The 56,354-nt window shown below is 68.7% G+C and carries 53 protein-coding genes and 6 pseudogenes (1 of these 59 running past the window's edge); 30 read left to right on the top strand and 29 right to left on the bottom strand.

From position 1 onward, the window contains the following. The 6 genes from F1643_RS03400 to napE form a co-directional block, all read right to left on the bottom strand. Positions 1–515 carry the 5' portion of a cytochrome c3 family protein gene (locus F1643_RS03400; protein ID WP_194910792.1) on the bottom strand. Its footprint begins 196 nt before the window's first position, so 515 of the gene's 711 nt are visible here — the first part of the coding sequence; its start codon is at positions 513–515; its stop codon lies off the left edge, out of view. Continuing rightward, complete coding sequence (locus F1643_RS03395) at positions 512–997, bottom strand: nitrate reductase cytochrome c-type subunit (RefSeq protein WP_194910790.1); 486 nt, start codon at positions 995–997, stop codon at positions 512–514. Before F1643_RS03395 ends, F1643_RS03400 begins: the two co-directional genes overlap by 4 nt. 15 nt (positions 998–1,012) lie before the next feature. Then, positions 1,013–3,505 (bottom strand): periplasmic nitrate reductase subunit alpha, encoded by a 2,493-nt coding sequence (gene napA, locus F1643_RS03390; RefSeq protein ID WP_194910788.1) that lies wholly within the window; start codon positions 3,503–3,505, stop codon positions 1,013–1,015. A gap of 64 nt (positions 3,506–3,569) precedes the next feature. Continuing rightward, positions 3,570–3,866, bottom strand: coding sequence for a chaperone NapD (locus F1643_RS03385; RefSeq protein ID WP_194910776.1), 297 nt, complete (start codon positions 3,864–3,866; stop codon positions 3,570–3,572). Further along, positions 3,853–4,368, bottom strand: a complete 516-nt coding sequence (gene napF, locus F1643_RS03380; protein WP_194910774.1) for a ferredoxin-type protein NapF — start codon at positions 4,366–4,368, stop codon at positions 3,853–3,855. Before napF ends, F1643_RS03385 begins: the two co-directional genes overlap by 14 nt. 14 nt (positions 4,369–4,382) lie before the next feature. Beyond that, positions 4,383–4,628: a periplasmic nitrate reductase, NapE protein gene (napE, locus tag F1643_RS03375; protein WP_194910772.1), complete on the bottom strand. Its 246-nt coding sequence runs from the start codon at positions 4,626–4,628 to the stop codon at positions 4,383–4,385. A gap of 265 nt (positions 4,629–4,893) precedes the next feature. Between napE and F1643_RS03370 the strand changes: the two genes are divergently transcribed. The 9 genes and pseudogenes from F1643_RS03370 to F1643_RS03335 form a co-directional block, all read left to right on the top strand. Beyond that, positions 4,894–7,212 (top strand): 4Fe-4S binding protein, encoded by a 2,319-nt coding sequence (locus F1643_RS03370; RefSeq protein WP_370540449.1) that lies wholly within the window; start codon positions 4,894–4,896, stop codon positions 7,210–7,212. Between the two features lie 62 nt (positions 7,213–7,274). Beyond that, the gene (nosZ, locus tag F1643_RS03365) at positions 7,275–9,224 is read left to right on the top strand and encodes a TAT-dependent nitrous-oxide reductase (protein WP_194910770.1); all 1,950 of its coding nucleotides are present in this window, start codon (positions 7,275–7,277) and stop codon (positions 9,222–9,224) included. Positions 9,225–9,456: 232 nt separating this feature from the next. After that, positions 9,457–10,815, top strand: coding sequence for a nitrous oxide reductase family maturation protein NosD (locus tag F1643_RS03360; protein ID WP_194910769.1), 1,359 nt, complete (start codon positions 9,457–9,459; stop codon positions 10,813–10,815). After that, entirely contained in the window at positions 10,812–11,750 is a 939-nt protein-coding gene (locus F1643_RS03355) for an ABC transporter ATP-binding protein (protein ID WP_194910768.1), read from the top strand. The genes F1643_RS03360 and F1643_RS03355 overlap by 4 nt, the downstream gene beginning before the upstream one ends. Further along, positions 11,747–12,496 (top strand): annotated as a pseudogene (locus F1643_RS03350) (ABC transporter permease); the annotation flags it as partial. The gene F1643_RS03355 and the pseudogene F1643_RS03350, both read left to right, overlap by 4 nt. 73 nt (positions 12,497–12,569) lie before the next feature. Next, positions 12,570–13,049 (top strand): nitrous oxide reductase accessory protein NosL, encoded by a 480-nt coding sequence (locus tag F1643_RS03345; protein WP_370540468.1) that lies wholly within the window; start codon positions 12,570–12,572, stop codon positions 13,047–13,049. Next, a pseudogene (locus tag F1643_RS03340) lies at positions 13,013–13,852 on the top strand (FAD:protein FMN transferase); the annotation flags it as partial. The gene F1643_RS03345 and the pseudogene F1643_RS03340, both read left to right, overlap by 37 nt. Then, positions 13,824–14,099: an FAD:protein FMN transferase gene (locus F1643_RS22070; protein WP_255542397.1), complete on the top strand. Its 276-nt coding sequence runs from the start codon at positions 13,824–13,826 to the stop codon at positions 14,097–14,099. The pseudogene F1643_RS03340 and the gene F1643_RS22070, both read left to right, overlap by 29 nt. A gap of 17 nt (positions 14,100–14,116) precedes the next feature. Next, positions 14,117–14,263, top strand: a pseudogene (locus tag F1643_RS03335) (twin-arginine translocase TatA/TatE family subunit); the annotation flags it as partial. 111 nt (positions 14,264–14,374) lie between these two features. Here the strand turns inward: F1643_RS03335 and F1643_RS03330 are convergent. The 4 genes and pseudogenes from F1643_RS03330 to F1643_RS03315 form a co-directional block, all read right to left on the bottom strand. After that, on the bottom strand, positions 14,375–15,313 hold the full coding sequence (locus F1643_RS03330; RefSeq protein WP_255542363.1) for a U32 family peptidase: 939 nt from the start codon (positions 15,311–15,313) through the stop codon (positions 14,375–14,377). Between the two features lie 27 nt (positions 15,314–15,340). After that, positions 15,341–16,328, bottom strand: a pseudogene (locus F1643_RS03325) (peptidase U32 family protein). A gap of 5 nt (positions 16,329–16,333) precedes the next feature. Next, on the bottom strand, positions 16,334–16,702 hold the full coding sequence (locus tag F1643_RS22065) for a hypothetical protein (RefSeq protein ID WP_255542362.1): 369 nt from the start codon (positions 16,700–16,702) through the stop codon (positions 16,334–16,336). A gap of 246 nt (positions 16,703–16,948) precedes the next feature. Further along, positions 16,949–17,575, bottom strand: a complete 627-nt coding sequence (locus tag F1643_RS03315; protein ID WP_194910767.1) for a hemerythrin domain-containing protein — start codon at positions 17,573–17,575, stop codon at positions 16,949–16,951. Between the two features lie 345 nt (positions 17,576–17,920). On the opposite strand from F1643_RS03315, the gene F1643_RS03310 reads away from it, so the two are divergent. Then, positions 17,921–18,667, top strand: coding sequence for an aldo/keto reductase (locus tag F1643_RS03310; protein WP_370540448.1), 747 nt, complete (start codon positions 17,921–17,923; stop codon positions 18,665–18,667). Then, positions 18,636–19,373: a DUF6064 family protein gene (locus tag F1643_RS03305; protein WP_255542360.1), complete on the top strand. Its 738-nt coding sequence runs from the start codon at positions 18,636–18,638 to the stop codon at positions 19,371–19,373. The genes F1643_RS03310 and F1643_RS03305 overlap by 32 nt, the downstream gene beginning before the upstream one ends. Positions 19,374–19,644: 271 nt before the next feature. Here F1643_RS03305 and F1643_RS22060 read toward each other — a convergent pair whose 3' ends face one another. The 8 genes from F1643_RS22060 to F1643_RS03265 form a co-directional block, all read right to left on the bottom strand. Then, on the bottom strand, positions 19,645–19,767 hold the full coding sequence (locus F1643_RS22060; protein WP_255542359.1) for a hypothetical protein: 123 nt from the start codon (positions 19,765–19,767) through the stop codon (positions 19,645–19,647). A gap of 191 nt (positions 19,768–19,958) precedes the next feature. Further along, positions 19,959–20,480 (bottom strand): DUF2249 domain-containing protein, encoded by a 522-nt coding sequence (locus F1643_RS03295; protein WP_194910765.1) that lies wholly within the window; start codon positions 20,478–20,480, stop codon positions 19,959–19,961. 239 nt (positions 20,481–20,719) lie between these two features. Beyond that, the gene (locus tag F1643_RS03290; protein WP_194910764.1) at positions 20,720–21,874 is read right to left on the bottom strand and encodes an iron-containing alcohol dehydrogenase; all 1,155 of its coding nucleotides are present in this window, start codon (positions 21,872–21,874) and stop codon (positions 20,720–20,722) included. A 26-nt stretch (positions 21,875–21,900) separates the two neighbouring features. Beyond that, positions 21,901–22,347: a thioesterase family protein gene (locus F1643_RS03285; protein WP_194910762.1), complete on the bottom strand. Its 447-nt coding sequence runs from the start codon at positions 22,345–22,347 to the stop codon at positions 21,901–21,903. A 40-nt stretch (positions 22,348–22,387) separates the two neighbouring features. Next, a complete protein-coding gene (locus F1643_RS03280; RefSeq protein WP_194910761.1) occupies positions 22,388–23,590 on the bottom strand; it encodes an acetyl-CoA C-acyltransferase in 1,203 nt (400 codons plus the stop codon). Between the two features lie 32 nt (positions 23,591–23,622). Beyond that, the gene (locus F1643_RS03275) at positions 23,623–24,585 is read right to left on the bottom strand and encodes an SDR family NAD(P)-dependent oxidoreductase (protein ID WP_194910760.1); all 963 of its coding nucleotides are present in this window, start codon (positions 24,583–24,585) and stop codon (positions 23,623–23,625) included. After that, positions 24,582–25,064 (bottom strand): MaoC family dehydratase, encoded by a 483-nt coding sequence (locus F1643_RS03270; protein WP_194910757.1) that lies wholly within the window; start codon positions 25,062–25,064, stop codon positions 24,582–24,584. Before F1643_RS03270 ends, F1643_RS03275 begins: the two co-directional genes overlap by 4 nt. An 84-nt stretch (positions 25,065–25,148) precedes the next feature. Further along, complete coding sequence (locus F1643_RS03265) at positions 25,149–25,415, bottom strand: hypothetical protein (RefSeq protein ID WP_194911188.1); 267 nt, start codon at positions 25,413–25,415, stop codon at positions 25,149–25,151. On the opposite strand from F1643_RS03265, the pseudogene F1643_RS24335 reads away from it, so the two are divergent. Continuing rightward, positions 25,381–25,464: pseudogene (locus tag F1643_RS24335) on the top strand (TetR family transcriptional regulator); the annotation flags it as partial. The gene F1643_RS03265 and the pseudogene F1643_RS24335 sit on opposite strands and share 35 nt — an antisense overlap. Next, positions 25,425–25,970, top strand: a complete 546-nt coding sequence (locus tag F1643_RS22055; RefSeq protein WP_370540467.1) for a hypothetical protein — start codon at positions 25,425–25,427, stop codon at positions 25,968–25,970. The pseudogene F1643_RS24335 and the gene F1643_RS22055, both read left to right, overlap by 40 nt. 67 nt (positions 25,971–26,037) lie before the next feature. Here F1643_RS22055 and F1643_RS03255 read toward each other — a convergent pair whose 3' ends face one another. After that, entirely contained in the window at positions 26,038–27,657 is a 1,620-nt protein-coding gene (locus tag F1643_RS03255; RefSeq protein ID WP_194910755.1) for an AMP-binding protein, read from the bottom strand. A 185-nt stretch (positions 27,658–27,842) separates the two neighbouring features. Here F1643_RS03255 and F1643_RS03250 point away from each other — a divergent pair, with 185 nt between their 5' ends. From F1643_RS03250 to F1643_RS22050, 4 genes are all read left to right on the top strand, one after another. Then, the gene (locus tag F1643_RS03250; protein ID WP_194910753.1) at positions 27,843–28,577 is read left to right on the top strand and encodes an enoyl-CoA hydratase/isomerase family protein; all 735 of its coding nucleotides are present in this window, start codon (positions 27,843–27,845) and stop codon (positions 28,575–28,577) included. A 41-nt stretch (positions 28,578–28,618) separates the two neighbouring features. Then, entirely contained in the window at positions 28,619–29,857 is a 1,239-nt protein-coding gene (locus F1643_RS03245) for an ABC transporter substrate-binding protein (RefSeq protein ID WP_194910752.1), read from the top strand. A gap of 269 nt (positions 29,858–30,126) precedes the next feature. Continuing rightward, a complete protein-coding gene (locus tag F1643_RS03240; RefSeq protein WP_255542356.1) occupies positions 30,127–31,149 on the top strand; it encodes an MATE family efflux transporter in 1,023 nt (340 codons plus the stop codon). Then, positions 31,146–31,547 (top strand): hypothetical protein, encoded by a 402-nt coding sequence (locus F1643_RS22050; protein WP_255542355.1) that lies wholly within the window; start codon positions 31,146–31,148, stop codon positions 31,545–31,547. The genes F1643_RS03240 and F1643_RS22050 overlap by 4 nt, the downstream gene beginning before the upstream one ends. Before the next feature lie 109 nt (positions 31,548–31,656). Here F1643_RS22050 and F1643_RS03235 read toward each other — a convergent pair whose 3' ends face one another. Both F1643_RS03235 and F1643_RS03230 read right to left on the bottom strand, forming a co-directional pair. Continuing rightward, positions 31,657–31,959 (bottom strand): DUF1858 domain-containing protein, encoded by a 303-nt coding sequence (locus F1643_RS03235; RefSeq protein WP_255542354.1) that lies wholly within the window; start codon positions 31,957–31,959, stop codon positions 31,657–31,659. Between the two features lie 101 nt (positions 31,960–32,060). After that, a complete protein-coding gene (locus tag F1643_RS03230) occupies positions 32,061–32,672 on the bottom strand; it encodes a Crp/Fnr family transcriptional regulator (RefSeq protein ID WP_255542353.1) in 612 nt (203 codons plus the stop codon). Between the two features lie 256 nt (positions 32,673–32,928). Here F1643_RS03230 and F1643_RS03225 point away from each other — a divergent pair, with 256 nt between their 5' ends. Further along, positions 32,929–34,050, top strand: a complete 1,122-nt coding sequence (locus F1643_RS03225; RefSeq protein ID WP_194910751.1) for an NnrS family protein — start codon at positions 32,929–32,931, stop codon at positions 34,048–34,050. Between the two features lie 4 nt (positions 34,051–34,054). On the opposite strand, the gene F1643_RS03220 is transcribed toward F1643_RS03225, so the two are convergent. The 3 genes from F1643_RS03220 to F1643_RS03210 all read right to left on the bottom strand — a co-directional run bounded on the left by F1643_RS03220 (position 34,055) and on the right by F1643_RS03210 (position 36,642). After that, entirely contained in the window at positions 34,055–35,056 is a 1,002-nt protein-coding gene (locus F1643_RS03220) for a glutathione S-transferase family protein (protein WP_194910750.1), read from the bottom strand. A gap of 102 nt (positions 35,057–35,158) precedes the next feature. Further along, positions 35,159–35,743: a YceI family protein gene (locus tag F1643_RS03215; protein WP_194910749.1), complete on the bottom strand. Its 585-nt coding sequence runs from the start codon at positions 35,741–35,743 to the stop codon at positions 35,159–35,161. 44 nt (positions 35,744–35,787) lie between these two features. Continuing rightward, the gene (locus tag F1643_RS03210) at positions 35,788–36,642 is read right to left on the bottom strand and encodes a hypothetical protein (protein ID WP_194910748.1); all 855 of its coding nucleotides are present in this window, start codon (positions 36,640–36,642) and stop codon (positions 35,788–35,790) included. A 122-nt stretch (positions 36,643–36,764) separates the two neighbouring features. Here F1643_RS03210 and F1643_RS03205 point away from each other — a divergent pair, with 122 nt between their 5' ends. After that, on the top strand, positions 36,765–37,673 hold the full coding sequence (locus F1643_RS03205) for a LysR family transcriptional regulator (RefSeq protein ID WP_194910747.1): 909 nt from the start codon (positions 36,765–36,767) through the stop codon (positions 37,671–37,673). Between the two features lie 112 nt (positions 37,674–37,785). Here F1643_RS03205 and F1643_RS03200 read toward each other — a convergent pair whose 3' ends face one another. After that, positions 37,786–39,633, bottom strand: coding sequence for a DEAD/DEAH box helicase (locus F1643_RS03200; protein WP_194910746.1), 1,848 nt, complete (start codon positions 39,631–39,633; stop codon positions 37,786–37,788). 295 nt (positions 39,634–39,928) lie between these two features. Here F1643_RS03200 and F1643_RS03195 point away from each other — a divergent pair, with 295 nt between their 5' ends. The 6 genes and pseudogenes from F1643_RS03195 (at position 39,929) to F1643_RS03170 (ending at position 47,183) form a co-directional block, all read left to right on the top strand. Beyond that, complete coding sequence (locus tag F1643_RS03195; protein WP_194910744.1) at positions 39,929–40,987, top strand: LacI family DNA-binding transcriptional regulator; 1,059 nt, start codon at positions 39,929–39,931, stop codon at positions 40,985–40,987. Between the two features lie 42 nt (positions 40,988–41,029). Beyond that, a pseudogene (xylB, locus tag F1643_RS03190) lies at positions 41,030–42,480 on the top strand (xylulokinase). After that, positions 42,477–43,691: a xylose isomerase gene (gene xylA, locus F1643_RS03185; protein WP_370540447.1), complete on the top strand. Its 1,215-nt coding sequence runs from the start codon at positions 42,477–42,479 to the stop codon at positions 43,689–43,691. The pseudogene xylB and the gene xylA overlap by 4 nt, the downstream one beginning before the upstream one ends. A 329-nt stretch (positions 43,692–44,020) precedes the next feature. Further along, positions 44,021–45,061: a D-xylose ABC transporter substrate-binding protein gene (xylF, locus tag F1643_RS03180; RefSeq protein ID WP_194910741.1), complete on the top strand. Its 1,041-nt coding sequence runs from the start codon at positions 44,021–44,023 to the stop codon at positions 45,059–45,061. After that, positions 45,061–46,383, top strand: a complete 1,323-nt coding sequence (locus F1643_RS03175; RefSeq protein ID WP_194910739.1) for a sugar ABC transporter permease — start codon at positions 45,061–45,063, stop codon at positions 46,381–46,383. The genes xylF and F1643_RS03175 overlap by 1 nt, the downstream gene beginning before the upstream one ends. Beyond that, positions 46,380–47,183: an ATP-binding cassette domain-containing protein gene (locus F1643_RS03170; protein ID WP_194910737.1), complete on the top strand. Its 804-nt coding sequence runs from the start codon at positions 46,380–46,382 to the stop codon at positions 47,181–47,183. The genes F1643_RS03175 and F1643_RS03170 overlap by 4 nt, the downstream gene beginning before the upstream one ends. 4 nt (positions 47,184–47,187) lie before the next feature. Here F1643_RS03170 and F1643_RS03165 read toward each other — a convergent pair whose 3' ends face one another. From F1643_RS03165 to F1643_RS03150, 4 genes are all read right to left on the bottom strand, one after another. Continuing rightward, positions 47,188–48,225 carry a TAXI family TRAP transporter solute-binding subunit gene (locus F1643_RS03165; RefSeq protein WP_255542352.1) on the bottom strand — a complete coding sequence of 346 codons (1,038 nt, stop codon included), beginning with the start codon at positions 48,223–48,225 and terminating at the stop codon, positions 47,188–47,190. Between the two features lie 31 nt (positions 48,226–48,256). Further along, positions 48,257–49,645, bottom strand: a complete 1,389-nt coding sequence (locus F1643_RS03160) for a hypothetical protein (RefSeq protein WP_194910733.1) — start codon at positions 49,643–49,645, stop codon at positions 48,257–48,259. A gap of 503 nt (positions 49,646–50,148) precedes the next feature. Then, complete coding sequence (locus tag F1643_RS03155) at positions 50,149–50,709, bottom strand: sugar O-acetyltransferase (protein ID WP_255542351.1); 561 nt, start codon at positions 50,707–50,709, stop codon at positions 50,149–50,151. Positions 50,710–50,822: 113 nt separating this feature from the next. Beyond that, positions 50,823–52,013 (bottom strand): plasmid replication protein, encoded by a 1,191-nt coding sequence (locus F1643_RS03150; protein ID WP_194910731.1) that lies wholly within the window; start codon positions 52,011–52,013, stop codon positions 50,823–50,825. A 769-nt stretch (positions 52,014–52,782) separates the two neighbouring features. Here F1643_RS03150 and F1643_RS03145 point away from each other — a divergent pair. The 5 genes from F1643_RS03145 to F1643_RS24325 all read left to right on the top strand — a co-directional run. Next, positions 52,783–53,604 (top strand): helix-turn-helix domain-containing protein, encoded by an 822-nt coding sequence (locus F1643_RS03145; protein WP_194910729.1) that lies wholly within the window; start codon positions 52,783–52,785, stop codon positions 53,602–53,604. Positions 53,605–53,616: 12 nt separating this feature from the next. Then, a complete protein-coding gene (locus tag F1643_RS03140) occupies positions 53,617–54,285 on the top strand; it encodes a hypothetical protein (RefSeq protein ID WP_194910727.1) in 669 nt (222 codons plus the stop codon). Between the two features lie 78 nt (positions 54,286–54,363). Beyond that, the gene (locus F1643_RS03135; RefSeq protein ID WP_194910725.1) at positions 54,364–55,440 is read left to right on the top strand and encodes a UV damage endonuclease UvsE; all 1,077 of its coding nucleotides are present in this window, start codon (positions 54,364–54,366) and stop codon (positions 55,438–55,440) included. A 73-nt stretch (positions 55,441–55,513) separates the two neighbouring features. Then, positions 55,514–56,113, top strand: coding sequence for a PAS domain S-box protein (locus F1643_RS24330; RefSeq protein WP_370540446.1), 600 nt, complete (start codon positions 55,514–55,516; stop codon positions 56,111–56,113). Continuing rightward, the coding region (locus tag F1643_RS24325; RefSeq protein WP_370540466.1) for a PAS domain S-box protein at positions 56,046–56,354 on the top strand (309 nt) is incomplete at its 3' end. The genes F1643_RS24330 and F1643_RS24325, both read left to right, overlap by 68 nt.

The raw sequence follows: 56,354 nt of genomic DNA, 5'->3' as shown, positions 1-56,354 counted from the left end.
AGATATTGTTCGTGGATGCGCGCCGCCCGCGCCCCCTGCTTGGTGATGTCCATGGAGTCCGCGCTGTGGCAGTTGCGGCATTCCAGCGAATTGTTCGACTTCAGACGCGCCCATTCATGCTCCGCCAGTTCCCGGCGCATGGCGACGAACTTGTCGCGGGTGTCGATGGTGCCGAAGATCTTGCCCCAGACCTCCTTCGACGCCTGCATCTTGCGGGCGATCTTGTCGGTCCACTCGTGCGGGACATGGCAGTCGGGGCAGGTCGCCCGCACACCCGACCGGTTGGTGAAGTGGATGGTCTGCTTCATCTCCTCATAGACGTTCGACTGCATCTCGTGGCAGCTGATGCAGAAGGCCTCGGTGTTGGTCGCCTCCAGCGCGGTGTTGAAGCCGCCCCAGAAGAACACGCCGGCCAGGAAGCCGCCCAGCGTCAGAAACCCCAGGCTGAGGGTGCGGCTGGGGCGGGAGATGGTCTGCCACGCCCGCCGCACCGAGACCGGAATGCGCGCCTTCATCGGCGGTCTCCCCGGTCGGATGGCCGGCTGACCAGGGTGTCGAGGTCGGTGAAGGTGTTGGGGACGATGGGCTGCGCCGTCGTCTGCGGCACATGGCACTGCATGCAGAAATAGCGCCGTGGCGCGACGGCACCCAGCGTCTGGCCGTCACGGTCGACATAATGGGTGATGCTGACCATCGGCGCCTGTACCGCCTCGGTGAAGCGGCGGCTGTGGCAGGTCAGGCACTGGTTGTTGTTCAGCGTGATCTGGTAATCGCGGACATTGTGCGGGATCACCGGCGGCTGTTCGGGGTAATTGCGGGCGACCCGGCGGTCGTCGGTGACGTCGGGCGGAATCGGCGGGGTGTTGTTCTGCTCGACGAAGTTCACCGGCGGCCGGAAGGGCGAATCCAGACGGCGCGGTTCGGCGTTTTGGGCCGACAGCACGGCCGGCACGAGGAAGGGCAGCACCGCCAGCGCGGCGAGGTGATGGGGACGCATGGCTCAACTCCTCCCTCAGACCGCAACGATCTTGACGGCGCATTTCTTGAAGTCGGACTGCTTGCTGATCGGGTCGGTGGCGTCCAGCGTGCACTTGTTGATCAGCCGGGCGGAGTCGAACCAGGGCACGAAGACCACGCCGCGCGGCGGCTTGTTGCGCCCGCGCGTCTCCACCCGCGTCTGCATCTCGCCGCGCCGCGAGACGACCTTCACTTCGGACCCACGGCGCAGGCCGCGCGCCTTGGCGTCGTCGGGATGCATGAAGACCAGCGCCATCGGCATCGCCTTGTACAGCTCCGGCACCCGCATGGTCATGGACCCGCTGTGCCAGTGCTCCAGCACGCGCCCCGTGACCAGCCACAGGTCGAAATCCTTGTCCGGTTCCTCGGCCGGCGGTTCGTAGGGGAAGGCGAAGATGTTGGCCTTGCCATCCGGGTTGCCGTAGAAGCGAACATCCTCGCCCGGCTTGACGAAGGGGTCCAGCCCCTCGCGGTAGCGCCAGCGCGTCTCCTTGCCGTCCACCACCGGCCATCGCAGCCCGCGCACCTGATGGTAGGTGTCGAAGGGCGCCAGATCATGGCCATGGCCGCGGCCGAAACCGGCATACTCCTCGAACAGCCCCTTCTGGACGTAGAAGCCGAAATCCTTGGACTCGTCGTTGGCGTACTCGGCATTCACCTCCGACAGGGGGAAGCGGTCGACGTTGCCGTTGCGGAACAGCACGTCGAACAGCGTCTTGCCGCGATAGGAGGGGTTGGCGTCCAGGACTTCCGCCGGCCACACCTCGTCCGTGGTGAAGCGCTTGGAGAACTCCATCAGCTGCCAGAGGTCGGAGCGCGCCTCGCCCGGTGCGGTGACCAGCTGGTGCCAGAAATGGGTGCGGCGCTCGGCATTGCCGTAGGCGCCCTCCTTCTCCACCCACATGGCAGCCGGCAGGATCAGGTCGGCGGCCGAGGCGGTGACGGTGGGATAGGCGTCGGACACCACGATGAAATTCTCGGGATTGCGGTAGCCGGGATAGGTCTCGTTGGCGCTGTTCGGGGCTGCCTGCAGGTTGTTGTTCACCATGATCCAGTAGGCGTTGAGCTTGCCGTCCTTCAGCATGCGGTCCTGCTGGACGGCGTGGTAACCGACCTTGGCCGGCAGCAGCCCCTTGGGCAGCTTCCAGGCTTCCTCCGTGTGGGCGCGGTGGGTCGGGTTGGCGACCTGCATGTCGGCCGGCAGGCGGTGGGAGAAGGTGCCGACCTCGCGCGCGGTGCCGCAGGCGGACGGCTGGCCGGTCAGCGAGAAGGGGCTGTTGCCGGGTTCGGAGATTTTCCCGGTCAGCAGATGGATGTTGTAGACCATGTGGTTCACCCACACGCCGCGGACATGCTGGTTGAACCCCATGGTCCACAGCGACATGACCTTGGTCTTCGGATCGGCATACATCTCGGCGAGCGCCAGCAACCGCTCCTTCGGCACCTTGGTCAGCTCGGCGGTGTAGTCCAGCGTGTAGGTGCTGACGAACTTGGCGAAGGCGTCGAAGTCGATGGGCTTGGAATCCGCCGGGTCCTTGGCGTTGGCCGCCCGCACCTCCAGCACGCTTTCCGGGCGCAGGCCATAGCCGATGTCCTTCTGCCCCAGGCGGAAGTTGCAGTGCTTCTCGATGAACTCCCTGTTCACCCGGTTGGTCTGGATGATGTGGTTGGCGATATAGTTCAGGATCGCCAGATCGGTTCCCGGCTCGAAGATCATCGGGATGTCGGCCAGCTCGAAGCTGCGGTGCTCGAAGGTCGACAGCACCGCCACCTTCACATGGCTGTGCGCCAGCCGGCGGTCGGTGATGCGCGTCCACAGGATGGGGTGCATCTCCGCCATGTTGGAGCCCCAGAGGACGAAGGCGTCGGCATGCTCGAAATCGTCGTAGCAGCCCATCGGCTCGTCCATGCCGAAGGTGCGGATGAAGGCGACGGCGGCCGACGCCATGCAGTGGCGGGCGTTGGGGTCCAGGTTGTTGGTGCGGAAGCCGGCGCGCATCAGCTTGGATGCCGCATAGCCCTCCCAGATCGTCCATTGCCCGGAGCCGAACATGCCGACCGCGTCGGGTCCCTTGGCCTTCAGCACGCGCTTCCACTGGCTGGCCATCTCGTCGAAGGCCCGGTCCCAGGAAACCGGCTGGAACTCGCCGTCCTTGTGGTACTTGCCGTCACGCATGCGCAGCAGAGGCTGGGTCAGGCGGTCCTGCCCGTACATGATCTTGGACAGGAAATAGCCCTTCACGCAGTTCAGGCCACGGTTGACCTCCGCCTGCATGTCGCCGTGGGTGGCGACGACCCGATTGTCCTTGGTCGCGACCATCACGCCGCAGCCGGTGCCGCAGAAGCGGCAGGGTGCCTTCGACCATTTCAGCGCCGTGTCCTCGCCCGCCACCATCGAGCTCTGGGCGGCGGCCGGCAGGCTGATGCCGCCTGCGGCAGCGGCGGCGGCCACCGCCTGGGCCTTGATGAAATCGCGACGGTCCAACATGGGCGTTCCCCCTTTTCTTCTGGCGTTCGGGTCGGGCGGGCAGGGCAGGGCAGCGTTTTGCCGGTCAGGGTTCGGAAGGCGGCATCCCCTCCCCATGGTCGACGTGGTGGAAGACCATGACCGCGGAGAACACGCCGTCCAGCAGATGCAGCGCGGTCATGCGGTCGGCGATCCAGCCCTCATGCGGTCCTTCGACGGTGACCACCATCTTGCCGGACTGTTCGATGTGAAGCTCGGTGCCGGGCATGGCCTCGATTGCCGCGCAGACCGTCGGCTGGCGGTCGGGCCGCACATGCAGCAGCAGCGAGGCGATGTGGAGTTCGCCGGCGGGCGCCGATCCAATGGTGTCATCGAGCGGCATGGGCTGGGCTCCCGGTCTGGTGGTCGAGGGTCACGGCACCGGCCGGGCAGGCGGCCACGCAGGCGCCGCAACCGGTGCAGGCGGCATCGTCGATGCGCGCATGGGCGGCCCCGCCCGCGGCGGGGAGAAAGCGGATGGCCCCTTCCGGACAGGCATCCTGGCAGCTGCGGCACACCACCCGCCGCACCGCCAGACAATCGTCCGTGACGGTCGCGCGCAACGCCCAGGGTATGGCGGTCCGGTCGAAGATCGGCTCGGAACATGCATCGGCGCAGGCGCCGCAGAAGCTGCATTCGCCGCGCGTGAAGTCGACCTCCGGATAGCCGCCGTCGCCCGGACGCAGGATCGCCTCCGGACAGGCATTGGCACAGGCACCGCAACGGGTGCAGAGCGCAGTGAAATAATCGGGACGCGACCAGGGCGGATGGATCGGTGCGGGACCGCTTGCCGGACGGCCTTGCAGGAACCCCCGCCGTCCCCTGTCAATGGCATCCGCGGTCATCGGCGCGGCCTCCGTCAAACCGGCGGCGGACCGGGGGGCCCCAGGATCATCTGCGATATCCACACGGCAAAGCCATAGCCGCCGACGACGGCGATCGACAGCACCGGCCAGATGAACACGGCCAGCAGCAGGAACATGGCGATCTCGCGCCGACGTGTTCCCGGATCGACCGGCGGAACCGGTTCCGGCGACAGCAGGGCATCGGCAGATGTGGAAGCATCGGTGCGGCGGGCTGGGCTGGGTTGCCGGGCTGCGCTCATGGGATGCGGCCTTCCGCTTTATCTCGGGCTGACCGTTCCAACCCCAAATTGTCGGAAATGTCTCGCAGCGGCGCCTTGCTCCTTAGAGGTATTCCGTCGGCGCAACGCCGGATCTCCCTCCCCCTCCCATCAAAAGTTGCCGACCTGCACATTTTCTCAGCAACCCCGCCCCGCTCTTGACCGCGGTCAAGACCTTCCGGCCGCCGCGCGCTTTCATCCCGGTCAGACACCTAAGCCAAAAGGCGAATGCCGGAGGATGGCCGTCGTGAGGTTCACGCGCTTACAACGCTGGGTAGGATCGGCCATCATCGCCGTCCTTCTGCTGCTGACCGGTATCGCCGCGGCGCATGCCGCCGATGGCGGCCGGCTGCTGCCCTATCTGGCGAAGCTCCAGCCCGCCGACCTCGTTCCCGGCGCCGACCGCTTCGGCGCACCGGCCGCCAACGCCCCCACCATCCCCGTCTACAAGGGCGATGTCGTGGTCGGTCATGCCTATCTCACCTCCGACTTCGTCAACACCACCGGCTATTCGGGCCGGCCCATCGACGTGGTGGTGGGGATGACGCCGGACGGCACGGTGACGGGCGCGCGGCTGATGGACCATCACGAGCCCATCGTGCTGATCGGCATCCCGCCGGCCCGCATCAACGGCTTCATCGACGGCTATGTCGGCAAGAACGTGCTGGCGCTCGCCACCCAGAGCGCCGCCAGTCCGCCGGTGGACATCGTGTCGGGTGCCACCGTGACGGTGATGGTGATCGGCGATTCGATCATCCGCTCCGGCAAGAAGGTGATGACCGCCCTCGGCAAGACCGTGGCGGAGGCGGCCCCCACCGTGACGAAGACCATCGACCTGTCGAAGGACGCGGTGGAGGACTGGGCGACCCTGATCGGCGACGGCTCGGTCCGCCGCCTGACCCTGACGGTGGGGGAGGTGAACGCCGCCTTCGAGCGCACCGGCAAGGCCGAAGCCATCGCCCGCGCCGAACCCGGCAATTCCGACGACACCTTCATCGACCTCTACGCCGCCCTGGTCACCATCCCCACCATCGGCCGCTCGCTGCTGGGCGATGCGGAGTACGAGGCGCTGACCAAGCGGCTGAAGCCGGGCCAGCAGGCGGTGTGGGTGGCGGGGCGGGGGCGCTATTCCTTCAAGGGCTCGGGCTATGTCCGCGGCGGCATCTTCGACCGGGTCGAGATGGTGCAGCATGAGGGATCCATCCGCTTCCGCGACAAGATGCACAAGCGCATGGGAAGCACCGCCGCGGCCGGTGCCCCCGACTTCCCCGAAATCGGCCTGTTTCTGCTGCCGGAGGGCACCGAATTCGACCCGGCCGAGCCATGGCGCCTGCAACTGCTGGTGCAGCGGGCCATCGCGGCGCTGGACAAGGTGTTCGTCACCTTCGACCTCGGCTACCAGCCGCCCGACAAATATCTGAAGATCGAAAAGCCGGCCGTCGCGGCTGCCGCCCAGCCTGCCGCGCAATCCGCCACCCACAGCGCCGCCATCCAGGCCGCCGGCGAGGCGGAGGCCGAGGAGGCCGCCGAAACGCCGCTGTGGCAGCGCATCTGGCAGAACCGGCAGCTCGACATCGCGATCCTGTCCGCCGCCATCCTGCTGCTGACCGGCATCTTCTTCTTCCAGGACCAGCTGACGAAGCGACCGGCGCTGTATGAGCGGGTGCGGACGGCCTATCTGGTCTTCACCCTGGTCTGGCTCGGCTGGTACGCCACGGCCCAGCTGTCGGTGGTCAATGTCCTGACCTTCGCCAACGCGCTGCGCACCGATTTCCGCTGGGACTATTTCATGATGGACCCGCTGGTGTTCATCCTGTGGTTCTCGGTGGCGGCGTCGCTGCTGTTCTGGGGCCGGGGCGCCTTCTGCGGCTGGCTCTGCCCGTTCGGCGCGCTGCAGGAACTGGCGTCGAAGGCGGCGAAAAGGATCGGCATCCGCCAGATCACCGTGCCCTTCGCCCTGCACCAGCGACTGTGGCCGATCAAGTACATCATCTTCCTGCTGCTGTTCGGCTTTTCGCTGCAATCGCTGGCGACGGCGGAGAAGGCCGCGGAGATCGAGCCGTTCAAGACCGCCATCATCCTGCATTTCATCCGCGACTGGTGGTTCGTGGCCTTCGCCGTGGCCCTGCTGGCGGCCGGTCTGGTCATCGAACGCTTCTTCTGCCGCTATCTCTGCCCGCTGGGAGCGGCGCTGGCGATCCCCGGCCGGCTGCGGATGTTCGACTGGCTGCGCCGCTACAAGGAATGCGGCAGCCCGTGCCAGCGCTGCGGCAACGAATGCCCGGTGCAGGCCATCCACCCCGACGGCACGATCAACCCCAACGAATGCATCCAGTGCCTGCACTGCCAGATGCTCTACCACCACGACCACAAATGCCCGGTCATGATCCAGAAGCGGCAGAAGCGCGAGAAGTGGCAGGCCGCCGAGGCCAAGGCTGCAGCGGAGAAGGAAGCCGCCAAAACCGGCCGCCGCCCGAACCGCCGTGGCGACCGCCGACCCGGCCACCGGCCGGCTGACGCTGCGGCCCCACGGGTCCTGACCGCCATCCCCTCCTCAATCCCATAACCTGACCCGGTCGCAACGGGTCTCTTGACAGCCCCCGAACGGGGTCAGCGAAGGAGCAGACCATGTCGAACGAGACGAACAACACGGCAGGCGTCAACCGCCGTGCCCTTCTGGGCGGAACGGCGAAGGCGGCGGCGCTCGCCGGCCTGACCGGTGCCGTGGGCGGTGCCGCCGCCGGCGGCATTGCCGGGAACGCGCTGTTCGGCGCCTCCGCTGCCCTGGCCGCGTCCCCGCAGGCCGGCCACCAGAGCGTCGAGGTGAAGCCCGGCGATCTCGACGAATATTACGTCTTCCATTCCGGCGGCCATTCCGGCGAGGTCCGCATCATGGGCCTGCCGTCGATGCGCGAACTGATGCGCATCCCGGTGTTCAACCGCTGCTCCGCCACCGGCTGGGGCCTGACCAACGAGAGCCGCAGGATCCTGACCGCCAACCTGACGGAAGAGACCAAGGCCTTCCTGTCCAAGCGCGGTGGCGAGTACCTGAACGGCGACCTGCACCACCCGCACATGTCCTTCACCGACGGGACCTATGACGGGCGCTACATCTTCGCCAACGACAAGGCCAACAGCCGGGTGACGCGCATCCGCTGCGACATCATGAAGCCGGACGTCATCATCGAGGTGCCGAACGCCTCGGCGATCCACGGCCTGCGCCTGCAGAAGTACCCACGCACCGGCTACGTCTTCTGCAACGGCGAGCAGCGCGTGCCGACGCCGAACGACGGCAAGATCCTGGACGAGCCGAAGAAGTACCGCTCGCACTTCACCGCCATCGACGGCGATTCGATGAAGATCGCCTGGCAGGTGTGGGTCGACGGCAACCTGGACAACACCGACGCCGACTATCAGGGCAAATACGTCTTCTCGACCTGCTACAACTCCGAGGAAGGGGTGACGACGGCCGAGATGACGGCCAACGAGCAGGATTGGCTGGTCGTCTTCAACATCAAGCGCATCGAAGAGGCGGTGAAGGCCGGCAAGGTGGAGGTCATCAACGGCGTGCCGATCGTCGACGGCCGCCACGGCAGCGCCTACACCCGCTACATCCCGATCCCCAACAGCCCGCACGGCGTCAACACCGCCCCCGACGGCATCCACGTCACCGTGAACGGCAAGCTGTCGCCGACCGTCTCGGTCATGGACGTGCGCAAGCTGGACGAGCTGTTCGAGGACAAGATCAAGCCGCGCGACGTGATCGTCGCCGAACCGCAGGTCGGCCTCGGCCCGCTCCACACCGCCTATGACGGGCGCGGCAACGCCTACACCACCCTGTTCCTCGACAGCCAGGTGGTGAAGTGGAACATCGACAAGGCCAAGCGCGCCTTCAAGGGCGAGAAGGTCGATCCCATCATCCAGAAGCTGGACGTGCACTACCAGCCGGGCCACCTGCACACCTCCATGGGCCAGACCAAGGAGGCCGACGGCAAGTGGCTGATCGTGCTGAACAAGTTCTCCAAGGACCGTTTCCTCAACGTCGGTCCGATGAAGCCGGAGAACGACCAGCTGATCGACATCTCCGGCGACGAGATGAAGCTGGTCCATGACGGCCCCACCTTCGCCGAGCCGCACGACACGCTGATCGTCCACCGCTCCAAGGTCAATCCGAAGAGCATCTACACCCGCGACGACAAGATGTGGGAGGACGCCCGCATCCAGGCCAAGAAGGACGGGGTGGACCTGGACAACGACACCAAGGTGATCCGCGACGGCAACAAGGTCCGCGTCTACATGTGGAGCCGCGCCCCGGCCTTCGGCATCGAGGAGTTCACGGTGAAGCAGGGCGACGAGGTGACGGTCTACATCTCCAACATGGACGATGTGGACGACCTGACCCACGGCTTCACCATGACCAACCACGGCGTCTGCATGGAGATCAGCCCGCAGCAGACCGCGTCGGTCACCTTCACCGCCGACCGTCCGGGCGTGCACTGGTACTATTGCCAGTGGTTCTGCCACGCCCTGCACATGGAAATGGGCGGCCGCATGCTGGTCGAGCCGCGTTCGACCTGATCGGGATCTAGGCCCTCTCCCTCCCGGAAGATCTCCCTCTCCCCCCTGGGGAGAGGGTCGGGATGAGGGGGATGCACCGCAGGATTTTTGCAAAGGTCCCGCAATGCGTCCCCCTCACCCTAACCCTCTCCCCGCTCTCAGCGGACCTTTGGTCCGCCTGCCGCGACAGCGCAAACTTCGTTTGCGCGAAAGCGTGGGGGAGAGGGGATCCGCCCCAAACAGGACCCTCCCCATGCTCCTCCGCACGGCGACCATCCTCGGCACGGTTCTGCTCGGCACCCCGGCGCTGGCGGCCACCATCACGGTGGCTCCGGGCGAGCTGACCGCCGCCATCGCCGCGGCGAGCCCCGGCGACACGCTGCGGCTCGCCGCCGGCCGGCACAGCGGCCCGGTGAAGGTCGACAAGCCGCTGACCCTGGAGGGTGAGCCCGGCGCCGTGCTGGACGGGGAAGGGAAGGGCACCGTCGTCACCGTCACCGCCCCCGACGTCACGATCCGCGGGCTGGAGCTGCGCGACACCGGCACCAGCCTGTTCGATCAGCATTCCGGCATCTTCCTCAGCAAGACCGCCAAGCGGGCCGTGGTGGAGGACAACCGGCTGCGCGACACGCTGATCGGCATCTATGTCTGGGGCGCCGACGACAGCCTCGTCCGCCGCAACGACATCACCGGCCGCACCGACCTGCGCGTGTCGGAACGCGGCAACGGCATCCAGATCTGGAACGCGCCCGGCACCCGCGTGCTCGACAACAGCGTGCGCGATGCCCGCGACGGCGTCTTCACCACCACCTCGCGCAAGAACCTGTTCGCCGGAAACCGCTTCGAGAGGGTCCGCTTCGCCGTCCACTACATGTACACCAACGACTCCGAGGTGTCGGGCAACGTCTCGATCGGCAGCAGCGTCGGCTATGCCATCATGTATTCCAACAATCTGGTGGTGAAGGACAACCGCTCCGTCGCCGACCGGGAGCACGGCTTCCTGCTGAACGCCGCAAACAGCGCGCAGTTCACGAACAACAGCGTCGCCGGCCGCTTCGCCGGCGCGGTGTCCGACAGCGGCGAGGCGCTGGCCGACAACGACATCCCCCATGACAGCGAGGCGATGGACGGCCGGCTGCGCAGCGGCACCTGGAAATGCGTCTTCATCTACAACGCCAACAAGAACCGCTTCGCCGGCAACCGGTTCGAGGGCTGCGAGATCGGCGTCCATTTCACCGCCGGGTCCGAGCGCAACAGCATGACCGGCAACGCCTTCATCGGCAACCGCACCCAGGTGAAGTATGTCGGCACCCGCTTCCTCGACTGGTCGGAGAAGGGGCGGGGCAACTACTGGTCCGACAATGCCGCCTTCGACCTGAACGGCGACGGCATCTCCGACGAGCCCTATCGCCCCAACGACGTGGTCGACCGCGTGATGTGGGCCTATCCGGCGGCCAAGCTGCTGATGAACAGCCCCGGCGTCCAGGTGATCCGCTGGGCGCAGAAGCAGTTCCCGGCCCTGCACCCCGGCGGCGTGATCGACAGCGCACCCCTGATGGCGCCTCCCGCCATGTCCGTTCCCGTCCAATCTGCCGAAAGGAACCAGCCATGACCGACTTCACCGCAGAGGTGCGGGGCGTCACCAAGCGCTATGGCGAGACCGAGGCGGTGCGCGGCGTGGACATGACGCTGGCGCCCGGCGAATGCGTGGCGATGGTCGGGCACAACGGCGCCGGCAAGAGCTCTCTCATCAAGCTGATGCTCGGCCTGACGACACCCACCGAGGGCAGCATCCGCGTGCTGGGCGGCGACCCGGCCAGCGCCGCCTGTTCCCCGATCCGCCGCCGGATCGGCTTCCTGCCGGAAAACGTCGCCTTCCATCCCAACATGACCGGACGGGAGACGCTGGACTTCTACGCCCGGCTGAAAGGCGCCCCGCGCCGCCAAAACGACGCGCTGTTCGAGAAGGTCGGGCTGGAGCCCGCCGCGATCAAACGCCGCGTTTCCACCTATTCCAAGGGCATGCGCCAGCGGCTGGCATTGGCCCAGGCCCTGCTCGGCGGCCCGAATCTGTTGTTCCTGGACGAGCCGACCACCGGCCTCGACCCGGCGCTGCGCCAGAGCTTCTACGCCATCGTGGCGGAACTGCGCGACCAGGGCGCCACCGTCCTGCTGTGCAGCCACGCCCTGACCGAGTTGGAGGGGCAGGCCGACCGCGTGGTGGTGATGAGCCGGGGCCGCAAGGTCGCCGATGGCTCGCTCGCCACCCTGCGCAGCCTCGCCCAATTGCCGGTGCGCATCCGCCTGACCCTGCCGACCGGCGACATCGACGCCCTGGCGGTTCGGGTGGGGGAGGGCGCCGCCCTGACCCGCCTGGCCGGCGGGGTGGTGGAGCTGGCCTGCGCCAACGACGACAAGATCGATCTGGTGCGCCGCATCGCCTGCGACGGTCCGGCAGCCAACATCGCCGTCAAGGACATCGAGATCGTCCAGCCCAGCCTGGACGAGATGTACGCCCACTTCCTGCGCCGGGAGGCCGCCGAATGAACACGCTACTCATCATCGCCGGCAAGGAACTGCGCGAGGCGACCCGCAACCGCTGGGTCGTCGCAACCACACTGCTGATGGCGGCGCTGGCCCTGACGCTGAGCTTCCTCGGCTCCGCCCCCACCGGCACGGTCGGCGTCGGCCCGGTGGAGGTCACCATCGTCAGCCTGTCCAGCCTGACCATCTTCCTGCTGCCGCTGATCGCGCTGCTGCTGTCCTTCGACGCGGTGGTGGGGGAGATCGACCGCGGCACCATGACCCTGCTGCTGTCCTACCCGGTGGCGCGCTGGCAATTGCTGCTCGGCAAGTTCCTGGGGCATGCCGCGGTGATCGCGCTGGCCACCGTCGTCGGCTACGGCGCCGCCGGGGTGGCGATGGCGATGGGCAACACTGCCATCGCCACCGAGAGCTGGCGCGCCTTCGCCGCGATGATCGGATCCAGCGTGATGCTGGGCGCCGCCTTCACCGCACTCGGCTATCTTGCCTCCACCATCGTGCGCGACCGCGGCACGGCGGCCGGCATCGCGGTGGCGGTGTGGCTCTGCTTCGTGCTGCTCTACGACATGGCTCTGCTGGGCCTGCTGGTCGGCGGCAGCGGCATCGGGGTGGAGGCGCTGAACTGGCTGCTGCTCGCCAACCCGGCCGACGCCTACCGCCTGTTCAATTTGACCGGCTTCAAGGGCGTCAGCACCTTCGCCGGAACCGCCGGCCTCGCCGCCCATGTCCAGCTGTCCGTCCCGCTGCTGCTGGCCGTGATGGCCGGCTGGATCGCCGCCCCGCTGGCGCTGGCCGCCGCCCTCTTTCGAGGAAGCAGATCTGATGCGCACCATTCCCATCCTCCTCGCCGCCGCCCTGCTGCTGTCGCTGTCCGCCTGCAAGCAGGAAAAGGCGGAGGTCGCCCCGCCGCCGCCCGTGACCCTGACCGCCGACGCGATCGGCCATTACTGCGGCATGAACCTCGCCGACCATCCCGGTCCCAAGGGCCAGATCCTGGTGAAGGGGCAGCAGCGGCCGATCTGGCTGTCGTCGGTGCGCGACACCTTCGCCTTCACCATGCTGCCGGAGGAGCCGAAGGAGATCAGCGCCATCTACGTCACCGATGTCGGCAAGGCCAAGGACCCCACCGCCCCCGACCTGACCGTCTGGGTCGAGGCACACAAGGCCTGGTACGTGCTGGGCAGCAAGCTTCGCGGCGGCATGGGCGATGCGGAGCCCTATCCCTTCGCCGAGGAATCCGCAGCACGCCGCCTTCGCCGCCGCCAATGGCGGCACTGTCCAGCGCTTCGCCGAGGTGCATGAGGACCAGATCTCACCCCGCCGGCCGGCCCCGTCGCCGAGGGGGGCCACTGATGGCTGCAGCATTCACCAGACGCCGCGTCCTCGCCATCGGTGCCGTCGCCGCCGGCCTGTCGCTGCTGCCCCATCGGCTTCTGCGTGCCGAGGGCGTGCCCGTCCGCGTCTGGCGCGGCGTGGCGCTGGGGGCGGACGCCAGCCTGACCATCGTCCATCCCGATCCCGCCGAGGCCGACCGCCTGATCGCGCTGAGCCTTGAGGAGGTATCGCGGCTGGAGCGCGTCTTCAGCCTCTACCGCGCCGATTCCGCCCTGCGCCGGCTGAACCGCGACGGCGTGCTGGAGGCGCCGCCGACCGACCTCGTCCGCCTTCTGGCCCAGGCCGCCGCCTTCGGCCGCAGCACCGGCGGCGCCTTCGACCCCACGGTGCAGCCGCTGTGGCAGCTCTACGCCGGCCATTTCGCCCGGCCCGGCGCCGACCCCGCCGGCCCGCCGGCAGGCGCCGTCCGTGCCGCGCGGGCGCTGGTCGATGTCCGGGCGCTGCGCGTGGAGCCCGACCGCATCGCCTTCGACCGCCCCGGCATGGCGGTGACGCTGAACGGCATCGCCCAGGGCTACATCACCGACCGGGTGACGGAGCGGCTGAAGGCCGAGGGTATGGACCGCGTGCTGGTCGACATGGGGGAGCTACGGGCGCTCGGCCATCACCCCTCCGGCCGCCCCTGGACCGTCGGGCTGGCCGATCCGGCCGACCCCGACCGTACAATAGAGACGCTGGAGCTTGCCGACGGCGCGCTGGCGACCACCGGCGGCTACGGCACCCGCTTCGACACGGCCGGCCGCTTCACCCACCTGTTTCGACCCCGCGAGCGGTGCTTGCGCCGTCCATTGGCAGGCGGTTACGGTACAGGCACCGGACGCCGCGACGGCCGATGCCCTGTCGACCGCGCTTTCGGTGGTGCCGGAGGATCGGGTGCCGGCCATCCTCGCAGCCTATCCCGGCGTCACCGCCCGCTTCACCCACCCCGACGGCCGCATCCTGCGGCTGCCTGCTTGAGAGATCGGATCATCGTCATGGGAAGTTTCAGCCTGTTCCACTGGGCCGTCGTTCTGCTGGTCGTCCTGCTGCTGTTCGGCGCCGGCAAGCTGCCGAGCGTGATGGGCGACTTCGCCAAAGGCATCAAGAGCTTCAAGTCCGGCCTGAAGGACGACGAGGAGGAGCGCAAGCCGATCGCTTGATGGGGGAGAGTGGCCGATGGCTGCGCGTTAAAGCGTCGGCTCCGATACCCCCACCTAACCTCCCCCGCTGGGCGGGGGAGGTTAGGTGGGGGTCTAACTTCCCACCCCAAACAGTCCCCTCACGCCACCCGCAGCGCCCCCGCGGTGTCGTGGTAGAAGCCGTTCACCAGCGGCGCGTCGATCAGCCCGCCCAACTCCGCCGCGACTTCGGCTCCGTCGCGCCGGCCGTCCAGCACCGCGCGGAACGCCTCCGCCACCCGCACCATGTCCATCGCCTGCGGCGACAGGCGGAAGCGCGTGACGCCCATCGCCACCAACTCCCGCCATTTCCGGCGCAAGACACAGGCAGCCGTGCGACATCGTCTGCGTGCCATTGACGGTCAGGAAGGGCTGGCCGTCCATCGTCGTCACCGGCAGCCCGTCCGGGTCGTTGCCGCAGACGAACTGACAGCCGTCCTTGTGCAGCCCATGGGCGCGCGCGTGATAGCACCGCGCCGAGATGGCGAGCGGCGCCCGGCCCCAGGCCTGCACCTCCACCTCGACGCCCAGTTCCCGCGCCGCCTTCGCCAGCGCCGATACGGTCGCCGCCGGCAGTTCGGCCGGCAGAGACACCGCCACCGCCCCGCGCTCCGCCATCCAGGCCAGCGTCGCCTCGTTGTAGACGTTGATCGTCGGGCCGATGGCATGCGGACGCCCGGCCAGCAGAGCCAGCGCGCCCATGTCGTTGGCCTCGATCAGCCCACCGTCCGCAAGCCCGGCATCGGCCGACACCAGATCGCGCATCGCCGACCGTTCGCGCTCGCTGCCGACAAGGATCGGGCTGGCGAGCCAGACGGTCTTGCCGGCGGCGGTCAGGCGTTCGATCACCTCCCCCATCGCCTCGGCGAAGAAGGGCGCCCGCTTGAAGCAGACGATCTCGCCGACGACCACCGTGTCGACCGGGGCCTCGTCGGCGATGCGGGCGTAGAAGTCGCGCCAGCGGTCGACCGGCCAGTTGAACAGCACCGGCCCCAAAGTGAGTGACGCAGTCATTCCGTAATGCTCCTTGCCGCCCGATGCTCAGCGCCAGGCGCGGGTGTAGGCGCCGGTGGTCTGGGTTCCGCCCTCCACCATCGCCTGCAGGTCGATGTGCGGCACCGGCCGGCCGGCGGCGAAGCTGTCCAGAGCCTCGCGATAGGCGCGGACGACGGCGCCGATATAGGCCTTGCCGCGTTGCCGCCCCTCGATCTTCAGCGCATGGACGCCTGCAGCCTTCAACTCCGGCAGCAGATCCATGGCGTTCAGGCTGGTCGGCTCCTCGAACAGGTAGGCCGGCGCGCCGCCGGCGACGAAGCGGCCCTTGCACAGCGTCGGATAGCCCGCCTGCTCGCCCTCGCCGAACACGTTGATGGTGAAGCCGCCCAGCGTGGAGGCCAGCGCGCCGCCGCGTTGCTCGTAGCGGACATGGGTGGCCGGGGAACAGACGCCCTGCTTGTTCGGCGACAGGCCGGTGGCGTAGGAAGACAGCGAACAGCGCCCCTCCGCCATCGGACACAGGCCGCCGAAGACGAACACCTCGGTCTCGACGTCGACCTCGGCATTCAGCTTGGCGATCTCCGGCACCGTCAGCACGCGCGGCAGCACCACCCGGCGCACGCCGAAGGCATCGCGGTAGAGCCGGATCGCCTCCACATTCGCGGCCGACGCCTGGACCGACAGGTGCAGGCGCAGGTCGGGATGGCGCTTGGCGGCATAAGCCAGCAGGCCCGGATCGGCCAGGATGACCGCATCCACCTTCAGCCGCGCCGCGTCGTCCACCGCCTTCTGCCAAGGACCGAGATTGCCCGCCTGCGGATAGGTGTTGATGGCGACATAGACCTCCACCTTGCGGGCGTGGGCATAGTCCACCGCGTCGGCCACATCCTGCCGGGTGAAGTTCAGTCCCGGAAAATTGCGGGCGTTGGGTTTCGTCCCGGAAGCCGAGATAGACCGCGTCGGCCCCGGCATCGACGGCGGCGCGCAGGGCGGCGGGCGTGCCGGCCGGGCAGATCAGTTCGAAATTGTCCATGGTCCTCACGCCCCCGCCCCCGGATTCGTCCCCGGAACCGTCCCGGTCAGGCGTGCTTCGATCCTCGCGCCGATCCGCTCGATCCCGCGCCGCAGCGGCGGGGGCAGCAGCCGGCGCGCCGCTTCGACGCGGTCCAGCACCGGCCCGGCATTCCGGCGCAGCACCGGCAGGGCGCGGGCCAGCGGCCCGGCGATGGAGGCGGCGTCGGCCATCAGATCCATCTCGTCCTCGCCGTCCAGCGTGTTGCGCAACGCCAGGATCAGGGCGGTGTCGCCGGAGATGGTCAGCTCGCGCCGGAAGAACAGGGCATCGCCGTCGATCCGCCCCCTCCAGCAGGTCGAGCAGCCGGGCATACGGGCCGCGGATGACGGCATCGGCCGCAGCCGCACCGGTCCCAACCGCCCCGCGGGGCAGGGCATGCAGGGACAGCTCAGGCCCGACGCGCATCATCAGCGCGACCGGTGCATCCACCGGCTCGATCAGAACGCGGGCGTCCTGCATCTCGCGCAGTGCCTCGAAGGCGCGCGGATGGCGCTCCGCCAGCACGCGGAGAAGGCGGGCCAGCAGCGCATCGCTGACCCTCTCCCCCAACCGCGGGACGAGCCCGAGCCCCGCACGGCTCAGGCTGGCTTCGAAACGTCGGGCCCGGTCGTCATCGATCGCGGTCGGTGCGACAGCGGGCTCACGCATGGGCTCACGCATGGGCGGAGTCCCTCCTTATCGGTCATTCCGCCGCCCATCAAATCCGCTAATCGCCCGCCGTCATTGACCTCGGTCAAGTTCAAGCTTTGAAAGCCGGTCTCAGGCGGCGCTGGCCAGCCTGCGCGGTCGATCAGGTCGTACAGTTCGCGGTCCTCGCGGCCGATGCGATGTTTCAGCGCAGCCACCACCTCGCGCGTCTCGCGGACGAAGGCGGACGGATCCTTGGCGACCGCCACCGGGCCGGGCCAGCGCGTGCGGTACAGGTCGAACCGTGCCCGCAAGTTCCCCATCTCCGCCTGGAAACGCGCCGCCGTGCTGCGCAGTTTCGCATCCGGGTGGGCGAGCAGGCGGGGGTAGAGCGCGCTGTCCTCCAGCGACAGGTGGACGGCGAAGATGCCGAACAGCTCCCGCACGGTGGCGGTGAGCGCCGCCGTGTCCGACTCCACGGACTTCGAGGCGAGCAGCGATTCGATGCGGCCGACCAGCTGGCCGACGCCGGCATGGTGGTCGCGGTAGAGTGCGGTGCTGACGGTGACGTTGGCCATGATTTTGTCTCCAACCGTTGACACCCTTCATGGGCGGCGTTGAAGCCAGCATGCCGGCCCACCCATCCGGCATCGTTGCGCCACAGCAAGCAGTTCTCCGAAAGATCGAGGTAACGCGGTTCCGGCCTCCGCGCACTACCTGACTGTCCATGCCGCCGACAGGCTTTGCGATACAGCCGCGCGAGGGAGGGGAGCATGACAGCGACACGACGGAGATTCCTGCAGGGTGCTTTGGCCGCGACAGCCCATGGCGATGCAGCCGGCATTCGCCCAAGCACAGGCCGCACCGCAAGCCGGCGCACCGGCGACACGGCGCATTCCGTCCACGGGCGAGGCGATTCCCCCGTGGGGCTCGGCACCTGGATCACCTTCAATGTCGGCGACGACGACGAACTGCGCGACGAATGCGCGGCGGTCATGGACGCCTTCTTCCGGGCCGGCGGCGGAATGATCGACTCCTCCCCCATGTACGGTTCCTCGCAGCCGGTGATCGGATACGGCCTGCGGAAGCTGGGGCAGCCCAAAAGCCTGTTCTCGGCCGACAAGGTCTGGATCTCCTCCGGCAGCCGCGGGCCGTCGCAGATCGAAGAGTCGCGCAGCCTGTGGGGCGTGCCGCGTTTCGACCTGCTGCAGGTCCACAACCTGCTGTCCTGGGAGGAACATCTGCAGACGCTGTCCGCGATGAAGGCAGCCGGCCAGCTCCGCTATGTCGGCATCACCACGTCCGAAGGCCGGCGCCACGACCTGCTGGAGACGATCATGGCCAGCCGGCCGCTCGACTTCGTGCAACTCACCTACAACATCGTCGATCGCGAGGTGGAGGACCGCATCCTGCCGCTGGCGGCCGACCGCGGCATCGGCGTCATCGTCAACCGCCCGTTCCAGCAGGGCGTCCTGCTCCGCCGGCTGGCCGGCCAGCCGCTGCCCCGCCTGGGCCGGGGACATCGGCGCCTCCAGCTGGGCGCAGGTCGTCCTGAAATTCATCATCTCCCATCCCGCCGTCACGGTGGCCATACCGGCGACCAGCCAGGTCGCGCATGTGCGGGAGAACATGGCCGCGATGAGCGGGACCGATGCCCGACGCCGCGATGAGAAGGCGCATGGCCGAGCATGTGAGGGCGCTCTGATGCCGGAATGGTGGACCTACTCCGCCGAGGATTTCCTGCTGTTCAGCCCCCGCGCCTACTGGCGGCTGATCGAACGCCACAACGAGGCACTCTGGCCGGCACAGCTGCTGACGCTGCTGCTCGGCATCGCGATCCTGTGGCTCCTGCTCCGGCCGCGGCCGTGGTCGCACCGGGCGGTCGCGGGAAGCCTTGCGGTCCTGTGGGCCTGGGTCGCCTGGAGCTTCCTGTGGGAGCGTTACGCCACCATCAATTGGGCGGCAGTCTACATCGCACCGCTGTTCGCGCTTCAGGCCGTGCTGCTGGCGTCGGTCGGGGGGCGGCTGCGCTGGTCGTTCGGCCGGTCTATGCGCGGAATGGTGGGGCTCGGGCTGTTCCTCCATGCCCTTGTCCTGCACCCGCTGACGGGGGTGCTGATGGGCCGGCCGATGCGGGGAGCGGAGGTTTTCGGCATCACGCCGGACCCGACCGCCATCGCGACCGTCGGACTGGTGCTGTTGGCGGCGGGACGATGCTGGTGGCTTCTGCTCGTCATTCCGCTCGGCTGGTGCCTTGCCGGCTGGCTGACCCTGTACGGCATGGGAGCGGCGGAAAGCTGGATCCTGCTGGCTGCGGCGGGGGCAGGGGCGGCACTCTCCGTCCTGCCCGTCGCGCGCCGGCCCGGTTCGGAGTGAACCCATCTGTGGGGCCGCTCACAGCGCCGGAACGAGGATAAGCCCAGGATCGCTCCTGCACCACGCAAGGCCTCCGGACGGAGCGATCCCATGACTGTCCTTCTCATCGCCATCGCCTCGTCGATCCTCAGCATTGCGCTGCTGGTCGGCTTCAATTTCTGCATCGATCTGCCTTCGGATATCGCGGGGGCAAAGACCGTTCCTGCAACGGCGGAAGGCTTGGCGAGGACATCATGGGGTGATGGCAGGACGGGTCCGGTCGTCGGTGCCCTTACGGCTGGCCGCTGCCGCCGGCGGCACCATAGATATGGCCGGTGGTGTAGCTGCCGTCCTCCGCGGCGAGCTGGACATGGATGCCGGCAAGCTCGACCGGCTGTGCCAGTCGCCCAGGCACCTGAATTCCTTCGTGCTCACGTTCTCACCCCGTTCTCTATAGGGGAACGGATAACGGCGCGACCGTCAAGCCGCGCCGTTCGAAATCGCCTCGCAACTTATTGAAGCCAATAGCAGGTATCGCCAGATTTAGCCGCTATTTATTGATCGGTGTCCGGCTTAACATATCGTAAAGCAAGACAGAATGCGCCCTCAGCCGCACATGCCGCCACAGCAGGAGCCGTTGCGCCGCGCCAGCAGCCGCTCATAGGCGATGCTGACCACGCCGGCCGGCGGGATCACGCCCTGCAGCAGCGACAGCACGTCGGCCGTCAGCGTGCCGGGCGGGCAGTCCGTCACCTCGCAAACCGATGCGCCGCTGCCGTCCGGACCCAGCCGCGCGTCGTCGGACGCGACCGCCACGTCGCCGTTGCGGTCGATGCGCACGCGCAGGCTGGTCGCCGCCGCCCCTTCCGGACGGGCGATGCGGACCTGCCAGACCTCGGGACCCTGCTGCAGATATTCCCAGGAGAATCCGGCGCCGAACAGGCTGAGGAGCTGGTGGTGCAGCGGGCGCGGGTCATGGTCGTTGACCAGCGAGAAGCCGTCGCCGGGCGTCAGATCCTGCACCGACTGGAAGATCAGCTGGTGGCGCTGGTAGGGCGGGATGGTGCGGAGGTCGAGGACCGGTTCGGCCCGTGTGGCCTGGGTGCCTTGGAGGGTTGTGGTCGGCATCGTCGTCCGTCTGGCTGTGGGGGAGCGGCAGGATCGCCATGCACCGCTGTAACCCGGATCGCCGATGCCTTCTTTGCTCCAGCACAAACGCCGGAGAGGGTTGGCGCCGGAGAGGGTAGGGACGTCAGCCGCCCATCGCCTTTGCGAAGGCGCGGTCGTCGACAAATTGCGGTGCCGCAAAGTCCAAGCGAGGGCACCTGACACCGGCTGCCGGCGAATTCTGCAACAGAACCCTACCGTCAGTACGCTTGGCGGTATAGGGCCAAGGCATCGTCATAGGAAACCTCACGCGGATTGTTGATCAGGAGCCTCTGAACCTTCATGGCGTCGGCAGCCAGCATCGGCAGATCATCGCGCCGCACGCCGACCTGCTCCAGCCGCTGCTCCATCGGCATGGCGGCGACCAGATCGCGCATGGCGCCGAGGAAGGCGTCCGTCGCCTTGGCCGGCGTGGCGAAGGCGCTGCCGGGCAGGATCGCCGGGGCGAGTTCGGCATAAAGCGTCTCGGCGGCCGGCCGGTTGAACTCCAGCACCGGTCCGAGCATGAGCGCGTTGCTCAGCCCGTGCGGCACATGGAAATGGCCGCCCAACGGGTAGGCCAGGGCGTGGACCGCCCCGACCGGCGCGTTGGCGAAGGCGATGCCGGCGAGCAGCGAGCCCTGGAGCATCGCCGCGCGGGCGGCGACGTCGCGCCCTTCGGCGATGACGGCGCGGATGTTGCCGGCCAGCAGGCTCAGCGCCCGCAATGCGAGGCTGTCGGACAGTGGGTTCTTCTTGTGGCGGGTGGTGTAGGCTTCGATGGCGTGGACCATCGCATCGATGCCGGTCATCGCCGTGACGCGCGGCGGAAGCCCCAGCGTCAGATGAGCGTCCAGCACCGCCAGATCGGGATAGAGCAGGCTGGAGACCACCCCCTTCTTCTCGCTGCTGGGCGTGGTGACGATGGCGATCGGCGTCACCTCCGATCCCGTGCCGGCGGTGGTCGGCACCTGGATCAGCGGCAGGCGCGGTCCCTTGGCGAGCCCGATGCCATAGATGTCCGGCAGTTCCTGCGGCGTGCCGGCCAGCAGGGCGACCAGTTTCGCCGTATCCAGCGAGCTGCCGCCGCCGACCCCGATCACGCCGTCGGCCCCGGCGTCCCGCGCCGCCTGCACCGCCAGCGCGACCGACTGCTCGGGCGGGTCGGCCACGACGTCGGAGAACAGGGTGCAGACCGTCCCGGCGGTCCTGAAACCGGCCTCGACCGGCTCCAGCAGCCCGGCTGCGACCAGACCGGCGTCGGTGACGATCAGCGCGCGGCGGATCCCCAGTTCCCTTGCCATCTCGCCCAGCCGGGTCGCCGCTCCCGCCTCGCACACCAGCTTGGGGGTGGTTTCGAACACGAAGTCCATCATGTCTCGGTCCTCACCGGAAGGGGGGATCAGGCGGTTTCAGCCGGCGCGACCAGCCGCTCCAGCACGGCGCGAAGCGTCTCCGGCAGCGCCGCCGGGCGGCGCGTCTCGCGATCGACGTAGACATGCACGAAATGGCCGCAGGCCGCCGGGGACGGATCATCGTTGCGGAACAGCCCGACCTCGTAGCGGACACTGCTGGTGCCCAGCCGCGCCACGCGCAGCCCGGCCTCGACCCGGTCGGGGAAGCTGACCGGCGCGTAATAGCTGCAGCCGGTGTCCACCACCAGCCCGATCACCGGGCTGTTTTCGATGTCGAGCGCACCGTTCTCGATCAGGTACTGGTTCACCACCGTGTCGAAGTAGCTGTAATAGACCACGTTGTTGACGTGGCCGTAGGCGTCGTTGTCCATCCACCGGGTCGGGACGGTCTGGAAATGGGGGTAGTCGGCGCGGGTGTCGTGCTTGCGGTCCATGCGGGTTCCTCTCTGTCTCGGGTGGGTTTTTTTGGAGGGCTCAGGCGACTTCGAACAGGCCGGCGGCGCCCATGCCGCCACCGACACACATGGTGACGACGACATGGCGCACACCCCGGCGCTTGCCCTCGATCAGGGCGTGGGCGACCAGGCGGGCGCCCGACATGCCGTAGGGATGACCGATGGCGATGGCCCCGCCGTTGACGTTCAGCCGCTCGTCGGGGATGCCGAGCCGGTCGCGGCAATGGATCACCTGCGCGGCAAAGGCCTCGTTCAACTCCCACAGCCCGATGTCGTCGACGGTCAGGCCGTGCTGCTTCAACAGCTTCGGCACGGCGAAGACCGGACCGATCCCCATCTCGTCCGGGTCGCAGCCGGCAACGGCGATGCCCCGGTAGATGCCCAGCGGGTGCAGGCCCCGCCGTTCGGCCTCCGCCGCCTCCATCAACACGCTGGCCGACGCCCCGTCCGAGAGTTGCGAGGCGTTGCCGGCGGTGACGAAACGCCCTTCCCGGATCTGCTGGCCGTCGCGGAACACCGGCTTCAGCGCCGACAGCCCGGCCAGCGTGGTGTCCGGCCGGTTGCTCTCGTCGCGGTCCAGCGTCACCGGGTGGCGGGTGGTCTCGCCGGTCGCCTTGTCGAGGCGGGTCATGGTGGTGGTGACCGGCACGATCTCCGCGTCGAAGCGCCCGGCGTCCTGCGCCTCGGCGGTGCAGGCCTGGGAGCGGGCGGCGTAGGCGTCCTGCGCCTCGCGCGGCACGCCGTAGCGCGCCGCCACGATCTCCGCCGTCTCGATCATCGCCATGTAGACGTCGGGGCGGTGCTCGACCAGCCAGGGATCGCGCCAGCGGTCGACGTTCAAGCGGTCAGTTTGTACCAGCGACAGCGATTCCAGCCCGCCGCCGACCGCCACGGTCATGCCGTCGACGACGAACTGCTTGGCGGCGATGGCTATGGCCATCAGGCCCGAGGCGCATTGCCGGTCCACCGACTGCGCCGCCACCGAGGTCGGCAGCCCGGCGCGCAGTGCGCATTGCCGGGCCATGTTCATGTGGGTGGCGCCCTGCTGTAGCGCCGCCCCCATCACCACGTCGTCGATCTCGGCGGGGTCGATCCCGGCGCGGGCGACGGCATGGGCGATGGCGTGCCCGCCCAGGGCCTGCGCCTGGGTATCGTTGAAGGCGCCCCGGTAGGCCTTGCCGATCGGGGTGCGGGCGGTCGATACGATGACGGCTTCTCTCACCGGTCTTCTCCCTTGTCTCAGCCCGCGTTCACTCAGCCCGCGTCCGGACCGGCGGCGTCCGCCGCGCGCTTCAGGATGCGGTCGACATGGCTCAGGCCGGCATCGATCTCGTGCTGGTTGTCGAGCGACGCGATCTCGGCGAAGCGGGCGGCCACGGCTTCCGGCGTGCGCTCGCCCTCGGGCAGGAAGACGCCGTCGGATTCGACGATGGCGAGCCGGGCGTAGGTGCCGGCGCCGGCAAGGATCACCGTGCGGCTCGGCGCCTGCTCCGACACCAGGAACAATGCCGCCGGGGTGACGAAGTCGGGGTTCAGCCGGGCCAAGGCCGTCTCGTCGAGGATGTCGGAGGTCATGCGGGTCGCCGCGGTCGGAGCGACCGCGTTGACGTGGATTCCGTTGCGCACGCCCTCCAGATGCAGGACGTTCATCAGCCCGACCAGACCGGCCTTCGCGGCGCCGTAGTTCGATTGGCCGAAGTTGCCGTAGACGCCCGAGGTCGAGGTGGTCATCAGGATGCGGCCGTAACCCTGCGCCCGCATGATCGGCCAGACCGCGTGGGTGACGTTGGCCGCCCCCATCAGATGCACGTCGACGACCGAGCGGAAATCCTCCAGATCCATCTTGGCGAAGCTCTTGTCGCGCAGGATGCCGGCGTTGTTGATCAGCACGTCGACGCGGCCCCACAGGCCCAGCGTGCGCTCGACCATGGCGGCGACCTGCGCCGGGTCGGTGACATCCGCGCCATCGGCCATGGCCTCGCCGCCGCGGTCGCGGATCTCCGCAACCACGGTTTCGGCGGCGCCCGAAGCGCCGCGGCCGTCGCGCCCGCCGCCCAGGTCGTTGACCACCACCCTGGCGCCGCGGGCCGCCAGTTCCAGCGCATAGCCGCGCCCCAGGCCGTTCCCCGCCCCGGTGACGATGGCGACGCGCCCGTCGAAGCGGATGCCGTCCGTCCCTATGCCGTGGGGCCCCAAGTCGTTCGATTGAATGCTCATGCCGCGTCCACCTGTTCTTTCAAGAGGGTCAGAATGATCCAGTCGGCCGCCAGCGCCGGCTTGCCGCCGCCTTCGATCTCCACCGTCACCGCATAGCGTGCGACCAATTCCCGATCCGACCGGCGGGTCGCCTCGCTCAGCACGAAGCGGGCGCGGACCCGCGCGCCGGCCCTGACCGGCGCCAGGAAGCGGACCCGGTCGAAGCCGTAATTGATGACCATCGCTTCGCCGGCAATCACCGGCAGCACGCCCGCGCCCATCGCGGTCAGCAGCGACAGCGACAGGAAGCCGTGGGCGATGGTGCCGCCGAAGGGGGTGTCGCGGCTTGCCCGCTCGGGATCGACATGGATGAACTGGTGGTCGTCGATGACGTCGGCGAAGGCGTCGATGCGCTCCTGAGGGATCGTGAACCAACGCGACGCGCCGATCTCGCCGCCGACGCGCCGTTCCAGGTCCCCAGGGGAAACAGGTTCGATCATTGGAGGTCTTCCCGTGTCCGTTTGGCCGTTGAATGGCCGTTGTTGGCCGTTTATCGGATGCGGTCGCCGCAAAGTTTGCTTGCGCTACGCACAAAAAACATACCAAGTAGTATGTGAGCGTTCCAGTCCTGTCCAGGCAGAAATGTTGCCTGAGGCATGGATTGGTCCTAGCTTCGCCGAACCGACCGGCGCCGCGCCGTCGCGGCGGGTCGGGGCGGGCGAAACGGGTTGGTCGTCGACGAACATATTGAGCTGGAACTGGATGATGAGCAGTGAAAAGAGCCCGCTGTCGCCCCGCATAGACAAGACCGGGAACATCGACATCCTGACCGCCGCCGCCGAATGCTTCATGGAGCAGGGATACCATGCGACGAGCATCGACGATGTGGCCCGGCGTCTGGGCGCCACCAAAGGGCGCATCTATCATTATTATCGTTCGAAGACGGAGTTGTTCTTCGACGTCCACCGCGAGGGGATGAGGCGCAACTTCGACGCCGTCACCCCGGTGATGAAGGGGCCGGAGCCGGCGGCGCGGCGCCTCGGCGCCATGTTCCGCCGGCACGCCCTCTCGATGATGGAGAATCTCGCCCTCGAGGCGGTGGTGGTCCAGGGCGTGGAGATGCACCGCTTCGGCGCCACGACGCCCGAGCAGCGCCGCACGCTGGCCGAGCTGATGACGTGCGCAACGACTTCGAGAGCCTGTTCAAGCGGGTCGCCTACGAAGGCGTCGAGGACGGCTCGATCCGCACCAGCGACGTGTCGGTGGCGGTCAAGGTGGCGCTGGGCGCCATCAACTGGCTGTCGATCTGGTATCGCCCCCGCCCGGCCGAGACCCGCGACGACCGCGAGATCCTGGCCGACAAGATCGTCGATTCGATCATGCAGGGGCTGAACGCGCCGGACTGAAAATGGAGAAGCCCCCGATCCCGCATCGGGACGAGGGCTTCGATGTTCTTGGCAGGCCGTAGGCCCGTCAGGCGAGGGTTTCCCGCTTGAAGCGGATCCCCGCCGCCTCGCGGTCCCAGCACTCTTCCGTCAGCCCCTCGGCGCGCAACGTGTGCTTCTGGAGCTTTCCGCTGGCCGTCTTCGGCAACTCCTCCACCACCCGCACGTAGCGCGGCACCATATAGTGCGCCACCCGCGCGGCCAGGAAGCCGACCAGTTCCGCCGGATCGACCGAGGCGCCGGGAACCGGGGCGACGACGGCCAGCACCTCGTCCTCGCCGACCGAGCTGGGCACCGCGACCGTCACCGCCTCGCGCACCGCTGGGTGGGCGCAGATCTCCGCCTCCAGTTCGAAGGAGGAAATGTTCTCGCCGCGGCGGCGGATCACGTCCTTCAGGCGGTCGACGAAGAAGAAGCGGCCGTCCGCCTCCATGCGGAAGGCGTCGCCGGTGTGGAACCATCCGTTGCGCATGGCCGCCAGCGCCGCCTCCGGGTTCCGGTAGTAGCCGGAGCCGAGCGCCCAGGGGCGATGGGAGCGGATGATCAACTCGCCGACGGTGCCCGGTGGCAACTCCGCGTCGTTGCCGTCCACGACGCGCAACTCGAAGCAGGGGCGCGCGCGGCCGCACAGGCCCGGCACCATCCCATCCGGTCCTGCCGTCAGGGGGCTGGCGATCTCGGTCATGTTGTAGACGGTGTGGAGTTCGACGCCGAAGCGCTCGCCGAAGCGCGGTGCGTCGTCGCCGAAGGGGACGATGAAAACCTTCCTGAGGGTATGGTCGCGGTCGTCCGGCCCCGGCGGCGCCTTCAGCAGGAAGCTCGCCATGACGCCGAGAAGCAGGACCACCGTGCTGCCGGTGTCGCGGATCGAGTCCCAGAAGTCCGACGTGCGGAATTCCGGAACCATCGCCATGGAACCGCCCTTGCCCAGCATGCAATAGACGTAGAGCGTGCTGCCGCAATGGAAGATCGGCCCGCAGATCATGCAGCGGTCGTCCGCCGTGATGCTGTCGAAGGCGTCCGGCCCCATCGTGTAGATCTGCACGTAGGACGTCACGACCCCCTTGGCCGCCCCGGTCGTGCCCGATGAATACATGATCGCATGCGGGTCCCAGGGCTGGATCGGCCGCTCGAGATCCAGGTCGAGATCGGCGTCGGCGGGCGCGTCGGCCAGCGGCGCGATGGTGACGCCGGGCAACTCGGGCGGGTCCGATTCCGCCGCGCCGACGGTCAGGACCGTGGCTAGAGACCCCCGGTCGATTTCCGCCAGGCGGCCGACCAACGCCGTGTGGGCGATGAGGACTGCGGCGCCGGCGTTGTCCAGCATGTGCTCCAGCGGGCGTCCCCGGCTCGCCGTGTTGAGCGGCACATAGACCGCCCCGAGGTAGTTGATGGCGAACCACGAGGTCAGCAGATCGGGCCCGTTCCCCATCCAGCACAGCACATGGTCGCCCTGCCGCACGCCTTGCGCGCGCAGGGTCGCGGCGCGGCGGCGGACCCGCTCCAGCGTCTTCCGGTAGGTCCAGGTCTCGCCCCGCCAGAACGCGACGAACACCGCGTCGGGCTGCCGCTCGGCCTGTCTTTCCAGAAGATTGCGCAGGACGCACTCGTCCGCCGTGGGGATCCGTCCCCGATCATCTCCGTGCATCGCCGAAAACCCTCCCTCTTCTTCCAACCACGACATCCGGCCGTTGGGCCGCCCACCGCCCGGCAGCGGCGGCCATCCATATGTTTGCATCACCAATCAAAGGATTGCAACATACTCAGTAGAATGTTAGGTCATGAGGGCCGGCTCGGATGGCTGTCGGCTCGGGAGGAGAGGGGGCAAGCGAGATGAGCTTTGTTTCGGTTGAGCAGTCGGACGGGGTGGCGCTGGTCCGCTACGACCGTGGCGGACGGGCCAACGCCCTGAGCGCGGCGGCGATGACGGAGCTGACGGACGCGGCCCGCCGCCTGCGCGCCGACACCACCGTTCGGGCGGTGGTGCTGACCGGTGCCGCGGCGGTGTTTTCCGGCGGCATCGACCTGTCCGACCCGCAGCTCTGGCCGACCGGCGGGGATGTTCTGGAGCAGCATGCCGCCATCGAGCGCGGCCGGATCCTGTGCGACGCCTGGGCGGCGCTGCCTCAACTCACCATCGCCGCCGTCGAAGGGCCGGCGATCGGCGGCGGCGGGGTGCTGGCGATGGCGTTGGACTGGCGGGTTTTCGGGCGCGGCGCACATCTGCGCCTGCCGGAGGCCCGGCTCGGCTTCACCCTCGCCTGGGGCGGCCTCCCGCGTCTGGTGTCGCTGGTCGGCCCGGCGCGAGCGAAGCGAATGCTGTTCACCGACCTGCGTGTCGACGCGGGGCTGGCGCTCGACTGGGGCCTCGCCGACCTCGTCGCCGAGGACGGCGCGGTGGTCGCGGACAGCCTGCGGCTGGCCCGTGACGCGGCAACGGTCCCGCCGCTGATCCTGCGCATGACCAAGCGTGCCATCGAGGCCCAGATCGACCAGACGCGTCTGGCCCATGGCGACAGTGACCAGTTCCTGCTCGGCCGCCTGCTGCGTGACGCCGCCGGGGCCTGAGCCTTTCCCTCAAACAGCACAAGAACCGGGAGGATAAACACATGAAGACGCTCAAGACGGCCCTGCTCGCGGGCATGGCCACCTTCACTCTGGCCGGCACTCTGGCCGGCACCCCGATCGGCACGGCCCAGGCGCAGGTTTCCGACAATGTCGTGAAGATCGCCGTGCTCGACGACATGACCGGCATCTACGCGGATCTCGCCGGGCGCGGATCGGTGGTCGCGGCGCAGATGGCGGTCGAGGATTTCGGCGGCAAGGTCAAGGGCGCGCCGGTCCAGGTCGTCTTCGCCGACCACCAGAACAAGGCCGACATCGCCGCCAGCATCTCCCGCCAGTGGATCGACCGCGAGCAGGTCGACGTGATCGTCGACGTCGGCAACTCCGCCGCGGCGCTGGCGGTGCAGGAGGTGACGCGCGAGACCGGACGGGTTCATCTGAATTCCACTGCCGGCAGCACCGAGCTCACCAACGAGAAATGCTCGCCGACCGGCGTTCACTGGACCTACGACACCTACGCGCTGGCCAACGGCGCCGGCCGCGCCCTGACCCGGCAGGGCAACAAATCGTGGTTCTTCATCACCGCCGACTACACCTTCGGCCGCAGCCTGGAGACCAACACGTCGAACGCGGTGAAGAAGGCCGGCGGCACGGTTCTGGGCGCGGTGCGGGCGCCGGTCGCGACGCCGGACTTCTCGTCCTTCCTGCTTCAGGCGCAGGCGTCGGGCGCGCAGGTGGTGGCGCTCGCCAACGCCGGCGGCGACTTCGTCAACGCGGTGAAGCAGGCCAACGAGTTCGGGTTGACCCAGGGCGGTCAGAAGATGGTCGGCATGCTCGTCTTCCTGACCGACATCGACAGCCTCGGCCTCGACGTGACCAAGGGGATGGTCATCACCACCGGCTGGTATTGGGACACCGACGAGCGGACACGCGAGTTCGCCCGGCGTTTCGGCCAGCGGCACGAGGGCAAGATGCCGACCATGGCCCAGGCCGGCGTCTATTCGGCGGTGCTGAACTACCTGAAGGCCATCGATGCCGCCGGCACCGACAAGGGTCTGACGGTGGTCAACCAGCTGAAGAGCATGCCCATCGAGGACATGTTCGCCCGCAACGGGAAGGTCCGCGCCGACGGCCGCATGGTCCACGACATGCACCTCGTCGAGGTCAAGAGCCCCGCCGAATCAAAGGGCCGGTGGGATTATTACAAAATCCTCAGCACCATCTCCGGCGAAGACGCCTTCCTGCCGCTGTCCGAAAGCAAGTGTCCCCTGGTCAAGGGCTGAGGATGGCGGACCGATGGCGCCGTGCCGGCTGCCGGCACGGCGCGGAAACGGGAGGGAGGCGACGGAGGTGCCGATGAGCGACGACATCATCCCTTGGCACCACCGCCGCACCGGAGAATTTTCGCGCATTACGGCGATGCGCAGCGTAGATTCCGCCGGGTTACAGGACGCCCCTCCACTCTACCAAGGAAGTCGATAGCCGGGGACGACCGACGGGAGAAGCGGCGGACCGTCCGCCACCGCAGAGCGCCAAGCAGGAGACCGATCCGATGGCCGAAACCGCCGTAGGCCGCTTCACCACCGGTTCGCCGATCCGCCATGTGATGGTGATGACCGCCACCGGCTCTGTCGGGCTGATCGCGGTGTTCGCGGTCGATCTGCTGAACCTGTTCTACATTTCGCTGCTGGGCGAACGCGAACTGGCGGCGGCGGTGGGCTTCGCCGGCACCGTCCTGTTCCTGCAATCGTCGCTGTGCATCGGACTGTCGATTGGCGCCGGAGCGCTGGTAGCGCGCGCGATAGGCGGCGGCCGGCGCGCGGAGGCGGAGAGGCTGGCGGGCTCCAGCCTGATCCTCTCCGCGCTGGTCGCCGCAGTGGTCGGCCTGCTGACCTTGCCGCTGCTGGGGCCGGCGATGGATCTGCTGGGTGCCAGGGGAGCCACCAAGGACCTTGCGGTCGGCTATCTGACCATCCTGTCACCGACCCTGCCGTTGCTCGGGCTCGGTATGGGCTGTTCGGCGATGCTGCGGGCACAGGGCGATGCGCGCCGCGCCATGATCGTCACGCTCTATGCCGCACTGTTCACCGCGGCGCTGAACCCGGTTCTGATCTTCGGCCTGCGGCTGGACCTGACCGGTGCAGCGGTGACGGTCGTGCTGTCGCGCTGCCTGCTCGCCGCCATCGGCTGGCACGGTGTGGCGCGGGTGCACCGGCTGCTCGCCGCCCCGGGCTGGACCTGGCTGATGAAGGACGCCAGGACCCTGGCCGGCATCGCCGGTCCGGCGGTCCTGACCAATCTCGCCACCCCGGTGGCCGGCGTCTACGTCACCACCAGCATGGCCCGCTTCGGCGATGCGGCAGTCGCCGGGGCGGCCATCGTCGACCGCATGGTTCCGGTCGCCTTCGGCACGATCTTCGCCCTGACCGGCGCGGTCGGCCCGATCCTGGCGCAGAATCTGGGAGCAGGCCGTCTCGACCGGGTGCGGGCGACCCTGCAGGCCAGTCTGGCGCTGATCGTCGTCTGGGTTCTGGCGGTCTGGCTGGGTCTGTTCCTTGCCGCGACTGGGTGGTGATCGCCTTTTCCGCCGAGGGCGTGTCGGCCGATCTGGTCCGCCTGTTCTGCACCGCCGTGGCCGGCGGGTTCCTGTTCGTCGGCTTCCTCTTCGTCGGCAACGCCGCGTTCAACAATTTGGGCTTCCCCCTGCTGGCGACCGGGTTCAACTGGGGCAGGGCGACACTGGGAACCATGCCGTTCGTGGCGGCGGGCGGTTGGCTGGGCGGGGCGCCGGGGGTGCTGATCGGGCAGGCGGCGGGATCGGTGCTGTTCGGTATCGCCGCGGTCTGGGTGGCGTTTCGGGTGACCGGACGGCTCGGCCATAAGCAGTTGGACCGGACCGGAGACGGCCCGGCACCGGAGGCCATGGCGGTGCCGGCCGACGTTCGCTGTCCGGCAAGGCGGCGGCGGCGCTGACCGTGCAGATCAACCGGCCGTGAGGCGGCACCGGGGGTGCCTCCACGGTGTCCTGCACCGAAGGAAGCGGAATTCCCCCATAGAGCGCGTACAAAGACACGCACAGGATTCACAGTCCAGATTTCACCGATTTTTCCGATGAAACCAATGGGTCCCAATTGCACTTTATGGTTCCTTCCCGGGAAAGGGTGGGCCGGGCGTCGGCGGCGGCGATATCGTCCAGCAGGGCGTCGAGCTCCAGCCCATAGGCTTCGGCCGCCTCCCGCACGGTCATGAAAGGCGCCATGGCGCAGCCGGGACAGGCGAGGCCGCGGCGAAGCAGGACCGGCACCACCGCGGGGCGCTCGCGCATCAGCTCGGCCATGGTCATGTCGGCGATCGTCATCTCGGCCACGGATGATGAGGCGGCCATGGCGGCATGCTCCTGCGCTGGGGACAGGCAGCCACCATAGCCGCCCGGCGGCGAGCGGTCTTTGCGCCACCGCAACCGCCCTGCATTCAGCCGCCCTGCATTCAGCCGCGCGGCGGAACCGGCGGCAGATCCTCGGCGATGGCGACCAGCGCGTGGGGCTTGCGGATCACCACCTGCTGCCGGCCGCTCTCCACGATCCCCTGGCTTTCCCAGGCCGACAGGGTGCGGCTGACGGTGTGCAGCGTGGTGCCGGTCATCTCCGCCACGTCCTGGCGCGACAGGGGAAAATCGATCTCCACCCCCGCCTCCACCCGCCGGCCGGCCTGTCGCACCAGACGCAGCAGGGCGTGTGCGATGCGGCGCTCCACCCGTTCGGTCGCGACCTCGCGCAGGCGGTTCTGCACTTCACGCAATCGGCCGCCGACGATGGACAGTGCGTTGCGGGCGATGACGGGATGGCGGTCCATCAGTTCGGTCATCGCGGCGGCCGGCCAGGACAGTTCGACGCAATCCGCCACGGCGACGGCATCGGCCGGATAGAGGCCGTCTGTGAAGATCGCCAGCGTCCCGAACATCTCGCCGGGGCCGATGAAGCGCATCACCACCTGCTGGCCGTCGGGGCCGGTCTGCACGATCTTCACCCGCCCGTCGATCAGCGCATGGCCGGCCGCCGCCGGCTCCCCCTGGGTGAACAGGGCGGCCGCCGCGGGCATGCCGCCGGGGACGGGCGAGCGCCACGGCCACCGCCAGCGCGTCGGCATCCAGCCCGGCGAACAGCGGCATGCCGCGCAGAACGGCGGGGTCGGGGGGCGGGGGCATGGCGGTCGTCCTGGCTCGGTCCGGGTCTGGCCCGACAGTGTAGCGGCCAAAGCATACCCATTCGTAAGCGAATTTGTTGCCGGTCAAAGCGCGCCCGCCCCCCCGGTCGCCAGAATGACCGGACCGGACCACCGAAGAGCCCGCCCGCCCATGCATGCCCCCGCCCCCTCCGCAGCCACCGGCGCCACCGTCACCGGCGCCCATCGCCTGATGTATCCGGCAGCCGCCTTCTATGCCGCGCTTGCCGTGCCGCTGTGGCTGGCGGCGGTGTCCGGCCTGCTGCCGGTGGGCTGGTCCTCGGCACTGCATGCCCACGAGATGACGCTGGGCTATGCGCTGGCGGTGGTCGGCGGGTTCCTGATGACGCGGCTGTCGCGGCGGATGGTGGCGGTGGCCTTCCTGTCCTGGCTGGCCGGACGGCTGGCGCTGCTGGGCGGACTGCCGGCGGCGGTGGCCCTGCCGCTCGGCGTCGCCTATCCGCTGCTGCTGTTCGTGGTCGCCGGCCTGCCGTTCCTGCGCACCAGCCGCAGCGGACACAACGCGGTGTTCGGCCCGCTGATCGGCGCCTTCCTGGTGGCGGAGGCGCTGTTCTGGGCATCGGAGCTCGGGCTCGTCCCGGCCGGTGGGATGCCTGTCGGGCTGCTGCTGATCGCGACGCTGCTGCTGACCATGGGCGGGCGCGTCATCCCGGCGGCGACGGCCGGCGCCCTGCGCCGCCGCGGCATCTCCCTGGCGCAGCGGGTACAGCCACGGCTGGAGGCGATGGGCGTCGCCGGCGCCGCGCTCTGCCTGCTGTCGGCGGCGACCGGCCTGCTGCCGCCGCTGGGGGCCGCCGGTGCGACGATGGCGGGGGCGAGCGCGCTGCTGCGGCTGGCCCGCTGGAAACCGCTGCTCCTGCTGGGAACGCCGGAGATCGCCAGCCTGCATCTGGGCTATCTCTGCCTCGGCATCGGCTGGCTGCTGACGGGTTTCGCGGAGCTTGCGGGTCTGCCACCGGCCGCCGGCTGGCACATGCTGGGGGTGGGTGCGCTCGGTATCCTCGCCAGCGCCATGATGATCCGCACCACCCTGCAGCGGGAGGCGGAGCCCGAGCGCTTCCCGCCCGCCGCCACCGCCGCCGTCGCGCTGATGGCCACGGCCGCGGTTCTGCGCTTGGCGGCGGTCTGGTGGCCGTCGATGGCGCTGCTGGCGGCGGCGGGAGCCTTCTGGACTCTCTCCCAGCTCCTGACCGCCGCCGTCCTGCTCACCCGGCCGAGGCGTGGAAAGCGATGATCCCTCATCCCCGCCGCCAGATCCCCTTGCCCGGCAGCCGGTCGCGGTCATGGCTGCGGTCGAAATCCAGGGCCGGCCCCTTCGGCAGGATCAGGGTCGGGTTGATGGCGGGATTGACGTAGTAGCCCGCCTTGATGTGGTCGAGCTTCACCGTGTCGCGGATGCCCGGCCATTGGTACAGCTCGCGCAGATAGGCGGACAGGTTCGGGTAATCCTCGATCCGGCGCAGGTTGCACTTGAAGGCGCCGTGATAGGCGGCGTCGAAGCGCACCAGCGTGACGAACAGGCGCCAGTCGGCCTCGGTCAGATGCTCTCCCGCCAGATAGCGGCTGGCCGACAGACGATCCTCCAGCCGGTCGAGCGTGGCGAACAGCCCGTCGAACGCCTCGTCGTAGCTGGCCTGCGACTTCGCGAAGCCGCAGCGATAGACGCCGTTGTTGACGCTGGCATAGACCAGCTCGTTCCAGTGGTCGGTTTCCGACCGCAGCGGCTCGGGATAGAGATCCAGCCGGTTGCCGGTCAGCCGATCGAAGGCGCTGTTCAGGATGCGGATGATGTCGGCCGATTCGTTGTTCACGATGCGGCGCTCCTGCCGGTCCCACAGAACGGGCACCGACACCTTGCCGGTATAGGTGGGATCGCTGGCGGTATAGAGCCGGTAATGGTGGCGGAAGGGGCCGACGCCCTCGCCGGCGTCCTGGTCCTCGGCATAGACCCAGCCGTCCTCGCCCAGCACCGGTTCGGCGGCGGACAGGCCGATCACCCCTTCCAGGCCCTTCAGCACGCGGAAGATCAGCGTGCGCGAGGCCCAGGGACACAGGTAGGAGACGTAGAGGTGATAGCGTCCGGCCACCGCCGGCAGGGTGGGGCGCCCCTCCGCGTCCGGCGCGCCGTCCGGCGTGATCCAGTCGCGGAAACGGGTCGGCTCGCGGTGGAAGGCGCCGTTTTTGATCTCGCTGGCCGCGATGTCGCCCTTCACCCAGACACCATTCACAAGCTGCGGCATCGCGGCCTCCAATCACAAGGGGGTGAAATCGGGGGGTGGAAACGGGAGGGGACCGGCGAACCGGTCCCCTCCATACTGCAACAGACCGGAAAGGCCCTTCGGTCAGGACTTGACCGCCTCGATTTCGATCAGCAGCTGGATGTCGTCGCCGACGGCCGGGGCGCCGTACTTCATGCCGAAATCGGTGCGCTTCACCGTGCCGCGGGCGGAGAAGCCGGCGGTCTCCAGCTTGCTGGCCGGGCTGACGCCGTCCTTGTTGAAGGTGATGTCCAGAACCACCGGCTTGGTCACGCCCAGCATGGTCAGGTCGCCGTGCAGCTTGCCGGTCTTGTCGCCGGTCTTCTCGATCCTGGTGCTCTTGAAGGTCAGCTTGGGGAACTCCTTCGCATTGAAGAAGTCGGGGGAGCGCAGATGCTCGTCGCGCTTGGCGTGGTTGGTGTCGATGCTGGCGGCGTCGATGGTGACGTTGACCGTGCTCTTCTCGACCGCGTCCTTGTCGAAGCTGATGTCGCCGCCGACCGTGTTGAAGCGGCCGATCACGTTGGAGAAGCCGATGTGGTTGACGATGAAGGCGACGGCCGTGTGCGCCGGGTCGATCTTGTAGCTGACCGGAGCGGCGAAAGCGGGGGAGAGGGCACCGGCGGCGGTCGCGACGAACAGGGCAGCGGCGAACAGGGTCTTCTTCATGAACGGAACTCCGGGAATTGGGGGAGAATGACGGGGATGGAGGATCAGTAGGGCGACGCTTCGCCGCCGGTCAGCGCATAGGCCGCACCGATGGCGACCAGCGCCGGAAGGACAGCGACCACCGTGACGGCGGCCGACGAGGCGGCCCGGCCGACCAGGCCATGGCCCTGGGGAACGAAGCGGCCGACATGGCCGGCCAGCAGGGCCGGCAGCGCCAGCAGCAGGACGGCGGTCTGCGCCTGGGAGAAGAGGGTCAGCACGCCGGCCAGCAGAACCGCGATGCCGGTGGCGACCCGGCCCGACAGGCCCCAGCCATGGCGCTCGACCGGCCAGTTCCACAGCAGGAAGCCGCCGGCCGACGCCGCCAGCGCCAAAGCCATCTGGGCGATGGAGGCGGAAGAACCGATCAGTGCCGTGCCGCCGACGGCCAGCGCCAGCGCCAGCAGCGAGGCGGCCGGCGCGGTCGGGCTCTCGGCCGCATCCGACGCCTGCGTCTGCGAACCGCGGGCAAAGGCGACCCACGCGGCGACGGCGAGCAGGATCACGACGCTGACGACCGCCGCGGCGGAATCCAGCGCGGGCAGGGCGATCCACAGCAGCGAACCGGCCAGCCACACCGCCAGCGCGACCGAGGCGGCGCGGCCACGCAGGCCCGCCGCATCGGCGGCGACACCCAGCAGCAGCCCGGCGGCGGACGACCAGAACAGCTTTCCCATGCTCGACGGCGGGGGCAGGGCCGGCAGGCCGACCACCATCGCAAAGACCACCAGGAACCCGGCGGCGATCCCGGCGGCGGCCAGCGGACGGCGCAGCAGGTGCAGGGCACCGACGAGGATCAGGCTGACTGCCAAGGGCAGGGCGCTGGACTGGACGAAGGGATCTTGAAGCAACTCGGACATGCGGACGGCCGGCTTTGGATGGGGTGGCGCAGGATGCGCTTGGTGTAGACCCTAACCTGTGCTCTGGTGAGCGCAAATTGACCAGTTTTGCAAAAAGCATCTGCAGGAATGAGCGGGAATAAATGGGAAACGGTAACAATTGGGATGACCTGCGTTACCTGCTGGCCGTGGCACGGCATGGCTCCCTGTCGGCCGCCGCCCGCGTCCTGGGGGTGAACCACAGCACGGTGCTGCGCCGGGTGACGGCGCTGGAACAAGCCATGGGCGCCCAGCTGTTCGACAAGCTGCCCGGCGGGTATGTGCTGACCGCGGCGGGCGACGAGATGCACCGCGTGGCGCAGAAGATGGAGGAGGATCTGGCCGCCGCCAACCGCCTGCTGTCCGGCCGCGACACCCGGATCGGCGGCAGCCTGCGCGTGACCACCGTCGACATCCTGACCCTCTACATCCTGCCGCACCACATCGCCGCCTTCCGCCGGCTGCATCCCGAACTGCGCGTCGATCTGGTGGCGGCGGAGGCGTCGCTCAGCCTGACCCGGCGCGAGGCCGACGTGGCGATCCGCGCCACCAGCCGGCCGCCGGAGAACCTCGTCGGGCGGGCGGTGTCGGGACTGGCTTTTGCCGTCTATGGCGCATCCTCCCATCTGGACCGGGTCGGCGGTGCCGACGACCTGGACAGGCATCCGTGGGTCGGGCTGGACGAGTCCTTCGAGCACACCTCCCTTGCCCATTGGATGAAACGGACGGTGCCGTCGGCGTCCATCGGCTACCGGGTGAATTCGGTCGCCGGTGCGGTGGAGGCGGTGCGGGCCGGGATAGGACTCGGCCTGCTGCCCTGCGGGGTGGTGGACCGCGACCCCGCCTTCCGCCGCATCGGCGATCCGGTGCCGGAGGCCGACGCCAAGCTCTGGCTGCTGACGCACGAGGATCTGCGCCACATGGGCCGCGTCCGCGCCTTCCTCGACTTCATGGCCGACGCGCTGACCCGCGAACGCGACCTGCTGGAGGGGCGGTGTCCGCGGTCGAAGTGACCGAAAACGCCCTCTCCCGCCCCGGGAGAGGGAGGGGACCCACGCCTATAGGCGTGGGGAGGGTGAGGGGTAAAGCAAGGATCCCGAACCGCACGGCTTCGTGCCTAACCCCTCACCCTTCCCACCGCTTCGCGGCGGGCCCCTTCCCTCTCCCGGGGCGGGAGAGGGAGCCATATGCGATGGTATGCCCCCGCCGCCGGGTGGACCACTGGAACTGCGGGTCGTCGGCGATCAGGTGGCGGTGGTCGGACAGCCGGTTGCGCTCCAGCCAGCCGACGGTCGCCTCCAGCTCCGACAGCGTCATTTCGGAACGCGCCTTCTTCATCAGTCGCTTCAGCACGGCGTTGTAGATGTGGTAGCCGGTCGGCCCCTCGGCGACGAGGTTGTTGTCCTCGTCCTCGATCACCTGCGCCGCGACCAGCTGGCCGATCCGCTGGCGCAGGTGATGCTCGGCGGCGCTCGGCGTCAGCGGCAGCTCCCCCGGATCGCGCGAGTGGGAGCCGAAATCGGGGCCGGGCGCCACCACCGCGAAACTCAACGCAGTGGCGTTGGATTCCAGCGGGATGATCTCCGGCTCCCGCTCCGTGCTGCGTTCGAAGGGAAGCTCCTGCTGGGGACGGCGGGTCTTCACCATGGCGCGGGTGCCCTGCTGGGTCTCCACCATGGTGCGGAACTGCTCGAACAGCGCGTCGGACGGATGGTAGATCAGCGCCCGCTGCCGGTCATAGGGGCCGCCATGCGGGTCCACCCGCGTCGCCCGCGCGATCGCCTGCTCCAGCCAAGGGCGCGAGCGGATGTGGGTCAGGCAGGCCACATGGGTGATGGACGGCGCGTCCAGCCCCTCATAGGCCATGGCGACGGAGACCAGCACCGCCGGCTCGGACCGCAGGCGGAAGGCAGCCACCACCTCCTGCGCGTCGCGGCATTCGGAGATGGCAAGCCGCGCCATGCGCCCGGCCTGCTCCTTCGGCATCCAGCCCTGCAACGTCTCCAGATAGAAGCGCGCCGTCCCCTGGTCCGGCGCGATGACCAGCAGCTTGCCCAGTCCCGGATCGTCGCGCCCGCGCGGCAGCTTCAGCTCCGCCCGCCGCTTCGCCCGATGCTCGCGGCAGGAGCGATAGGCCTCGCGCAGCATCGCCTGGGCGAAACCGGTGCGCAGCGCGGTGAACAGGGCGGCGCGCGTGTTCTCCCCCGCCTTGGACAGCGCATCGACCCAGCGGTTGGTCCGCTCCGCATCCAGCCAGGAGGCCGAGCCGTCCATCGCCCCGAAGGTGACGGGCAGGATCGCCTTCTCGGCCAGCGCCTGCCGGCGGGAATAGCCGACCACCGCCCAACCCGGCGCCTTGAAATCGATCTCCCGCACCTTGCGGGTTCCCTGCGGCGCGCGGTAGGGCAGCCACAGGATCGGACGGCCGTCGGCGCGCTCCAGCGTCCCGCTCATCAGCAGGCGGGCCGACGCATTCTCCAGCAGCGGCAGGATGGAGCGGCTCCAGGCCGTCTCCTCCTCGACCGCGGCCATGCGGTCGGTGTCGAACACCGCCGGCAGATGGTGCAACTCGTCCACCGCCAGAAGATAGCGGTGACGGCGGAACTCCTGCAGGTGCAGGTCCGGCGCCGCGGCGACTGCCTGATAGGTCGTGATGTAGCCCTGCAGGCCGCGGCAGAGGTCGCGCCCGTTCTCCGCCGCGCGCAGGGCGAGAGTGTGTCCCAACACCTCGCGCCAGCGCGGATCGACGAAGGCCTCCTCCGCCTGCTGGCGCAGGCTGTCGCGCGGCACGATCCAGCACACCCGGTCGATCCGCCCCGCCTTGTGCAGCGCCGCCGCCATGATGACCGGCAGCAGCGATTTCCCCCCGCCGGGCGTGACCGCCGCCAGAACGTCGCGAACCTCCGTCTGCTGCTGGCCGATGGCGTCGGCGATGGCGCTGACCAGTTGCTGATGGGTTCTCAGCTGCGGCATTCAACCCTGCTCTCGCTGTGGCACGAGGGAGGAGCAAGCCTAAATTCCCGCGAGTCCCCCGGTCATGGGTGCAATCGGAGGTGAGGGACCCCATCGGGAGTAGCGCAGTCTCCGGTCGGGGGCAGCGATTCGCGCCGCCTAAGCCCTATGATGACGGCGGAACGCTGCAGTCTGACGTACGTACCTGAAAGGGCATGAACCAAGCTCCGCCATGCTTCAGACAAAAGTCCAATCGGGGCCAGAACCTCAAAATCTGAGTTGCGCACCTCAAGGTGCCCGGAATATGGTTTGTGACATGAACAATCAAATCAACGATGCACCCCTGACCCTGCGCGACGTGGCGGCGGCGGCCGGCGTCAGCCTTGCGACGGCGGATCGGGTAATCAACGGACGGCCCGGCGTCAGCGCCAAGACCGCGCTCAAGGTGCATGAGGCGGTGCAGCGGCTGGGTTTCCGCCCGCTGGCGGCTGCGGCGGAGCTGGCGCGGTCGCGCTCCTGGCGCTTTGCCGTGGTCCTGCCCAGCGGCGGCAACCGCTTCATGATGGACATCGCCGACAATGTCCGCGCCCAGGCCGACTGGTTCCGCGCACGACGCATCGCGGTGGAGATCATCGAGACCGACGTGTTCGACGCCGACATCCTGGCTACGGAATTGACCGGGCTGCCGGGCCGCTTCGACGCGGTGGCGCTGGTGGCGCTGGACCATCCGCGCATCCGCGCAGCCATCGATGATCTGGTGGAAGGCGGCATGTCGGTGGTGACACTGGTGTCGGACGCCCCGTCGTCGCGGCGTCAGCATTATGTCGGCATCGACAACATCGCCGCCGGCCGCACAGCCGGGTCTCTGCTCGGCCGTTTCCGCGGCCCGCCGCGCAAGGGTGAGGCCGGCGGCTCGGTCGGCATCGTCACCGGATCGGGCAGCCTGCGCGACCATGCCGAACGCCGCTTCGGCTTCGGGCAGGTGCTGGCGGAGGAATTTCCCCACCTGACCCGCCTGCCGCCGGTGGAGGGGCGCGACGATCCCGACCGCAACCGCGATCTGGTCCGCCGCATGCTGGCCGGCACGCCCGATCTGGTGGCGATCTACAACACCGGCGAAGGCTCCGTCGGCATCGGCGAGGCGCTGGCCGAGGCCGGTCTCGCCCGCAAGATTCTCTGCGTCGGGCACGAGCTGACGCCCGCCACCCGCCGCATGCTGCTGGACGGCACCTTCGCCGCCCTGGTCGCCCAGGATCCGGGGCACGAGGCGCGCTCCATGGCTCGGGTGCTCCACGCCCTGGTCACCGGCCAGGAGATCGTCGCGGCGCAGGAGCATATCCGGGTCCAGGTCATCCTGCGCGACAACCTGCCCTGAAGGACATCAAAGCCTGAGGGGCGACAAACAAGGCCGAAAGACATGTTTCTCGGGATCGACATCGGCACATCCAGCGTCAAGGCGGTTCTGACCGACGCCGACGGGGCCGTCGCCGGCAGCGCGTCCCGCCCCTGCACCGTCTCCCGCCCCCACCCGCTGTGGTCGGAGCAGGAGCCGGAGGACTGGGTCGCCGCCGCCCTCGCCGCGGTGGATGAGCTACGGGAGCACCAGCCGGCCGCGCTCGCCGCCGTGCTCGGCATCGGTTTCTCCGGGCAGATGCATGGTGCCGTCCTGCTGGGCCGCGACAACCAAGTGCTGCGCCCCGCCATCCTGTGGAACGACGGCCGATCCCACCGCCAATGCGCGACGCTGGAGGAAACCCTTCCGACACTGCGCTCCATCAGCGGCAACATCGCCATGCCCGGCTTCACTGCGCCCAAGCTGCTGTGGGTGGCGGAGGAGGAGCCGGACATCTTCGCAGCACTCGCCAAGGTGCTGCTGCCCAAGGCCTATGTCCGCTGGCGCTTCACCGGCGCGATGGTGGAGGAGATGTCGGACGCCTCCGGCACGCTGTGGCTCGACGTCGGCCGGCGCGACTGGTCGGACGACCTGCTCGCCGCCACCGGCATGACCCGTGCCCACATGCCGGATCTGGCCGAAGGCTCCGATGCCGTCGCCCGGCTGTCGCCCGACCTCGCCCGCCGCTGGGGCATGCGGGAGCCGCCGGTGGTGGCGGGCGGGGCGGGGGACTGCGCGGCCAGCGCCGTCGGCCTCGGCGCCATCACGCCGGGCGACGGCTTTCTCAGTCTCGGCACCTCCGGCGTGCTGTGGCGGACGACCGACCGCTTCCTGCCCAACCCGGCGATGGCAGTCCATGCCTTCTGCACGCGCTGCCCGGCGTCTGGCACCAGATGGGCGTGATGCTGTCGTCCGCCGCCTCGCTGGCCTGGGCCGCCTCCACCCTCGGCGCGCCGGAGGCGGAGCTGCTGGCTCCGCTCGGCGATGCGGTGGACGGCCCGTCGCCGGTCGCCTTCCTGCCCTACCTGTCGGGCGAGCGCACCCCCCACAACGACGCCACCGTGCGCGGCCTGTTCGCCGGCCTGTCGGCGGAGACCGGCCGGAACGCCATGGTACAGACCGTGCTGGAAGGCGTCGCCTTCGCCGCCCGCGACAATCTGGTGGCGCTGGGGGCTGGTGCCCCAACCTCTCTCGACCTTGCCGGCGGCGGCTCCCGCTCGCGGCTGTGGGCGCGGATCTGCGCCGACGTGCTGGGCGTCACCATCCACCGCATCGAGGACGGCGAGGTCGGTGCCGCTCTCGGCGCCGCCCATCTCGGCCGCATGGCCGCAACCGGAGAGTCCCCCGCCACCGTCTGCCGCAAGCCCCGCCGTCTAGAGACCTTCACCCCCGATCCGGCCCGCACCGATGCGTACAGCCAGGCTTGGCTGCGCTGGCGCCGGCTCTACCCCCTTGCCAAGGAGTTCGCGTCTTGAGCACCGCCTCATTCTTCGGCGACCTGTCCCCGGTGGCCTATCGCGGACCGGACAGCCGCGACCCGCTGTCCTACCGCTGGTACGACAAGGACCGTGTGGTGCTGGGCAAGCGGATGGAGGACCATCTGCGGCTGGCCGCCTGCTACTGGCACAGCTTCTGCTGGCCGGGCGGCGACCCCTTCGGCGGCGAGACCTTCCAGCGCCCATGGATGCGCCCCGGCCTCGACCCGATGCAGGCGGCGCACGCCAAGGCCGATGTCGCCTTCGAGATGTTCCGCCTGCTCGACGTTCCCTTCTTCTGCTTCCACGACCTCGACGCCGCACCGGAGGGTGCCACGCTGGTCGAAAGCGTCGACAACCTGAAAGTCATCACCGAACTGTTCGCGGCCAAGATGGAGACCGCCAAGGTCCGTCTGCTGTGGGGCACGGCAAACCTGTTCTCCCACCGCCGCTACATGGCCGGTGCGGCGACCAACCCGGACCCGGAGGTCTTCCTATACGCCTGCGGGCAGGTGCGCGCGGCACTGGAGGCCACCCATGCGCTGGGCGGCGCCAACTACGTCATGTGGGGCGGCCGCGAGGGCTACGAGACGCTGCTGAACACCGACCTGAAGCGCGAGCTGGACCAGATGGGCCGCTTCGTTTCGATGGTGGTGGAGCACAAGCACAGGATCGGCTTCGACGGCCCGATCCTGATCGAACCGAAGCCGCGCGAGCCGACCAAGCACCAGTACGATTTCGACGTCGCCACCGTCTACGGCTTCCTGGAGCGTTACGACCTGCTGGCCGACGTGCGGGTGAACATCGAGCAGAACCACGCCATCCTCGCCGGCCACAGCTTCCAGCACGAGGTGGCGCTGGCGCTGGCGCTCGGCATCTTCGGTTCGCTCGACATGAACCGCGGCGACGCGCTGCTGGGCTGGGACACCGACCAGTTCGCCAACGACATCGGCGAGCTGACGGTGGTCATGCACGACATCCTCAGGGGCGGCGGCTTCACCACCGGCGGCCTGAATTTCGACGCCAAGATCCGCCGCCAGTCGCTCGACCCGGAGGACCTGCTGCATGGCCACATCGGCGGCATCGACGCCTGCGCCCGCGCCCTGCTGCAGGCGGCTCAGATGCTGGAGGACGGCGCCCCTGACCAAGCCGCTGGCCGGGCGCTACGCCGGCTGGGACAGTGCGGAGGGCCAAGCGATCCTGTCCGGTAAGCGCGACCTCGCCACGCTGGCCGATCGCGCGCTGACCTCGGGCCTCAACCCCCAACCGCGCTCCGGCCGGCAGGAGTATCTGGAGAACGTCGTCAACCGGTACGTCTGACCCCCGCGACTATATCCCCTCTCCCCCCCGGGGAGAGGGTTAGGGTGAGGGGGTCGCGCGGCGAGGATCTTCAAGAATCCCGCCCTTCCCGCTCTCCACCAATTCCACGCTTTGCATCCCCCTCACCCCGACCCTCTCCCCGGGGGGGAGAGGGGGAATTGGCAGACTTCACGTCCATAAATGCCGCCGCCCCGATGCGGCCACACAGGGAGGAAACACGATGAAGCACCGCCTTACCGCAGCAGCAGCCGGTCTGTTCATGACCCTGACCGCAACCACGGCGCTCGCCGCCGGCACCACCGTCGGCGTCTCCTGGTCCAACTTCCAGGAAGAGCGCTGGAAAACCGACGAGGCGGCGATCAAGGCGGTGATCGAGAAGGCCGGCGGCAAATACCTGTCGGCCGACGCCCAGTCCTCGCCGGCCAAGCAGCTGTCGGACATCGAATCGCTGATCTCCCGCGGCGCCCAGGCGCTGATCATCCTGGCGCAGGACGGCGACGCCATCCGCCCGGCGGTGGAGAAGGCGGCGGCGGAGGGCATCCCGGTCGTCGGCTATGACCGGCTGATCGAAATCCCGTCCGCCTTCTACATCACCTTCGACAACAAGGAGGTCGGCCGCCTCCAGGCGCGCAGCGTCTTCGCGCTGAAGCCCAAGGGCAACTACGCCTTCATCAAGGGCAGCTCCACCGATCCCAACGCCGACTTCCTGTTCGCCGGCCAGATGGAGGTGCTGAAGGCCGCCATCGACCGCGGCGACGTGAAGAATGTCGGCGAGGCCTACACCGACAAATGGCTGCCGGCCATCGCCCAGCAGAACATGGAGCAGATCCTGACCAAGACCGGCAACAAGGTCGATGCCGTGGTCGCCTCCAACGACGGTACGGCGGGCGGCGCGGTCGCGGCGCTGGCGGCGCAGGGGCTGGCGGGAACCGTGCCGGTGTCGGGCCAGGACGGCGACAAGGCGGCGCTGAACCGCATCGCGCTCGGCACCCAGACGGTGTCGGTGTGGAAGGACGCCCGCGAACTCGGCCGCCGCGCCGCGGAGATCGCCATGGAGCTTGCCGGCGGCAAGAAGATGACCGACATCGCCGGCGCCACCAGCTTCGACGGTGGGCCGAAGAAGCAGAAGATGACCTCCCTGTTCCTCACCCCCATCGCCATCACCAAGGACAACCTCGGCCAAGTGATCGACGCCGGCTGGGTGACCAAGGACGTCGTCTGCCAGGGCGTGAAGCCCGGCAGCGTCAAGGTCTGCAACTGATGGCCGAGCCGTCCACCACCCTGTCCCCGGCGTCCTCCCCGGATGCGCCGTCAGGCCGGCGGGCCGGCATCGGCGACGCCCTGCGCGCGCTGGAGCTGGACACCCGCATGGTCGGGATGATCGGGGCGCTCGCCATCGTCTGGATCGGATTCGACCTCCTGACCGGCGGCGCCTTCCTGACCCCGCGCAACCTGTGGAACCTGTCGGTACAGACCGCGTCCGTCGCCGTGATGGCGACGGGCATGGTGCTGGTCATCGTTACCCGCAACATCGACCTGTCGGTGGGCTCCATCCTGGGCTTCACCGGCATGGTGGTGGGCGTGCTCCAGGCCCGCATCCTGCCGGAGATCTGGGGCTTCGACCATCCGATGACCTGGGTGGTGGCGGTGCTGGCGGCGATTGCCGTCGGCGGGGCGGTGGGGGCGCTGCAGGGCGCCGTCATCGCCTATCTCGGCGTGTCGTCCTTCATCGTCACGCTGGGCGGGCTGATGGTCTGGCGCGGCGCCGCCTGGTGGGTGACGACCGGACAGACGGTGGCGCCGATGGACGGGCTGTTCAAGCGGCTGGGCGGCGGGTTCGAGGGCGCCATCGGCGCCGGTCCCAGCTGGGCGGTCGGCATCGCCGCCATCCTGCTGTCGGTCGCCGCCATCCTGATGACCCGGCGGCGCAGGGCCGGCTTCGGCTTTCCCGTCCGGCCCTTGTGGGCGGAAGGGGTGGTGATCCTGCTGGTCGCCGCCGCCATCACCGGCGCCGTGCTGGTGGTCAACGCCTATCCCCTGCCGGTCCCGGTGGTGCGCCGGATGATGGAGGCGCAAGGGATGGCCACCGACGGCACTCTGCCCTTCGTGGCGCATGGCTTCGCCATCCCGGTGCTGATCGCGCTGGCGGTGGGCGTGGCGGTGACCGTCCTGACGCGGCGCACCCGCTTCGGCCGCTATGTCTTCGCCATCGGCGGCAACCCGGAGGCGGCGGAGCTGTCGGGCATCAACACCAAACGGGTTCTGGTGATGGTGTTCGGGCTGATGGGGGCGCTGTGCGGCCTGTCCGCGTGCATCGCCACCGCCCGGCTGAACGCGGCCACCAACGCCAACGGCACGCTCGACGAGCTGTATGTCATCGCCGCGGCGATCATCGGCGGCACCTCGATGGCCGGCGGCGTCGGCACCATCCTGGGCGCGATGCTGGGCGCCATGGTGATGCAGTCCTTGCAGTCCGGCATGGTGCTTCTGGGGGTGGACGCGCCGATGCAGAACATCGTCGTCGGCATCGTGCTGGTCGCCGCGGTCTACATCGACACGCTCTACCGCAGGGGGATGAAATGACCGCTCTCGCCACGTCGGAACCGTTGACGGCAACGCGCCCGCTGGTCGAGATGCGCGACGTCTCCATCGCCTTCGGCGGCATCAAGGCGGTGGACGGCGTCAGCATCGACCTCTATCCCGGCGAGGTGGTCGGGCTGCTCGGCCACAACGGCGCCGGCAAATCGACGCTCATCAAGATCCTGTCCGGCGCCTATGCCGCCGACCATGGCGAGATCCGGGTGAATGGCGAGCCTGTCCACCTCGCCAGCCCGCGCGACGCCAAGCGTTGCGGCATCGAGACGATCTATCAGACGCTGGCGCTGGCCGACAATGTCGACGCCGCCGCCAACATCTTCCTCGGCCGGGAGAAGCTGACCGCCTGGGGCACGCTGGACGACCACGCGATGGAGGCGGAGGCGCGCCGGGTGATGGGCCGGCTCAACCCGCATTTCCGCCGCTTCAAGGAACCGGTCAAGGCTCTGTCGGGCGGACAGCGCCAGTCGGTCGCCATCGCCCGCGCCATCCATTTCGACGCCCGCGTCCTGATCATGGACGAGCCGACCGCCGCACTCGGCCCCGCCGAAACCCGGCAGGTGGGCGAGCTGGTGAAGCAGCTGAAGCAGGAGGGCATCGGCATCTTCCTGATCTCCCACGACATCCACGACGTGTTCGACCTTGCCGACCGCATCCATGTGATGAAGAACGGCAAGCTGGTCGGCACCGCCCGCGTCGCCGACGTGACGAAGGACGAGGTGCTGGGCATGATCATCCTCGGCAAATGCCCGCCGGGTGCGGTTCCCGGGCCGGGAGCCGCCGGCTGACGGGTCAGCGCGGTACCGGCGACGACACCAGTGTGGCGGGCTGGAGTTCCTTCATGGCCGTCTTTCCGTCGGCCGTTCTGCCCTCTGCTCCCTGGCGCAGCCACTGCTCGGCGGGCTCGAAGCGGGTCCAGCCGGGCACGTCGGCGGCCAGATTGACCTCCTTCCATTTCGGATGGCGCGGCGGCTTCAGGAACTCGTCGAACCTGCCGAAGAAGGCGTCGACGAAGCGGGCGACCTTGCGGTGCCGCTCCAGGTCGCGTTCCCAGCCATAGACGGCCATGACTGCGCCGACGGCGACGGTGTCGACCTGTTCGCCGGGCTTGATGAGCCCTTCGTAATCCGCGCTGGTCAGTCGCGAGGGCAGATAGGTGTCGAGCAGGGAAGCGCTCATCGGGATCGACAGGAAATGCAGGCCGTCGCCCGCCTTCAGGTCGCGGAACAGGCGGGTCGGCTTGCCGGCGACATAGGCCATGGCCGCGATCTCGCCCCGCCGCAGCTTCTCCAGCGCCAGGGACTGGTCGTTGCCCTGCGGCTCCACCTTGATGCCCAGCATGTCGAAGACCAGCGACGCCGTCATGTGCGTGCCGCTTCCCTGCACGTCGAAGTTCACCTTGCGCCCGGCGAGATCCTCGATGCGCGTCACGTCGGGGGCCGCCAGGATGTGCATTTCCTCGTTGTAGAGCTTGGTGATGTATTTGACGCGCCGGTCCAGGTTGGGCAGAAGCCGTTCCCGCTTGGCATAGGCCAGCACGTCGGACTGCACGATGCCGACGTCGATCCCCTTCAGCAGAACGATGTCCTTGAGGTTCTGGACCGACCCCTTGCCCAGCATCGGCAGGACGCGCAAGGCGTCGCCGTCGTCGAGCACCGCGGCCAGATCGGCGGCGATCCGCACATAGGTCCCCTCGACCCCGCCCGACACGATGCCGACGGTCCCGCTGTTGGCGCTGACGCCGCGCGGATCGGCAGCATATGCCGGAGAAGCGGCGCCCGCGAACAGGCACGCTCCCACAAGAAGAATGCGGACGATCGATGCCTTCATGATGGCTCCCTCCCTGGTTCCCGACATCTTGCTACCTGGATTTGCCGGCGAGCCAGACTGTCAGCTTTTGCAGTTGCTGTTCCGCGTCGCCGCTGCCGGCGACGACCGCCCGGCGGTACCAGGCCGCGGCCTGTTCGGGATCGGACGGAAGCCCGCGGACGCGCAGCCGCTCGTGGACCAGCGGATCGTGCGTCCGGCCGAGCGCCAGGGCCGCCGCCGCATTGCCGGTCTCGGCGACCATCTCGTAATAGAGCCGCGCGCCCGCCAGATCGCCCTGCGCGAACAGGTCGTCACCCCGCTTCATCAGCGTCGTCTCCGCAACGGCGGACGGAAGCCGCGCCGGGCGCTGCACCGCCGCCTCCCGCGGCTGCGCCCGCTCCGGGGCCGGCGGCGGGGCGGCAGCCGGCGGAAGAGCCGCAACGGCGACCGTGGCGACAGGGGCGGTGACCACCGGTTCCGACGGGGCAGGGGGCGAGGACGGGGAGGCCGCGGCCGGCTGAACCGCCGCCGGCGCATCGACGGGCGGCGGGGCGGCGGCGGCGACCGGCGGTTCGGCGGTCACTTCCGGTGAAGGTGCCGATGTCGGTTCGATTGCCGCCTCGACCGTCTGTTCCGGTGGCGGTTCGGGTGGCGCATCGGCGACCGGTCCTGGCACGGGTGCAGGCGCGGGCGCACTGGCTTCACCTTCCGTCGGCTCCGGCGCGGCCTGCGGGGCCGACTGTCCGGATGCCACCGGGTCCGCCACCCGGTCCGGTTCCGTCCTGCCGTCAAGCGCTGCGGCTTCAATGCTCTGCGACGAGCCGCCCTGGGCCGGCGGTTGGGTGCCGCCCGGTTCCGGCGTGGCGGCGCTGTCGGCCGCGGCGGTCTCGGTGGCCGCCGGCAGGATCGCTATCGTCAGATCCCGGGCCTGCTTGGCGATCACGCCGCCGCCGTGATCGGTCACCGCGGTGAGGTGCAGCGTCACGCTGTCCGCCGTCTCGGGCGGCAGGGTCATGGTGAGACCGGGCAGCTCCTCCAACCGCACCCGCCACGTGTCGTCGGCGATCTTGTCGCCGCTCGACAGGGTGGTCCCCGGTGGCAGATCGTCGATCAGCACATAGGTGATCGCCTCATGCTGCGGGTTCGGCTGCCCATAGGGCGAGGTGACGGCGATGGACAGCAGGGTCGGCTGTCCCGGGACGCCGCCGGATGCCTGTGCCGCGATGAAGGGAATCAGCCGCCAATCCGTCTCCACCTCGCCCCCATTCTGGATCACCGTCGTCCGGGTGGGGGCCGCGTCCGCCTGTGGCAGGGGGGCCGGTGCCTTCTCCCGCGTGCCGAGCCAGGATTCCAGCGTGTTGTCCGCCGGCCCCTCCGCCGCGCCGGTCCACACGAGGCAGCAGCCGGTTCCGAAGGCATCGGAATTGAGCCGCGCGGACACATCGGCCGGTTGAAGGGGAAGCGCAAGAACACCCAGTGCGGCAAAACAAGGCCGGACGCCGCCTGTGATGGGAAGTAAAGAGCGTGCGCTTTCCCATCTGCCTCCGTGTCGGAGAACATAGGCACGATGCAGAAAACGGCGCAGTGAACCGGACTGCGTTTCTCGCATGGCGGCATCCTCCCTGACAAAATCCCCTTGGACCCGCCTTGACGACAGGGTGCATTCCGGGACTTTTGAAAGACATGCGACGTTGATTTCCGCCGCGAGTTGTTTCGAATTATTTATTATCTGAACGACCGGCCACGATCGTTTTATTCTATGATGTGACAGAAGAAAAACAACCATCCCGTAGAGGTCATTTTCCGCTTTACGGCGAAGAGAGGATTACTTCGTAATATTTGGATATGGATCGGATGGAGAAGCACCGGCACCGGCGGCCGGACCCTCCGCCGGAACGGGGTGCCGCCACCGGTCCGGCGACACCCCGCCCGCGAAGAAACGGATCACCGGATCCGGGCCGGGTTCCCCATGACCGTCGCGCCGGCCGGCACATCGCGCGTCACCACGCTGCCGGCACCGACGATGGCATCGTCGCCGATGGTGACGCCGGGCAGGATCAGCGCGCCGCCGCCGATCCAGACATTGCGGCCGATATGGATGGGCCGCCCGAACTCCAGCCCGGCTTCCCTCGCGGCGAAGTCGCGCGGATGGTCGGCGGTCAGGATCTGGACCCCCGGCCCGATCTGCGTCTTGTCGCCGATGCTCACCGCGACGACGTCCAGGATGACGCAGTTGAAGTTGAGAAAGACCCCGGCGCCGAGGCTGATGTTGTAGCCATAGTCGCAATGGAAGGGCGGGCGGATGACCGCCCCTTCGCCCACCGCGGCGAGGCGCTCCAGCAGAAGTTTGCGCCTTTCGCCGGGCGGCAGCGCGAGTGCGGCGTTGTAGCGGACCATCCACTCCTTGGCGGCGGCCTGATCCGCCTGGATTTCCGGGGCCGAGGCGTCATAGAGATCGCCGGCCAGCATCTTTTCCTTTTCGCTGCGTCCATCGGACGTCTGCATCGCTCATCCTCCGCATCGTTCGCTCGTCCGGCGGCAATGTCCGACAGTTGTCCGCCATGGGCGCCCGATTAGAGCAGATGTCGAAATGCGATGCGCCGACGCGTGAGGATGGGTCAGCCTTCGCCCTGGCCGGAGCGGGCGCCCAGCAGATTGCCGCGGCGGCGGCGGACCTCGACGCTCTGGCCGGGGGTGATGGGCAGGAACTCCTTCGGGCGCTCGTCGCTGCCGGCGATGGCGCGATAGGTGGCGGCGTTCGCCTCCTGCACGTCGTTGCCGCGGCGGACCTGATCCAGGAATTTCTGGCTCGGCATCATGATGTATTCGATGTCGTTGATGCGCCGCCCGTCCTTCGACACCGTCTTCTCCACCCGGTCGAGAATGCCCTCCTCGACCAGGGAATCGACGGCCAGGGTCACCGTGCGCAGCGTGTCGCGCCGCCGGCTCCACTCGTTCATGCCGCTGTTGTTGATGATGTCGTCGGCCGACAGGATCATCGGCGGCACGCTGTGCACCCCGTCGGGCAGACGGGCCAGATCGAGGTCGCCATATTCGATCGACAGCCGGTTGTAGAGCCAGCGCGCCACCGGGCTCTTCAGCCGCATGATCCACTGGTAGGAGATCGGCTTGAATTCCAGGTTGCGGATGGCCGAGGCGACCAGTGCGTTGAACTCCAGATAGGTGTCGTTCTCGTCCTCCTCGCCGCCCTCGCCGGTGCGCGGGCGGATGTAGAGCGTCGGGAAGACCGAGGATTCCAAGACCGGACGCGCCGACTTGCGGCCGCTCTCCGGCACCTTGCTGATGATCATGCGGGTACGGGCCAGGATCTCCAGCGCCTCGCGAATCTCCGCCGTGTCCATGGTGCGGTTGACCGCGCGCAGCTCCCGCCGGATTTCATAAAGCGAGAAATGGACGCGCACCCGGTCCTGCTTGTCGCCCATCAGCGACAGCCGCGAGCGGTCCATGGCGAGGCGGCGGACCACCTGTTCGACGATCTGCTCGCGCTCGGACGGGAACACCTCATACTCGACCATCCGCTTGTCGGCCGGATCCTCGCCGGGACCGGGCTTGGCCGGGCGGTAGATGCGGGCGGGCTGCAGGGTCAGCGTGAACAGGGCGTCCTTGAAGGGAAACTCCTTGTGGACCGACTGGACGAACGCGTTGGCGGCCGGCAGTTCCGGCTCCGTCCCCCGGCCTTTGGACACGAAAACGAATCGCGGCGCCGTGTCGTAAAGCGCGATCATATGGGACTGACTGCGGTCCTCCATCTCGAACAGAGTCAGTTGGACCGCGTTCGCCTTGCTCATGGCTCATCCCTCCTCGCCAAAGGCCACGATAGGAGGTGCCGTCGGACGGAGGCAACCGGCAGGGCGGAGTCCGCCCGCAGACCTGTGTCCCGTTTGCCCGCGTTTGTGTAGGAAATGCCCGCGCCTGTATCCCGTTTGCCCGCGCTTCGGTCGCAGGCCGCCGATTGGCGCCGCTCCGCGGGGGGCGGGCAGACCGGATCCGTGCGAATCGCGCGGCCGTTCGGCGAAACGCGAGCAAATGGGACAGAGACTCGGGGACGCGGCTTCCCTCCATGGGACCGCGAAGCGCGAGCAAATGGGACAGCCCCGGCGCCGGAGGACTCCCAAGCGCGAGCATTAGGGACACAGCGAATCCCGTGATGCGGCCGGCCGGACCATGAAACGCGGGCAAATGGGACAGATCCGGCCGGCAAAGCTGGCCAGCGGCCTTCCTCCGCGGCAACAGTCCGCGGGCCGGACCGCAGACCATGGCCTCAAACCGCGGGCAAGTGGGACAGCCCGCGGCGGCGCGAACAGCGCTGGTCGCCGACAAAGCGCGGGCAAACGGGATCGAATCCGATTCGCAAGCCAAGCGCGACCAAAGGGGACACATCCGCGACCAAGGACGACACAGGCGCGGGCCGATGGGACACAACCGCGGGCGAAGGGGACACAACCGGATCGGTCCCTTTTGCCCGCGATTCGACGGATGCCGCAGCCGGCGGAATCCTTCGCCCAAGTTCGCCGGCCCCATCCATGCCGGCCCCAAAGCCTCGCGGAGTTTTTCCCCATGCCCACACCGACGCCGTCCGCATCAGCGGCAAATCCCCCCGATACCAGGCGGTGGGGACGGATTCCCGCCTGGTGGCTGGACCATCCCGGCCTGGACGCCGACGGCTTCGCCGTCCTGGCGGCGCTCGCCACCTTCGCCGACGAGGACGGCCTGTGCTGGCCGTCGCAATCGACGCTGGCCGCCAAGCTGAAGCGCTCGCGCCCCACCATCAACCGCATCATCCAGGGCCTGAGCGACATCGGGCTGGTCGGGGTCGAGCACCGCCGCGGCCGCGACGGCGCCCGCCTGTCCTGCCTCTACCGCTTGCGCTTCACCCCACTTGATAACGCCGGAGACTCCGACCGGGAGTCCGTCTCCGCCCGCCCTGTCCAGCCCGCCGACAGGGATGACTCGGACATGCACAGCCCCTGTCCGCCGGCGAGTCAGGAACAGGTCCATTCCAAACAGATTTCAGACTCGCTCGCTTCGGGCGGGCACGGCCGGGCGCAGACGGTTCCGGAGGACTGGATGCCGACCGCCGACGACCTCGCATGGGCCAAGGTCCGTCACGCGGAAATCGACCTCGGCCGCCATGCCGAGGGGTTCATCCTGCGCTGCCGGGCCCACGGCTACCGCTACCGCGATGTCTCCTCCGCCTGGCGGGCCTGGCTGGCGCAGGATGCGGCGGCGGGCAAGGCCCCGGTCGTCCGCAACCGCCCGTCTGCGACAGTGATCGCCCCAACCACCCGTCCATCCGCCGCCGCCGAACAGCGGTTGGGCGCCTGGGCCGCCGCCGCCGCGGAACTGCGCCAGCGCGCAGCCACCCCCTCCTGGTCGTAGAAGGGGAAATCGATGACCACCGCAAAGCGAAGCGTCACCGCCACCGTCACCGCCCTGCCGCGCTCCCCGTCCCCGGCGTCCCCATCGTCGCCGGCCGCGGCCTTCGATCCGGCACTGCCGGCTCCCGATCGGCAGGCCCGCCTGACCGCCGCTCTGCCGCCCGTGCTTCGGCAGCGTCTGGCCCAGGGCCGGACCGACCGCCGCCCACGCTTCGGAGACGACGGCTTCGACGGCATGATCGAGTTGTGGTCGCCGCCGGACGGCGTCACCGCCGCCGAGGCCGCGCTCGCCCGCCAAAGCCTTGAGGAGCTGTACGCCACCGTGCTGGCCCCGGCCGACAGCGACCATCTGCTCGGCCGCGTGCTGACCCTGCTCAGCCATTTTCCGGCCAAGGGGCTGTCGCCCGAAGTGGAGCGGATGATGGCGCTCGACTGGGCCGAGGATCTGGGCGAATACCCGGCCTGGGTCATCGATGCCGCTGCCCGCAGCTGGCGCCGCAGCCGGAAATGGCGTCCATCCATCGCCGAGATGCGGATCCTGTGCGAGGAGCTGTGCGCACCCGAACGGGCGCTGGCCGACCGGCTGGGCGCGCTCGCCGCAGCCGCCCCGCTCGATTCTCGCGGCACGGGCCTGCAGGCGGTCGCGACCGGGGCGCTGCGCCGGATGGGCGGGATGGGGTGACTCCGTTGCGTCCCTGCGGTGGACGGTGGTTGTCGGCGGTCCATATCAAGGAACCCGTCCGCTTCACGTTGCCGACCGATGCCCGACAGCGCTCACTTCCCGTTCCCCTCCGCCCCCCGCTTCGGCTGGTGCTGCCAGTTCATCCCGCCCGATGGCGACGCCGGACTTGCCAAGCGCATGAATCCCGGCACCGTCACCATCGCGACGCTGAGCAAGCTGGGTCCGGCCCGCGCCGAGGAAAAGCTGACGGAGGTGCTGCGCCGCAACCTGCTGGCCCTGCATCTGCAACTGGACGAGGTCGCCTGGCATCCGGCCTACCGCCGCCTGCTGCGCGTCAACAGCGGACTGCTGCCGGCCTACACGCACGAGGTCGGACGGCCGCTCTACCGCCAGCCGGGCATCCAGGCACTGGTGCAGAAGGGTTTGGAGCATGCCGGCCGCAAGGCGATGGAGGCGGGGATCCGCATCGGGCTGCACCCCGACCAGTATTGCGTTCTGAACAGCGCCAACCCGCCCACGCTCGACAATGCGGTGGCGGAGCTGGAATACCATGCCGACATCCTGCGGATGATGGGGCTGGCCGGCGGCTGGCACCCGCAAGGCGCCCACGTCAACATCCACGGCGGCGGGCGCGGGGAGGGGATCGCCGGCTTCCGCCGCGGCCTTGCCCTGCTGTCGGAGGATGCGCGCAACCTGCTGACCGTCGAGAACGACGAGATGTCGTTCGGCCTGGACGACCTGCTGCCGCTGGCCGACGCCGTGCCGATCGTTCTCGACCTCCACCATCACTGGGTCCGCACGCAAGGGGAGTATCTGCGTCCCGAGGATCCGCGAATCGCCGCCGTCATCGGCTCCTGGCGCGGGGTGCGGCCGGTCGCCCACATCAGCGTGTCGCGCGAGGATCTGCTGGCGGATTGGCCCCCCGACAGCCTGCCGGACTATGCCGCGCTGGCGGCGCGCGGGCTGACCACGAAGGATCTGCGCGCCCATTCCCAGCGCATGTGGAATCGGGCCGTCAACCGGCTGGTGGCCGACCACCTCTCCTGGGCCGATTTCGAGGTGGAGGCCAAGGCCAAGAACCTCGCGGTCGACGATCTGGAACTGGACGCCCTCGGCAGCGGGGCCGTGGCTGCCTTGCCCGATCTGCAGCCTTGACCGACGGTTGCACTCAACTACTGTGTTGCTGGAGACCGATGACGACCGATTGATATCATGTGAGGGTTGTGACGTGGCCGACGACATCCGGGATGAGAACCTGGACGCACTTTCGCAGCTGCAGGCGATGCTGGACACCGTGCCCGACGGGATCGTCGTCATCGACGACCGCGGCCGGATCAAGACCTTCAACCCTGCCTGCGAGCGGCTGTTCGGCTGGACCGCCGCCGAGGTGATCGGCCGCAACGTGAAGATGCTGATGCCGTCGCCTTATCAGGAGGAGCATGACGGCTATCTGGAACGCTACCACCGCACCGGCGAGCGCCGCATCATCGGCATCGGGCGCGAGGTGACCGGGCTGTGCAAGGACGGTTCCTGCTTCCCCATGGATCTGTCGATCGGCGAGGCGAGCCAGGACGGCGCCCCCGTCTATATCGGCATCATCCGCGACCTGACCGCAGCCAAGCGGGCGGAGGCGGCGCTGCGGGAGCGCGAGGCCCGCCTGACCTCCATCCTGGAAACGGTGCCGGAAGCGATCATCGTCATCGACGAGAAGGGGCTTGATCGAATCCTTCAGCCCGGCAGCCGAACGGCTGTTCGGCTATGTGGCGGCGGAGGTGATCGGCCGCAACATCAGCATGCTGATGCCCTCGCCCTACCGCGAGCAGCATGACGGCTATCTGGAGCGCTACGGGCGGACGGGGGAGCGCCGCATCATCGGCATCGGCCGCATCGTCTCCGGCCAGCGGCGCGACGGATCGGTGTTCCCGATGGAACTGGCGGTGGGCGAAGTGCTGCTGGGCGGCCAGCGCCGCTTCACCGGCTTCGTCCGCGACCTTACCGAACGTCAGGCGACCGAACGGCGCCTGCAGGAACTCCAGTCGGAGCTGCTGCACGTCGGCCGGGTCACTGCG

It is taken from the genome of Azospirillum sp. INR13, from assembly GCF_015390205.1.
Lineage (GTDB): Bacteria > Pseudomonadota > Alphaproteobacteria > Azospirillales > Azospirillaceae > Azospirillum.
This window is presented reverse-complemented; position numbering and strand designations above follow the sequence as displayed.

Bases quoted from the DNA above. Each gene is read 5' to 3' on its own strand.
- F1643_RS03315 (WP_194910767.1), bottom strand. From the start codon at position 17,575: ATGGCCAACGTCACCGTCAGCACCGCACTCTACCGCGACCACCATGCC.
- F1643_RS03265 (WP_194911188.1), bottom strand. From the start codon at position 25,415: ATGAAGCATTCGGCGGCGGCGGTCAGGATGTCGATGTTCCCGGTCTTG.
- napE (WP_194910772.1), bottom strand. From the start codon at position 4,628: ATGAGCGCAGCCCGGCAACCCAGCCCAGCCCGCCGCACCGATGCTTCC.
- F1643_RS03255 (WP_194910755.1), bottom strand. From the start codon at position 27,657: ATGCACGGAGATGATCGGGGACGGATCCCCACGGCGGACGAGTGCGTC.
- F1643_RS03165 (WP_255542352.1), bottom strand. From the start codon at position 48,225: ATGAAGGCATCGATCGTCCGCATTCTTCTTGTGGGAGCGTGCCTGTTC.
- F1643_RS03205 (WP_194910747.1), top strand. From the start codon at position 36,765: ATGGGAAACGGTAACAATTGGGATGACCTGCGTTACCTGCTGGCCGTG.
- F1643_RS03285 (WP_194910762.1), bottom strand. From the start codon at position 22,347: ATGGACCGCAAGCACGACACCCGCGCCGACTACCCCCATTTCCAGACC.
- F1643_RS03245 (WP_194910752.1), top strand. From the start codon at position 28,619: ATGAAGACGCTCAAGACGGCCCTGCTCGCGGGCATGGCCACCTTCACT.
- F1643_RS03150 (WP_194910731.1), bottom strand. From the start codon at position 52,013: ATGAGCAAGGCGAACGCGGTCCAACTGACTCTGTTCGAGATGGAGGAC.
- F1643_RS03210 (WP_194910748.1), bottom strand. From the start codon at position 36,642: ATGTCCGAGTTGCTTCAAGATCCCTTCGTCCAGTCCAGCGCCCTGCCC.
- nosZ (WP_194910770.1), top strand. From the start codon at position 7,275: ATGTCGAACGAGACGAACAACACGGCAGGCGTCAACCGCCGTGCCCTT.
- F1643_RS03135 (WP_194910725.1), top strand. From the start codon at position 54,364: ATGCCCGACAGCGCTCACTTCCCGTTCCCCTCCGCCCCCCGCTTCGGC.
- F1643_RS22065 (WP_255542362.1), bottom strand. From the start codon at position 16,702: ATGCCGTCATCCGCGGCCCGTATGCCCGGCTGCTCGACCTGCTGGAGG.
- F1643_RS03305 (WP_255542360.1), top strand. From the start codon at position 18,636: ATGAGCGGGACCGATGCCCGACGCCGCGATGAGAAGGCGCATGGCCGA.
- F1643_RS03295 (WP_194910765.1), bottom strand. From the start codon at position 20,480: ATGCCGACCACAACCCTCCAAGGCACCCAGGCCACACGGGCCGAACCG.
- F1643_RS03215 (WP_194910749.1), bottom strand. From the start codon at position 35,743: ATGAAGAAGACCCTGTTCGCCGCTGCCCTGTTCGTCGCGACCGCCGCC.
- F1643_RS03170 (WP_194910737.1), top strand. From the start codon at position 46,380: ATGACCGCTCTCGCCACGTCGGAACCGTTGACGGCAACGCGCCCGCTG.
- F1643_RS03195 (WP_194910744.1), top strand. From the start codon at position 39,929: ATGAACAATCAAATCAACGATGCACCCCTGACCCTGCGCGACGTGGCG.
- F1643_RS03290 (WP_194910764.1), bottom strand. From the start codon at position 21,874: ATGATGGACTTCGTGTTCGAAACCACCCCCAAGCTGGTGTGCGAGGCG.
- F1643_RS03235 (WP_255542354.1), bottom strand. From the start codon at position 31,959: ATGGCCGCCTCATCATCCGTGGCCGAGATGACGATCGCCGACATGACC.
- F1643_RS03345 (WP_370540468.1), top strand. From the start codon at position 12,570: ATGCGCACCATTCCCATCCTCCTCGCCGCCGCCCTGCTGCTGTCGCTG.
- F1643_RS03230 (WP_255542353.1), bottom strand. From the start codon at position 32,672: ATGCCCGCGGCGGCCGCCCTGTTCACCCAGGGGGAGCCGGCGGCGGCC.
- napA (WP_194910788.1), bottom strand. From the start codon at position 3,505: ATGTTGGACCGTCGCGATTTCATCAAGGCCCAGGCGGTGGCCGCCGCC.
- F1643_RS03220 (WP_194910750.1), bottom strand. From the start codon at position 35,056: ATGCCGCAGCTTGTGAATGGTGTCTGGGTGAAGGGCGACATCGCGGCC.
- F1643_RS03200 (WP_194910746.1), bottom strand. From the start codon at position 39,633: ATGCCGCAGCTGAGAACCCATCAGCAACTGGTCAGCGCCATCGCCGAC.
- F1643_RS03140 (WP_194910727.1), top strand. From the start codon at position 53,617: ATGACCACCGCAAAGCGAAGCGTCACCGCCACCGTCACCGCCCTGCCG.
- F1643_RS03360 (WP_194910769.1), top strand. From the start codon at position 9,457: ATGCTCCTCCGCACGGCGACCATCCTCGGCACGGTTCTGCTCGGCACC.
- F1643_RS03240 (WP_255542356.1), top strand. From the start codon at position 30,127: ATGGCCGAAACCGCCGTAGGCCGCTTCACCACCGGTTCGCCGATCCGC.
- F1643_RS03330 (WP_255542363.1), bottom strand. From the start codon at position 15,313: ATGACTGCGTCACTCACTTTGGGGCCGGTGCTGTTCAACTGGCCGGTC.
- F1643_RS03155 (WP_255542351.1), bottom strand. From the start codon at position 50,709: ATGCAGACGTCCGATGGACGCAGCGAAAAGGAAAAGATGCTGGCCGGC.
- xylF (WP_194910741.1), top strand. From the start codon at position 44,021: ATGAAGCACCGCCTTACCGCAGCAGCAGCCGGTCTGTTCATGACCCTG.
- F1643_RS03250 (WP_194910753.1), top strand. From the start codon at position 27,843: ATGAGCTTTGTTTCGGTTGAGCAGTCGGACGGGGTGGCGCTGGTCCGC.
- F1643_RS03270 (WP_194910757.1), bottom strand. From the start codon at position 25,064: ATGATCGAACCTGTTTCCCCTGGGGACCTGGAACGGCGCGTCGGCGGC.
- F1643_RS03385 (WP_194910776.1), bottom strand. From the start codon at position 3,866: ATGCCGCTCGATGACACCATTGGATCGGCGCCCGCCGGCGAACTCCAC.
- F1643_RS03395 (WP_194910790.1), bottom strand. From the start codon at position 997: ATGCGTCCCCATCACCTCGCCGCGCTGGCGGTGCTGCCCTTCCTCGTG.
- F1643_RS03145 (WP_194910729.1), top strand. From the start codon at position 52,783: ATGCCCACACCGACGCCGTCCGCATCAGCGGCAAATCCCCCCGATACC.
- F1643_RS03225 (WP_194910751.1), top strand. From the start codon at position 32,929: ATGCATGCCCCCGCCCCCTCCGCAGCCACCGGCGCCACCGTCACCGGC.
- napF (WP_194910774.1), bottom strand. From the start codon at position 4,368: ATGACCGCGGATGCCATTGACAGGGGACGGCGGGGGTTCCTGCAAGGC.
- F1643_RS03175 (WP_194910739.1), top strand. From the start codon at position 45,061: ATGGCCGAGCCGTCCACCACCCTGTCCCCGGCGTCCTCCCCGGATGCG.
- F1643_RS03355 (WP_194910768.1), top strand. From the start codon at position 10,812: ATGACCGACTTCACCGCAGAGGTGCGGGGCGTCACCAAGCGCTATGGC.
- F1643_RS03275 (WP_194910760.1), bottom strand. From the start codon at position 24,585: ATGAGCATTCAATCGAACGACTTGGGGCCCCACGGCATAGGGACGGAC.